Consider the following 56657-nt stretch of genomic DNA (forward strand, 5'->3'; position numbering starts at 1 on the left):
TGCCGAAACGCTCCTTGCCGTGGAACACGAGGAAATACATGCGGAACGAGTAGAACGCAGTCACGAACACGCCCGCCAGCACGCAGAACAGGGCGTAGCCTGCGCCCGGGATGTGCGAAGCATGCACAGCCTCGATGATCGAGTCCTTGGAGTAGAAACCCGCGAAGAACGGAAAGCCGATCAGCGCAAGCGAGCCGAGGAGCGAGGTGATCCACGTGATCGGCATGTATTTCCACAAGCCGCCCATGTTGCGCATGTCCTGGTCGTGGTGCATACCGATGATCACCGAACCGGCGCCGAGGAACAGAAGCGCCTTGAAGAACGCGTGCGTCATCAGGTGGAACACGGCGGCAGAATACGCCGACACGCCAAGCGCCACCGTCATGTATCCGAGCTGCGACAGCGTCGAATACGCCACCACGCGCTTGACGTCGTTCTGGACGATACCGAGGAAGCCCATGAAGAGGGCGGTTGTGGCGCCGATCACCAACACGAACGACAGCGCAACATCCGACAGCTCGAACAGCGGCGACATGCGCGCCACCATGAAGATACCCGCGGTAACCATCGTCGCGGCGTGAATCAGTGCCGAGATCGGCGTCGGGCCTTCCATCGAATCGGGCAGCCAGACATGCAGGGGAACCTGAGCCGACTTGCCCATAGCGCCGATGAAGAGGCAGATACAGATCGCGGTAATGAGCGGCCAACCAGTGACAGCCATATTCTGCGCAGCCAGTTCGCTACCCTTCGCGAAGACTTCGGCATAGTTGAGGCTACCGGTGTATGCGGCGATCAGGCCGATGCCCAGCAGGAAGCCGAAGTCGCCGACACGGTTGACCAAGAACGCCTTGAGATTCGCGTAAATGGCCGTCGGCCGTTCGTACCAGAAGCCGATCAGCAGGTAGGACACCAGGCCCACAGCTTCCCAGCCGAAGAAGAGCTGCAGGAAGTTGTTGGACATCACCAGCATCAGCATCGAGAACGTGAACAACGAGATATAGCTGAAAAAGCGCTGGTAGCCGGGATCGTCGTGCATGTAGCCGATCGTGTAGATGTGCACCATGAGCGACACGAAGGTCACCACGAGCATCATCATCACGGTGAGCGGATCAACGAGAAAACCCACCTCGAACGTCAGATCACCGCTCTTCATCCACGTGTATACAGTGCCGTTGAAGGTATTCCCGGCCTGAACGTCCTGAAAGATAACCACCGAAGCGGCGAACGCAACCGCCACGCCGAGGATCGTCGCAATATGCGAACCGGCACGTCCGATCGTCTTGCCGAACAGACCCGCCAGAATCGCCCCTGCCAGGGGCGCAAGCGGTACCAGGAGATAGAGCTTTTGCATGTCCGTCATCGAGCCGCGTCCTTAACCCTTGAGGCTATCCAGATCATCCACGTGGATCGTCCGCAGATTGCGGAACAACACGACCAGAATCGCGAGGCCGATAGCGGACTCGGCCGCAGCCACGGTGAGGATGAAGAAAACAAAAATCTGTCCGGCCAGATCGCCCAGATAGTGCGAGAAGGCGATGAAGTTCAGGTTGACCGCGAGCAGCATCAGCTCGATCGCCATGAGCAGCACGATCAAGTTCTTCCGGTTCAGGAAAATCCCGACCACGCTGATGGCGAACAGGATCGCGCCCAGAATGAGATAGTGGGAAAGCGAAAGCATCTATAACCCCTTGGGCAGTTCTTATTCTTTCTCGGCGGGCATCGAAACGAGCTCGACGCGATCACCACGCTTGACGGTCACTTGCTCCGACGGATTGACGTGGCGCACGCCCTTGCGCTTGCGAAGCGTGAGGGAAACGGCAACGACCATTGCCACCAGCAGCAGCAGCGACGCGAGCTCGAACGGATAGACGTAATCCGTATACAGGAGCCGTCCCAATTCGCGGGTATTGCTGTAACCGGCCTGCACCGCGGGCGGTGCAGGCATCGCCTCAAGTCCGAAGTAGCGGCCACCAAGAACCAGCCCCATCTCCACAACAAGCAGTACGCCGATCAGTGCCCCGACCGGGAGATAGCTCCAGAATCCCTCCCGCAGCCGGTCGAGATTGATGTCGAGCATCATCACAACAAACAGGAAGAGCACCATGACCGCCCCGACATAAACCATGACGAGCACGATCGCGAGGAACTCGGCAGCGAGCAGGAGCCAAATGCCACCCGCAGTGACGAACGAAAGCACCAGGAACAGCGCGGCGTGCACCGGGTTCCGTGCCGTGATCACCCGAAGCGCGGCGAACACCATGATCGCCGACAGGATGTAGAAAACGAGGGTCTTGAAATCCATGTCCTTTGTGGCGCCCGAGGGCGCTCTCCCTTAGCGGTACTTCGAGTCGGCTTCCCGGTCGGCGGCGATCTGGGCTTCGTAGCGGTCGCCAACGGCGAGCAGCATCTGCTTCGTGTAGTACAGATCGCCGCGTCGTTCGCCGTGGTACTCCAGAACACGAGTTTCAACGATCGCATCGACAGGGCAGGCCTCCTCGCAGAAGCCGCAGAAGATGCATTTCGTCAGATCGATGTCGTAACGGGTCGTACGGCGCGATCCGTCGTCGCGCTGATCCGACTCAATGGTGATCGCCATGGCAGGGCAGATCGCTTCGCACAGCTTGCACGCGATGCAGCGCTCCTCGCCATTCGGGTAGCGACGCAGCGCATGCAGGCCGCGAAAACGCGGGCTCTGCGGAGTTTTCTCCTCCGGAAACTGCACGGTGATCTTGCGCGCAAACAGGTGACGCCCCGTCAGCGCCAAGCCCTTGATCAGTTCCTTAAGGAACAGGCTCCCGATGTAATCCTTGGCACCCATCTTCAGCCTCTCACTTCCAGATAGACAGCGGCGACATCATCCACACCGCCACCACGATCACCCATACGAGGGTGATGGGAATAAACACCTTCCAGCCCAGCCGCATGATGTGGTCGTAGCGGAAGCGCGGGAACGTAGCACGCGCCCACAGGAAGACAAACAGGAAGAACGCCGTCTTCAGTGCGAGCCAATGGAACCCGTCGGGGATCGCCGCCACCGGGGAAAGCCAACCACCGAGGAACAGCACGGACGTCATCACCGACACCAGGAACATGTTCGCGTATTCGGCGAGGAAGAACAGCGCGAACGCCATGCCCGAGTACTCGACCATGTGTCCCGCGACCACTTCCGATTCGCCTTCGACGACGTCGAACGGCGCCCGGTTGGTCTCCGCGATCCCCGAGATCAGGAACACAATGAACATCGGCAGCAGCGGCAGCCAGTTCCACGACAGGAAGGACAAGCCCATGTCGTGGAATCGCCCCTGCCCCTGCGAGTGCACGATGTCGCTCAGGTTCAGACTGGACGAGATCAACAGCACGCAGATCAGGGCAAAGCCCATGGCGACCTCGTACGACACCATCTGCGCCGCGGCCCGCATCGACCCCAGGAACGGGTACTTGGAGTTTGAAGCCCAACCCGCAATGATGACCCCATACACTTCCATCGAAGTGATTGCGAGGAGCAGCAGCAGACCGGCGTTCACGTTCGCGAGCACAATGCCATCGGCAAACGGCACGACCGACCATGCGGCCAGGGACGGAGCGATCGCAAGGATGGGCCCGAGGATGAACAGTCCCTTGCTTGCACCCGACGGAACGATGATTTCCTTGAAAAGGAGTTTCATGCCGTCGGCGATCGGCTGCAGCAGGCCTTTCGGACCCACGCGGTTGGGGCCGATACGCACCTGCATGTAACCGATGACCTTGCGCTCGGCAAGTGTCAGGTATGCCACACCCAACATGAGCGGAGCAATGATCGCGACGATCTTCGCGAGCGTCCAGACGGCAGGCCACGCAGGCCCGAAAAACTGCGATACGGGTTCCAGCAATGCTTCCATCAGACACGCTCCACGCTGATTTCGCCGCACATCGCCCCGAGGACGGCCGTTGCCGCAATGGCCGCGGCAACACGCACGCAGTTCGCCGCCACCGTGTCGTCGACAACAATCTGGATCTCCGCGACGCCCTCGCCCTGCTTCAGGCGCACGTGAGCGCCCGATTCGACGCCGATTGCGGCAAGCGTCGCCGCGCTGGCGCGTGCGATCGGCGCCTTCGCGTCGCGCGTCTTCTGCAGCGACGGAGCGCGCCGCACGAGCGGATCGGCTGCGTAGATGGGCACGTCGCTGACGCGCTCGAACCCCTTGAAAGCCCGATCGGCAAACTTGAACTCGAGGCCGAAAAGCCGATTTCCGAAGTCGGGGCGGTTGCCGTCCGCAAGCGCTTCCTTAGCCACCGAATCCGAATCGTTCTGCTCGAATCCCTCGAACTCGAGCAGGTTTCCCAAAACCCGAAGAACCTTCCAGCCGGGCCGGGTTTCACCGAGAGGACGGGCGACCGCATTGAAATTCTGGGTCCGACCCTCGCAGTTGATGAATGTGCCCGAAGTTTCGGTGAAAGGCGCAATCGGCAACAGCACGTCGGCTGCGGCCAGAAGCGCAGGCGACTTGAACGCCGACAGCGAGATCACGAGCGGCGCTGCACCGAGCGCGGCTTGCGCCAAGGCAGGATTGGCGAAATCCAGATCCGGCTCGGCGTTCAGCAGCAGATACGCCTTGCGCGGTTGCTCCAGCATCTGGCGCGCGTTGAGGCCGCCAACCAGCGGAATGGCCTTGGCGAGATAGCCGCCTACGCTGTTGGCGGCTTCACCGATGATCCCGAAGGCACCATCGGTCAGACGACCGATTTCTTCGGCAAGCTGGTGAATTTCGGTTGCGAACTCGGTCTGGACGGCCAAATTGCCGAGCCACACTCCAACCTTGCGGCCCGACGCGAGGCTCCGGGCGATCGCACGCGCATCGTCAGATACGGCCGACGGTACGTCCGCAGCGAGGAGTTCCGCGACTGCGACCCCCTTCTCGGCCGCAAGCGCGCCAACCACCTCCAAAAGCATCGGAACAAACGCGGATGGAGCAGCCAGCGCGCGGTTCTTTACGGGCAACAGCCACTCTTCGGCGCTCGCATTGAGCGCACTGACCTGCAGGCCGCGCTTGGCCGCCTGCCGCACACGCTGAGCGAGCAGCGGCGCGTCCTTGCGCAGGAAACTGCCGATCACGAACAGCCGATCGAGGCTGGCGACCTCATTGATAGCCATACCCAGCCAGGGAGCGCCCTCGCGGAAACCGTCAGCGCGGAAATCACTTTGGCGCAACCGGAAGTCGACGCTATCCGAGCCTATAGCTCGGGTCAGCTTCTGCAGCAGATACAGTTCTTCGACAGTCGCATGCGGCGACGCCAAAGCACCGATCGAGTCCGGGCCATTTTGCTTGGCCGTCTTGCGCAGTCCGTTCGCGGCGAACTCCAGCGCGGTTTGCCAGTCAGTTTCCTTCCACGCACCGTCCTGCTTGAGCATCGGAACGGTGAGACGATCTTCGCTGTTCAGGCCTTCGTACGAGAAGCGATCCTTGTCCGACAGCCAACATTCGTTGATGTCTTCGTTCTCGAGCGGCAGCACGCGCTTGACCACGTCGTGCTTTACCTGAACGATCAGGTTGGAACCGAGCGAATCGTGCGGACTCACCGACTTGCGCCGTGCAAGCTCCCACGTCCGCGCGGCGAAACGGAAAGGCTTGGAGGTGAGCGCGCCCACCGGGCAAAGGTCGATGATGTTCCCGGAGAGTTCCGAATCGACCGTCTTCTCGACGAACGGCATGATTTCGGCGTGCTCGCCGCGGAACGCCTGTCCGAGCTCCATTTCACCGGCGATCTCGGTCGTAAACCGCACGCAGCGGGTGCAGTTGATGCAGCGCGTCATGTCGGTCGCAACGAGCGGTCCGAGGTTCTTGTTCAGAACGACGCGCTTCTCTTCCTCGTAACGCGACTGGCTGCCGCCGTAACCGACTGCGAGATCCTGCAGCTGACACTCGCCGCCCTGGTCACAGATCGGGCAATCGAGCGGGTGGTTGATCAGCAGGAACTCCATCACGCCTTTCTGGGCCTTGACGGCCTGCTCGGAGCGGGTCCACACCTTCATCCCGTTCGTCACGGGCGTGGCACAGGCGGGCAGCGGCTTCGGCGCCTTCTCGACCTGCACCAGGCACATCCGGCAGCTTGCGGCGATGGAAAGCTTTTTGTGATAGCAGAAGTGCGGAACGAAAGCACCGATCTTGGTGGCAGCATCCATGATGGTGCTGCCATCCTCGACCGTCACCTGCTTGCCGTCGATTTCAATCTCTAGCATTACGGTCTCACGTAGATTTGGCTGCCTTCGTACTGAACTTCAGGCGGCACTAGACATTTCTTGTTTTCGATGTGGTACTCGAATTCCGAGCCGAAGTGCTTGATGAAGCTCTGCACCGGCATCGATGCCGCATCACCGAGGGCACAGATCGTCCGCCCCATGATGTTGCCCGTCACCGAATTGAGGAGATCGAGATCTTCCTTGCGACCGAGTCCGTTTTCGATGCGATGGACCACGCGATAGAGCCAGCCCGTACCTTCGCGGCACGGCGTGCACTGCCCGCAGGACTCCTCAAAATAGAAGTAGGACAAGCGCTCGAGCGCCTTGACCATACAGGTCGTCTCGTCCATCACGATGACTGCGCCGGAACCGAGCATCGACCCCGCCTTCGAGATCGAGTCGTAATCCATCGTGCAGTCCATCATTACGCTGCCAGGCAGCACCGGCGCCGACGAGCCACCGGGAATCACCGCCTTCAGCTTGCGGCCGCCACGCATGCCGCCTGCCATCTCGAGCAGCTCGGCAAAGGGCGTACCCATCGCGATCTCGTAATTGCCGGGCCGATTCACATGGCCGGAGACCGAGAACAGCTTCGTTCCACCATTGTTGGGCTTACCCAGGTTGAGGAAGCCCTCTCCGCCCATGTTGATGATGAAGGGAACCGAAGCAAAGGTCTCGGTGTTGTTGATCGTCGTCGGTTTGCCATACAAACCGTAGCTGGCGGGAAACGGCGGCTTGAAGCGCGGCTGTCCCTTCTTGCCTTCGATGGATTCAAGAAGCGCAGTCTCTTCGCCGCAGATGTAGGCGCCGTAACCGTGATGAGCGAACAACTCGAAGGAGAACTCCGAACCAAGAATGTTCTGCCCAAGAAGACCCGCAGCACGAGCCTCGGCGAGTGCCGCCTCGAAGCGCTGGTAAACCTCGAAAATCTCGCCGTGTATGTAGTTGTACCCGCGCTCGCAACCCATCGCATACGCTGCAATGGTCATCCCTTCGATAACCGTGTGCGGGTTATAGCGCAGGATATCCCTGTCCTTGAACGTCCCCGGCTCACCTTCATCCGAATTGCAGGCCAGATACTTCGCGCCGGGGAACGAGCGCGGCATGAAGCTCCACTTCAGGCCCGTGGGAAAACCGGCGCCACCCCGTCCTCGAAGCGACGAGGCCTTGAGTTCGGCGATGATGGTTTCAGGCGGAATCTTTTCGGAAATGATCTTGCGCAGCGCCGAGTAGCCGCCGCGCGCCACATAGTCCTGCAGACCCCAGGTACGATCGCCGTCGACGCCGGCGAGAATCAGTCCGCTTGCGCTCATTTACTTTCCAGCTCCGCAAGAATCTGATCGATCTTTTCCTTGGTCATCCAGCTGCACATGTGATGGTTATTCACCAACATGACCGGAGCATCGCCACAGGCTCCCATGCACTCGCCTTCCTTCAACGTGAACTTGCCGTCCGGCGTCGTCTCGTTGAAATCGATGCCAAGCTTTTCCTTGAGGTAATCGGCAGCGTGGACACCCCCCGACAGCGCACAGGGGAGGTTCGTGCACACCGTAATCTTGTGACGGCCGACCGGCTCGAGGTCGTACATGTTGTAGAAGCTCGCCACCTCGTAGGCCGCAATGGCAGGCATACCGAGGTAGCTCGCGACGAACTCGATGAGTTCCTTCGGCAGCCAGCCCTTCTCGACCTGCGCGATGCGCAGCGCCGACATCACAGCCGACTGCTTCTGATCCGGTGGGTATTTCGCGATCTCGCGATCGATCTGTTGTAGCGATTCCTGACTCAGCATTTCGTACTCGTCTTCCCGGTTTGCCAGCCGACGTTTCAAGATCGGGCGTTCAGCGGTCGATTTCGCCGAACACGATATCCATGGTGCCAATGATTGCGACGACGTCGGCAATCATGTGACCACGCGCCACATCGTCCATCGCGGCAAGGTGCGCAAAACCTGGCGCACGCATCTTCAACCGATACGGCTTATTCGCACCATCGGACACCGCATACACGCCGAACTCGCCCTTGGGATGCTCGACCGCGGCATACACCTCGCCTGCCGGAACATGCATGCCCTCGGTGAAGAGCTTGAAGTGATGGATCAGCTCCTCCATGTTCGCCTTCATGCGCTCACGCGGCGGCGGCGCCACCTTGTGGTTATCCGCGATCACGGGGCCCGGGTTCTTGCGCAGCCAGTCGATGCACTGCTTGATGATGCGATTCGACTGACGCATCTCCTCCATGCGGACGAGATATCGGTCGTAGCAGTCGCCTGTCTTTCCGATGGGCACGTCGAAATCGACCTGATCGTAGACTTCGTAGGGCTGCTTCTTGCGCAGATCCCACGGAACGCCCGATCCGCGCAGCATGACACCGGTAAAACCCCAAGCCTTGGCCTGTTCGGGCGTCACCACGCCGATGCCCACCGTCCGCTGCTTCCAGATGCGGTTATCGGTAAGCAGTGTCTCGTAGTCGTCACAGTAGCCGGCGAAGCGGTTCGTGAAATCCTCGAGAAAATCCAGCAGCGAACCCTGACGATTCTCGTTCAACTGACGAACAGTGTTCGCATTCTTGAACTTGTTGACCTCGTACTGCGGCATCCGGTCAGGGAGATCGCGATAGACGCCACCCGGACGGTAATACGCCGCGTGCATTCGCGCGCCGGAAACTGCCTCGTACACATCCATGAGGTCTTCGCGCTCACGGAAGGTGTACAGCACCATCGTCATTGCGCCGATGTCGAGTGCGTGGGTGCCGATACCCAAAAGGTGATTCAGGATTCGCGTCACCTCGTCGAACATCACACGGATGTACTGGGCGCGAATCGGCACCTCGAGCCCTAGCAGACGCTCGATCGCCATGCAATACGCATGTTCGTTGCACATCATCGAGACGTAATCCAGGCGGTCCATGTAGGGCACCGACTGAATCCAGGTACGCGTCTCCGCAAGCTTTTCCGTTCCGCGATGCAACAGGCCGATATGCGGATCGGCGCGCTCGACGACCTCGCCGTCAAGTTCAAGCACCAGACGCAGCACGCCGTGCGCAGACGGGTGCTGAGGACCAAAGTTGATCGTGTAGTTGCGAATCTCAGCCATGGCCGACATCCCCGTAATTCTCTTCGCGCACGATGCGCGGCGTATTTTCGCGCGGCTCGATGGTTACCGGCTGATAAACCACTCGCCCCTGCTCTGCGTCGTAGCGCATCTCGACATACCCGGTGACGGGGAAGTCCTTGCGGAACGGATGGCCAACGAAGCCGTAGTCGGTGAGAATCCTGCGCAGATCGGGATGACCGGCGAACATGATCCCGTAGAGATCGAACGCCTCGCGCTCATACCAGTTCGCGCTCGGCCAGACGCCGACGACCGAATCCAGAACCGGGAAATCGTCGTTCTCGGCAAAAACCTTCACGCGCAGACGCCAGTTCTTCGTAACGGACAGCAAGTGCACCGCTACCGCGAAACGCTTGCCCGACCACGCACCATCGCCATAGGTCGAATAATCGAGCCCGGAAACATCGATCAGCTCATCGAAACAGAGGTCTGCGTGATCACGCAGACTCTGAGCGGCGCCGAGATAATTCTCCGGCGCAACTTCGATGGTCACCTCACCACGATCGATCACAACCGACCGCAACCTGTCACCCAGGACCTCATGAAGGGCCTGACTCAGACGCTCAAGCTTGGGACTCATAGATGAACCACCCATCAGCGCGCGATGGTATTCGTGCGCTTGATCTTGTTTTGAAGCTGAATGATGCCGTACAGCAGCGCCTCGGCCGTCGGCGGGCACCCGGGAACATAGACATCCACCGGCACGATGCGGTCACAACCGCGAACAACCGAATAGGAGTAGTGATAGTAGCCGCCACCGTTCGCACACGACCCCATCGAGATCACCCAGCGCGGCTCGGCCATTTGCTCGTACACCTTGCGCAGCGCCGGCGCCATCTTGTTGCAGAGCGTGCCGGCAACGATCATCAGGTCCGACTGACGCGGACTGGGTCGGAAGACCACCCCGAACCGGTCGAGGTCATAGCGCGCACAGCCCGCATGAATCATCTCGACCGCACAACACGCAAGACCGAACGTCATTGGCCATAGCGAACCGGTGCGCGTCCAGTTGATTACCGCATCGAGCGAAGTGGTGACAAACCCTTCACGGAAAACGCCCTCAATACTCATGCATCACTCCCAGTCGAGTGCACCGTTCTTCCACTCGACGACATAACCGATTACCAGCACGGCAATGAAGACCATAACCGAACCGAATACGAACCATGCCACCTGGCCGGCAGCAATGAATTCCTGGAAAACCGTTGCCCACGGAAAGAGGAAGGCGATCTCGAGATCGAAAAGAATAAAGAGGATCGCAATGAGGTAGTAACGCACATCAAACTTCATGCGCGCATCTTCGAATGCCTCGAAACCACACTCATATGGGGACAGCTTCTCGCTGCCAGGGCGGTACGGGGCGACAAGGCGCCCGAGGATGACTGGAACGAGGCCAAAACCAAGCCCCACGAGGATGAACATCAGGACAGGAAAGTAGTTTTCCAGCATTGCGTGACACCCCGTTTTAATTACAGACTGTTTTAGTTTTTATAATTAACCCACTGCATGAAAACGCCCGCTTTCGCGGGCGATTCAGTTTTCTGGTGCCGACGGTGAGACTCGAACTCACACGGCTTTCGCCACCACCCCCTCAAGATGGCGTGTCTACCAATTTCACCACGTCGGCACGTTTGTTACAGCTCGAAATTATACGGCTTTTCCCTTATCACGCAAAGCCCCGAGGGAACTTATTTCGGGATCGACTGTGCCTTGGAATCGCCCCCTTGCCCCGCAGGAGCGGCCCCGGCCGGTGCCGCCGGGACACTCACGGGCGCTTCCCGCATGATGCTGGAGGGCACCTGCGCCTTGCCGTTGGCGAGGTAGCTCAGACCCAGGCTGGTCAGAAAAAACACTGCGGCAAGGACGGCCGTGGTTCGACTGAGAAAATTGGCGGAGCCGGAAGCACCGAAAACACTCCCCGACGCGCCGCTACCGAAGGCCGCACCCGCATCGGCGCCCTTGCCGTGCTGCATCAGGACAAGACCGATGATGCCGAGACCGACCAGCACGTGAACGGTCAGAACGATAGAAAAAAAATAATGGCTCATAACAGACCCTGATTAATCGTCAGCTACTCCGGGCGGAGCTCGCCGCCGCCCTGCAGATTTCCAAAAAGGGCTGCGCCTCAAGCGAAGCCCCGCCGATCAAGCCGCCGTTCGCGTCAGGCAACCCGAACAACTGCCTGGCCGTATCAGGCTTGACGCTACCGCCATAAAGGATGCGAACTTGGTTCGCATCCTCGACATGTCGCGCCAGCCATCTGCGAACAAAATACAGGACTTCCTGCACCTGCTCGGCTGTTGCAGCACGCCCGGTACCAATCGCCCAGACCGGCTCATAGGCGACCACTACCCGCTGCAGCTCCGAAGGCAGAACGGCAGCCAAGGCATCGAGCTGCCGCAAAAGCACTTGCTCGGCAGCCCCCGATTCGCGTTCAGCCAACGTTTCGCCGACACATACTATGGGCGTGAGCCCGCTACCGAGCGCGGCCGCTGCTTTCCGACCAACAACGTCGTCAGACTCCAGATGCAACGCGCGACGCTCGGAGTGACCGACCACAACGAAACGAACCCTCCAGTCGGCAAGCATCGCGGCGCTGACATCGCCGGTGTAAGCACCACCGGAGAACTCGCTCACATCCTGCGCACCAAGCGCGATTGCGCGCCCCTCCAGTATCTCGCCAACCTGCGGGAGATACGGGAACGGCACACATACGGCACAATCAACGCCGGACGGCATGCCGCCCAGGATGTAATCCAGCAGCACACGATTCCGCGCCCGGTCGCCGTTCATCTTCCAGTTAGCGACGACTAGCTTTCGTTTCATGCATCGCGCCTCAGCGAAATTTTCCGATTGTATCGTCAGGCCTCCAACAGGTAAAGGAAGGCCGCCAGATCACCGGCACGTACTACGGACGCAGCGCTGTAGCCCCCCCCCCCCGCGGCTTGCCCGCGGAGTGTCATGGGACCGCCGCGAACCAATCGGCATCCCTGGGCGTACAGAGAACCGCCTCCCGACTCAGCCGAATCGGCCGGTGATGTAGTCTTCGGTTTCCTTTCGTTGCGGATTGACGAAGATCTGGTTCGTTTCCCCGAACTCCATCAGTTCGCCAAGATACATGTACGCCGTGTAATCGGAGACGCGCGCGGCCTGCTGCATGTTGTGCGTCACGATCAGGATGGTTACCTTGTCGCGCAATTCGTGAACCAGTTCCTCGATGCTGGCAGTCGCAATGGGGTCGAGCGCCGAAGTGGGCTCGTCGAAAAGCAGGACCTCAGGGTCGGTCGCAAGACAGCGCGCGATGCACAAGCGCTGCTGCTGCCCACCCGACAGCGCCGTCGCGGGGTCATGCAGACGGTGCTCGACCTCCGACCACAGCGCGGCGCCCCGCAGGGCTTCCTTCACGCGATCGTCGATGACCGAGCGGCTGTGCTCGCCGCGAATGCGAAGACCATACGCAACGTTCTCGTAGATCGACTTCGGAAACGGATTGGGTTTCTGAAAAACCATGCCGATCCGCATGCGGATTTCGATGGGATCAACGGCCGGATCGAGCAGGTTGGTGTTGTCGGGGAGCAGCCGAATCGTTCCTTCGTAACGGTTTCCCGGGTAGAGATCGTGCATGCGGTTGAAGGTCCGCAGCAGTGTGGACTTGCCGCAACCCGACGGGCCGATCAGCGCAGTGACACGCTTCTCGTGCACCGGCATGGAAATCGACTTCAGCGCCTTGAAGTCGCCATAGTAAAAGCTGAATTCCTCGACCGAGGCCTTGACGGCGACACCGCTGCCGGGGCGCGCGGCATGACGGGCGCCGTCCCCCTGATCCGCGGCGCTACCGCCCTGCGGCGACGCCTCAGCGGCGACTTGGTTGTTCATTCGCATCGTAATACCTACCTACCATTTGATGTCCTTGCGCACGTGGTAACGAATCCAGATTGATACGGCATTCATGGCCAATGTCATCAGGACGAGCATGAATCCGGCTGCAGCCGCATTCTGCGGGAAGGCCTCTTCGGGACGCGAAATCCAGTTGAACACCGGATCGGCATCACGGTGACTCCGGACTTCAGCCACCCGAAGTCCCCCCACGGAAACCCGGGACCGACGCCGTAGCGCCGTTCGGCGAAGAGCGGCGCCCACATTGCGTCCGCGAGAAACGACCGGATGGACACGTTGCTGAAAAAAACAAACGATTCGCTTACCAAGACCCCGATGATGCCAACGGTCGTCAACCGACAAGAGGCGCACGGGCGCAGAAACGCCCGCGCGCCACGCCTTTCAAATACGATCAGAGCTTCGCTTCACGTGCGAGCACGACCTCGATCGTCACACCAATTTCGGGCTCCCCCCCAAACACGGAGCCGAACTTCTTCTTGTTGACGTGCTCCAGCGCAACGTCGTACGACTTGGCCGGCAGGGGCACGTACTTCGCTTCAGTTGCCAACTTGCCTGCATTCTTCAGGTAGAAAGTGACGAAGTCACGCACCTCGGCCTTTTCGAGGGAATTTTCCGCAACGTAGATGAAAATCGGGCGCGATAGCGGATTATACGAGCCATCGAGAACGGTGGCAGCAGTTGGCTCGACGAGCTTGCCTTGCTTGTTCGCGATCGGAACAGCCTTTAGCTTGCCCTTGTTTTCGACGTAGTAAGCGTAGCCGAAGTAGCCGAGGCCATTGACGTCGCGAGAGACTCCCTGCACCAGCACGTTGTCGTCTTCCGAGGCCGTGTAGTCGCCACGCGAAGCCTTGGCCTTGCCGACAACCGCCTCGGTGAAATAATCGAAGGTGCCCGAATCCGAGCCCGGGCCGAACAACTTGAGCGGCGCATCAGGAAAGCTCGGATCGACCTGCTTCCATCTGGTCACTACCCCTTGCGCGCTAGGCTCCCACATCTTTTTCATCTGCTCCACCGAGAGCTGCTTGATGAACGTATTTTTGGGGTTGATGACGACGGTCAGCGCATCGAAGGCAACCGGCAGCTCGATGTACCTGATGCCAGCCTGCGCGCAGGTTTCCATTTCCTTCTTCATGATCGGACGCGAAGCATCGGCGACGTCGATTTCGCCACGGCAAAATTTCTTGAAGCCGCCACCGGTTCCGGAAATACCGACCGTCACCTTCACCGCGCCTTTCTTCGCCTTCTGGAAGTCCTCGGCAACCGCTTCGGTAACCGGGAACACCGTGCTCGAACCGTCGATCCTGACCACGGACTGAGCATGCGCGGCCTGCGCACCCAGAACGAGGACTGTGGCCACGAAGGCGGTCTGCTTGAAACGCGACATGGTGAATCTCCAATAAATGAACTCAGCCAACTCCCGAATGCACTTGCCGGCCGGCAAAAACCGCACACGTGCGCAGCCACGCCCCAAAGCCCAAATACTTTAGGGTCAGTGCATTTCCAGAATGTGACAGTTCATAATTCGGGATTAACAAAGCTCCGCGGTCGCGCTCTCGATACAATCTGCGATTTCCCTCGCAAGGCGTTCGACCTCCTCACCGTCCTGGCCCTCGACCATCACGCGGAGCAGCGGTTCGGTGCCAGACGGTCGCAGCAGGACACGCCCCCGGCTACCAAGGCGAGCCTCGATGTCCTTGCAGGTCGAAGCGATACCCGCATGCGACTGCCACTGGAATCCGGCGGGGAGCTTCACGTTGATCAGTCGCTGCGGGTAGAAGACAAGATCTGCACAAGCCTCCGCGAGCGTCTTGCGTGCCTCTTTCAGCGCAGCGAGTACCTGCAGGGCGGAGACGATCCCGTCGCCCGTCGTGTGCCGGTCGAGACAAATGATGTGGCCGGAGTTCTCGCCGCCGAGCGTCCAGCCTCTCTCCTGCAACAATTCGAGGACATAACGATCACCCACGTTTGCGCGGGCGAACGGGACACCCAAGCGACCGATGGCGTGCTCGAAGCCGAGATTGCTCATCAGGGTGCCCACCACACCCTCGAGACGCCCCTGCCGCCGAAGCGCGGCGGCGATCACATACAGAAGCTTGTCACCGTCGTAAATTTCACCGCGCGCGTCGACCATCGTCACGCGGTCGCCGTCGCCATCGAGTGCGATGCCAAGATCGGCATTGTTTGCCAGTACCGCCTGACGCAGCGTTTCGGGCGAGGTGGCGCCGCAGCGCTCGTTTATATTGCGTCCGTTCGGCTCGACACCGACTGAAATGACCTCTGCCCCCAACTCGTGAAAGACGTTCGGCGCAATGTGATATGCCGCGCCGTTCGCACAGTCCAGAGCGATCTTCAGGTCGCGGAGGTCGAGCTCGTTAGGAAAGGTGCTCTTGCAGAACTCGATATAGCGACCGCGCGCGTCATCGATGCGGCGCGCCTTCCCGAGTCTGTCCGAGTCGGCACAGCCCATCGGCTGGTCCATGCGCGCTTCGATCTCGCTCTCCACCACATCGGGCAGCTTGCTCCCGTCAGCGGAGAAAAATTTTATCCCGTTATCATAATAGGGGTTGTGCGAAGCGGAGATCACCACGCCGGCCTGCAATCGCAGCGCGCGCGTGAGATAGGCAACCGCCGGGGTAGGGACCGGCCCGGCAAGCAGGACATCGACCCCCGCCGCGGCGAAGCCGGCTTCGAGCGCCGCCTCGAGCATGTAGCCCGAGATCCGCGTGTCCTTGCCGATCAACACAGCGGGCCGCTCGCCGCGCGGCAGATGTTCACGGCCGACCAAGGTCACACCGGCCGAATAGCCGAGCCGCATTACAAAATCGGGCGTGATGACCGAGTCCCCCACCCTGCCCCGCACTCCGTCGGTACCGAAATACTTGCGCGCCATCGCGTGTTCCAACTGCGAAAAATGGCGATTATCGCACCTCAGGCGGGGGCAACCATAGCGTTCGCTCACGGAGCGCCGAACTGAACCGCCTCCCACACGGTCAGTGCATCCCGCGTCTGCGCCACGTCATGCACACGAACGATTCGTGCGCCACGCTCGACGGCGATCAGCGCACCGGCGATGCTCGCGGGGACACGATCCGCGACGGCACGGCCGGTAACGGCACCCAGTACCGATTTCCGCGACACGCCGATCAGCACGGGAAAGCCCGTGGCGAGGAATCGATCAAGGGCGCGCATCAGCGCGAGGTTGTGTTCCACCGTCTTCCCGAAACCGAAACCGGGGTCGAGAAGGATGCGCTCCTTTTCGACTCCGCGGGCGCTGAGTGCACCGACTTGATGATCGAGAAAATCGAGCACCTCACCCACCACGTCGTTATAGCGGGGAGCAGACTGCATGCTGCGAGGTTCGCCCTGCATGTGCATGACGCACAGGGCAGCATCCGAGTCCGCCACTGCGTCGATCGCCCCAGGCGCGCGGAACCCGTTGATGTCGTTGATCAGCGTTGCGCCGGCCGCCAGTGACGCACGCATGACCGCAGGCTTCACCGTATCGACGGAGACGGGAACCGGCCAGTCTGCGAGGCGCTCGACGAGAGGAACCACGCGATCGATTTCCTCCTGCTCCGGGACCGATTCCGAGCCGGGGCGGGTCGACTCTCCGCCGATGTCGAGAATGTGCGCACCCGCAGCGACCGCTGCCTCGCAACGCCGCATGGCAGCGTCGATGTCGTGGCCGAGTCCGTCGCCGCTGAACGAATCGGGCGTGGTGTTGATGATCGCCATGATGCGCGGACGCTCGAGATCGATGTCGAATCGGCCACACTTGAGAACCGCCATTTCTTCCTCCTGAAATAGAATTGGGCCGACTCTCGTCGGCCCAATTCGAATCACTTTACAAAACTGATTGGATCACGCCGCGGGAGCCGCCGCAGTCGGCGCAGCGCCTGGAGCATCATCGTCACGCGGACGCCGCGGGGCCTGCGAGGTGGGCTTGGGAGCACGTGGCGGCCGACTGGCCATGATGTCTTCGATCTGGTCGGCGTCGAGCGTCTCCCATTCGAGAAGTGCCCTAGTCATGGCCTCGATCTTGGCGCTGTTGTCCTCGATCAGGCGACGTGCAAGCGCATACTGCTGGTCGATGATACGGCGAATCTCGGCATCGACCTTCTGCATCGTCGCTTCCGAAACGTTGCGGTGCGTAGTCACCTGCCGGCCGAGGAAAATTTCGCCTTCCTCCTCACCGTACACCATCGGGCCGAGGTTATCCGACATGCCCCACTGCGTCACCATCCGGCGAGCAAGATCCGTTGCACGCTGGAAGTCGTTCGAAGCGCCCGTGGTCATCTGCTTCATGAAGATTTCTTCGCAGATCCGGCCACCGAACAAGACCGCAATGGTCTGCAACAGCCGCTCGCGGTCCTGGCTGTAGCGATCCGTCTCCGGCAACTGCATCGTCACACCCAAGGCCCGGCCACGCGGGATGATCGTGACCTTGTGCACAGGGTCGGTCTTGTCGAGCAGTTTGGCAACCACCGCGTGGCCCGACTCATGGTACGCGGTGTTGCGACGTTCCTCTTCCGGCATGACCATGGAGCGGCGTTCGGAGCCCATCATGATCTTGTCCTTGGCACGCTCGAAGTCGTCCATATCGACCAGACGCTTGTTGCCGCGCGCGGCGAAAAGAGCGGCCTCATTGACGAGGTTCGCGAGGTCCGCACCCGAAAAACCGGGGGTTCCGCGCGCCAGCACCACGGGCTCGACGTCCGGGGCGATCGGTACCTTGCGCATGTGGACCTTGAGGATCTGCTCGCGCCCACGAATGTCGGGCAGCGGCACGACCACCTGGCGGTCGAAACGGCCCGGACGCAGCAATGCCGGGTCGAGCACGTCCGGACGGTTGGTGGCGGCGATCACGATCACGCCCGTCTGCCCCTCGAAACCGTCCATTTCGACCAGCAACTGGTTGAGGGTCTGTTCGCGTTCGTCGTTACCGCCCCCCATCCCGGCGCCGCGCTGGCGGCCGACCGCATCGATCTCGTCGATGAAGATGATGCACGGGGCGTGCTTCTTCGCCTGCTCGAACATGTCGCGAACGCGGGCCGCGCCGACACCGACGAACATCTCGACGAAGTCCGAACCGGAGATCGAGAAGAACGGGACCTTCGCCTCTCCGGCGATGGCCTTGGCGAGCAGCGTCTTGCCGGTGCCCGGAGAGCCGACCATCAGGACCCCTTTCGGGATGTGGCCGCCGAGTTTCTGGAATTTGGACGGATCGCGCAGGAAATCGACGAGTTCGGAGACTTCCTCCTTGGCCTCGTCGCAGCCGGCGACATCGGCGAAGCTCAGCGAGTTTGCGGACTCGTCGAGCATGCGCGCCTTGGACTTGCCGAAGGAGAACGCGCCGCCGCGCCCGCCGCCCTGCATCTGGCGCATGAAAAACACCCAGACGCCGATGAGCAGGAGCATCGGGAACCAGGACACGAAGATGCTCATCAGGAAGGACTGCTCTTCCTCGGGCTTGGTCGCGTTGACTGCAACGCCGGCACGCATGAGGTCCGACACCATCCAGATATCCTGCACCCCCGGCGTATACACCGTGATCTGGCGCCCTTCCTGGGTCGTTGCCCTGACGAGGCGCCCGTCGATGGTGGCCTTGGCGATACGCCCGGCCTTCGCCTCCTCGAGGAACTGCGAGTATTCCATCGTGTTGGTCGCGACCTGACGCGAGTTGAACTGGTTGAATACCGTCATCAGCACGACGCCGATGACCATCCAGATCGCGAGATTCTTGAAGAGATTATTCAACTTCTTTCCTTATGAGCCCGTCGAGGCAGCGAAACATTGACCCATTCTAGAGGCGAACGTTCCGCTGCGTAAACCAATGGCCACAATCGAGACAATCAATCGCTGCGCGCCCTTCCGGTCACTCTGGCCTGCGCTTCAGCCCCAACAGATACACCTCGGCGCTGCGGTCCCTGGAGGCTTTCGGCTTGCGCACCTGCAGCGAAGCGAAATGCCGCTGGATCTCGCCGCGGAACTCCATGAATCCAGCGCCCTGAAACACCTTGATAAGAAAGTTTCCCCCGGGCTTGAGATGCCGCGCAGCAAAATCAAGCGCGAGTTCGCCGAGTTGGATCGAACGCGCCTGGTCCACGGTGTCGATACCGGACATATTGGGGGCCATGTCGGAAAGTACAAGGTCGACCGGCTCGCCATCAAGACGATTTTCGAGTTCGCCGAGCACCGCATCGTCCTGGAAATCGCCCTGGATGAACTCCACCCCGGGCAAGGACTCGACCGGCAGCAGATCCAGTGCGAACACCCGCCCCGTCCTGCCGACGCGCTGAACCGCCACCTGCGTCCACGAACCCGGAGCGGCCCCGAGGTCGACGATCACCATGCCGGGACGCAACAGGTGGTCCCTGTCGTCGATCTCCATCAGCTTGTACGCCGCGCGGGAACGATAGCCCTCGCCCTTGGCGCGCTGGACGTAGGGATCGTTCACATGCTCGTGCATCCACGCCTTGCTGGTCTTGGTCCTCGTCATCGGAGTAGAATCCATGCCCCTGAAAGATTTGAGAAAACGATGATCGAGCTATCACCCGCGCGTCGCCGCGAACTGCGGGCTGCCGCACACCATCTGAACCCGGTTGTCAGCGTCGCGGGTAACGGGCTGACGCAGACCGTCCTCGGCGAGATCGACCGTTCCCTGCAGGCACACGAGCTTATCAAGATCAAGGTCTATGGTGCCGAACGTGGTGACCGCGACGCCTTGATGCAGAACATTTGCGACGCGCTGGGCGCATCGGCAGTGCAACATATCGGCACGATCCTGGTCGTGTGGCGGGAACGCCGCGAGGAAGAATTGGCCACCACCGCGCCCAAGACGACCACGTCAAACTCGCCGCGTGCGGCGACGGCCAAGTCAGCCCGCGCATTCGCGGCTGCAGCCCGACGCACCGCGCTCATCAAGGCTGCCGCCGACAAGAAACGGCTGTCAGAAAAGCGCTCCAGGAGTCTTTCCCGCAAGCCGGGACCGCTTGGCGGCAAATAATAATTATCCGCTACTGTCGGGGCCGGCACGGCCCCTCGGAGACTGGCTTCCCGGCCGGGACGCAGCGCGCCCCGTCCGGTCTCAGATGTAGAGCACTTCGATGATTTCGTACTCGCGCACACCGCTCGGGGCCTGCACCTCGGCGACGTCGCCGGCGTACTTGCCGATGAGCGCACGAGCGATCGGAGAACTGATCGAAATCTTGCTCTCCTTGATGTCGGCCTCGTCGTCACCGACGATCTGATAGGCGACCGCCTGCCCCGATTCCATATCCTCGAGCTTCACCGTGGCGCCGAATACGCAGCGCCCGTCCGCGTCGAGCAGACTCGGATCGATGATCTGCGCGTTCGCGATCTTTCCTTCAAGCTCCTTGATTCGCCCCTCGATGAAACCTTGGCGTTCCTTGGCTGCGTCGTATTCAGCGTTTTCCGAAAGGTCGCCGTGCGAGCGGGCCTCGGCGATCGCCGCGATCACGTTTGGCCGTTCGACGGTCTTGAGCTTGTGCAGTTCGATACGGAGTTTCTCTGCACCCATTACGGTAAGGGGAGTCTTGTTCATGATTGCTTCTTCAGTTCCGCATGCAGGGACTGCAGGCCATACACCTCGAGCCCTTCGAGGTGGCGCATGCCCATGCATGCCGCACGCGCGCCCTCGATGGTGGTAAACACGGTGAGCTTCGCCGCCAGCGCGCTCGTACGGATGGAGCGCGAATCGACGATCGCCTGACGCTTCTCCTCCACCGTGTTGATCACCATGCTCACTTCGTTGTTCTTGATCATATCCACGATGTGCGGACGACCTTCATTCACCTTGCTGACGACGCTCACGGGAATCCCGGCGGCGTCGATCGCCGAACCGGTGCCGCGCGTCGCGACAACCCGGAAACCGAGTTCGTGCAGTTCGCGCGCCACTTCGACCGCCGCGCCGCGGTCGGTCGGTTTCACGCTGATGAAGGCCGTGCCTGACTGCGGCAGCCGGACACCGGCAGCGAGTTGCGATTTCACGAAGGCTTCCGCAAAGCTGCGGCCCACGCCCATCACCTCGCCCGTCGACTTCATTTCCGGCCCGAGTATCGTGTCGACACCCGGGAATTTCACGAACGGAAACACGGCTTCCTTCACCGCGAAATACGGCGGCACGATCTCGCGGGTGACGCCCTGGCTCGCGAGGCTCTGGCCGGCCATGCAGCGCGCGGCGATCTTGGCGAGCTGCAGGCCGCAGGCCTTGGAAACGAAGGGAACGGTGCGCGATGCACGCGGGTTCACTTCGAGCACGAAGACCGTTGCATCATCGCCTTCGCCCTGGATGGCGAACTGCACGTTCATCAGGCCGCAGACGTTGAGCGCGCGCGCCATGGCCTCGGTCTGACGACGCAACTCATCCTGCAGTTTCGCCGACAGCGTGTACGGGGGGAGCGAGCAAGCCGAATCGCCCGAGTGGACGCCTGCCTGTTCGATGTGCTCCATGATGCCGCCGATGATGATCTGATTGCCGTCGGAGAGCGCGTCGACGTCCACCTCGGTGGCGTCGTTGAGGAAACGGTCGAGCAGCACGGGCGACTCGTTCGAGACCTTCACCGCCTCGCGCATGTAGCGTTCGAGGTCCTTTTGCTCGTGCACGATTTCCATCGCACGGCCGCCGAGCACGTAGCTCGGGCGAACCACCAGCGGGTAGCCGATTTCCGCCGCGAGGCGGACGGCCGCTTCCGGCGTGCGCGCCGTGCGGTTGGGCGGCTGCTTGAGGCCGAGATCGTTGAGCAGCTTCTGGAAGCGCTCGCGGTCTTCGGCCGCGTCGATCATGTCCGGGCTCGTGCCGATGATCGGCACGCCGTTTTCTTCCAGCGCCTGCGCACGCTTGAGCGGGGTCTGGCCGCCGAACTGCACGATCACGCCGACCGGCTTCTCGATGTGCACGATCTCGAGGATGTCCTCGAGCGTGATCGGCTCGAAGTACAGGCGGTCCGACGTGTCGTAGTCGGTCGAGACGGTCTCCGGGTTGCAATTGACCATGATCATCTCGTAGCCGTCTTCGCGCAGCGCGAGCGCGGCATGGACGCAGCAGTAGTCGAACTCGATGCCCTGGCCGATACGGTTCGGCCCGCCACCGAGGACCATGATCTTCTTCTTGTCCGTCGGACGCGCTTCGCATTCGTCCTCGTACGAGGAGTACATGTAGGCGGTCGAGGTTGCAAACTCCGCCGCGCAGGTATCGACGCGCTTGAACACGGGGCGGACGCCATTGGCGTGACGGTGCAGGCGCACCGCGGTCTCATCGACACCCAGCAGCTTGGCGATGCGGCGATCGGAGAAGCCCTTGCGCTTCAGGTCGCGCAGCTCGGGGGCCTGGATCGCCTTCAGCGAACGGCCGGTGATGGCCTTTTCGGTCAGCACGATGTCCTCGATCTGCGCGAGGAACCACGGATCGATCTTGGTCAGGCCGAACACCTGTTCCTGCGTGTAACCCTCGCGGAAGGCCTGGCCGACGTACCAGATGCGCTGGGCACCGGGGTTCGCAAGCTCGTGCTCGAGATCGGTACGGTCGGTCTCGACCTCGTCGAGGCCGTAGGCACCGACTTCGAGGCCGCGCAGCGCCTTCTGGAACGACTCCTGGAAGGTGCGGCCCATCGCCATCACTTCGCCGACCGATTTCATCTGCGTGGTGAGGCGATCGTTGGCCTGCGGGAATTTCTCGAACGCGAAGCGCGGGATCTTGGTGACGACGTAGTCGATCGACGGCTCGAACGAGGCCGGCGTCGTGCCGCCGGTGATGTCGTTCTTGAGCTCGTCGAGCGTGTAGCCGACGGCGAGCTTGGCCGCGACCTTGGCGATCGGGAAGCCGGTCGCCTTCGAGGCAAGCGCCGACGAGCGCGACACGCGCGGGTTCATCTCGATGACGATCATGCGACCGTCCTGCGGGTTGATCGCGAACTGGACGTTCGAGCCGCCGGTGTCGACGCCGATCTCGCGCAGCACCGCGATCGAGGCGTTACGCAGGATCTGGTATTCCTTGTCGGTGAGCGTCTGCGACGGGGCGACGGTGATCGAGTCACCGGTGTGCACGCCCATCGGGTCGAGGTTCTCGATCGAGCAGACGATGATGCAGTTGTCCGCGCGGTCGCGGACGACTTCCATCTCGTATTCCTTCCAGCCGATCAGCGATTCCTCGATCAGGAGTTCATTGGTCGGGCTCGCCTCGAGACCGCGCTTGCAGATCTCCTCGAACTCTTCCATGTTGTAGGCGATGCCGCCACCGGTGCCGCCGAGCGTGAAGGACGGGCGGATGATGACCGGGAAGCCGATGCCGCCCTGCACCTGCAGGGCCTCTTCCATGCTGTGGGCGATGCCGGAACGGGCCGAGCCGAGGCCGATCTTGGTCATCGCGTCCTTGAACTTGAGGCGGTCCTCGGCCTTGTCGATCGCCTCGCGCGAGGCGCCGATCAGTTCGACGCCGTACTTTTCGAGCACACCGTTCCTGGCGAGGTCGAGTGCGCAGTTGAGCGCCGTCTGCCCGCCCATCGTCGGCAGCAGTGCGTCGGGACGCTCCTTCTCGATGATGCGCTCGACGACCTGCCAAGTGATCGGCTCGATGTAGGTGACATCGGCCGTGCCCGGATCCGTCATGATCGTGGCCGGGTTGGAGTTCACCAGGATGACCTTGTAGCCTTCCTCGCGCAGCGCCTTGCAGGCCTGCGCACCGGAGTAGTCGAACTCGCACGCCTGGCCGATGATGATCGGGCCGGCGCCGATGATGAGAATGCTTTTGATGTCTGTGCGCTTAGGCATTGCCTAACCTCGGTCTTGCGTTGGGGAGCGGCAGCGCAGGCTGCCGCTTGCGAATCATTTGCGCGCTTCGAGCCGCTTGATGAAGCGGTCGAACAGGTAGCTGACGTCGTGCGGCCCCGGGCTCGCCTCGGGGTGCCCCTGGAAGCAGAAGGCCGGCACGTCGGTGCGCTCCATGCCCTGCAGGCTGCCGTCGAAAAGCGACACGTGGGTCGGCCGCAGGGTCGCCGGCAGCGTGTCGACGTCGACCGCGAAGCCGTGGTTCTGGCTGGTGATCAGCACCTGCCCGGTATCGAGGTCCTTGACCGGATGGTTCGCACCGTGGTGGCCGAACTTCATCTTCACGGTCTTCGCGCCGGAGGCGAGCGCCATGAGCTGGTGCCCGAGGCAGATGCCGAAAGTCGGGATGCCGCGCGCGAGAAACTCGCGGATCGCCGCGACCGCGTAGTCGCAGGGCTCCGGATCTCCCGGACCGTTCGACAGGAAAATGCCGTCCGGATTGAGCGCGAGCGCATCGGCAGCGGAAGTCTGTGCGGGCACGACGGTGAGGCGGCAGCCGCGGCTCGCGAGCATGCGCAGGATGTTGCGCTTGACGCCGAAGTCGTAGGCAACGACGTGAAAGCGCGCCTTGGGGTCGGCGTCGTAGCCGGAGCCGAGTTGCCATTCGCCTTCGGTCCACTCGACCTTCTGCTCGGCGCTGACGACCTTGGCAAGGTCCATGCCTGCCAGCCCCGGAAAGGCGCGCGCCTGGGCGATGGCCGCCTCGGGGTTGAGCGCAGCGCCATCGGCCGCGGTGACGATGCAGCCGTTCTGGGCGCCCTTCTCGCGCAGGACGCGCGTGAGCTTGCGGGTATCGATGCCGGCGATGGCGACGATGTTCTCGGCCTTGAGGTAGGCGTCGAGCGTCTGGCCCATGCGGAAGTTGGAGGGAAGGATTGGCAGGTCGCGGATGACGAGGCCGGCGGCGTGCACACGCCCGGATTCGACGTCCTCGGGATTGACGCCGGTATTCCCGATGTGCGGGTAGGTCAGCGTTACGATCTGGCGGCAGTAGCTCGGGTCGGTGAGGATTTCCTGGTAACCGGACATCGCCGTGTTGAACACCACCTCACCAACCGTGCTGCCGGCCGCACCGATTCCCTTGCCGAAAAATACCGTCCCATCGGCGAGTGCTAGTAGGGCGGGCGGGGAAGCAGTCACGACAAACTCCTGGATTTCAGCCGAAAAGACGGGGACAGGCGCGGTACGCCTGCCCGAACGTGAAAAAAACGGGACGAGCCGCTGTTCGGCCGATCCCGCTTGTCTAAACCGCTGAATTGTATCGTTTGCCGCGGTCCGAGGCAACGTGGGCGAAGGACCGGCTCGACGGATCAACGCAGGCCGAGGACGTCCTGCATGTCGAAAAGACCGCTTTTCCGGCCGGCCAGAAAGCGCGCCGCGCGGACCGAGCCCAGCGCGTAAGGCATGCGGCTGCCGGACTTGTGCGTGATCTCGATGCGCTCGCCGATGCCGGCGAAGAGAACGGTATGGTCGCCCACGATGTCGCCGCCACGGATCGTCGAAAATCCGATTGTTTCGGACTTGCGCTCGCCGGTCACCCCTTCGCGCCCGTAAATCGCGCATTCTTCCAGATTTCGCCCGAGCTCACGCGCGACGACCTCGCCCATCCGCAGCGCCGTGCCGGACGGCGCATCGACCTTGAAGCGATGGTGCGCCTCGATGACCTCCACGTCGTACCCTTCGTCGAGGATCCGGGCCGCCACTTCAAGCAGCTTGAACACGGCGTTCACGCCAACGGCCATGTTCGGCGCAAACACGACGGGGACGTCCCGTGCCGCCGCGGCGATGACGTCCTTCTCGACCGCCGAGAAACCCGTCGTGCCGATCACCATCGCCTTGCCGAGCTCGCGGGCGATGGCGAGATGCACGAGCGTCCCTTCCGGGCGGGTGAAATCGATGACGCAGTCCGCCGACGCGATCGCCGCACGGGCGTCGTCGGTGATCACGACGCCACAGGCGCCGCCGACCAGTTCGCCGGCATCGCGGCCGACGAAGGGGGTGCCTGCCCGATCGAAGGCGGCGGCGAGCACGACCTCGCTGTCGTTCAGCACGGCCTCGATCAGCATCCGCCCCATGCGGCCGGATGCACCTGCGATTGCAATACGTAAGGGATTCATTCAGTCAGGTCCTGTGAGCGCAGCAGACACGCTTTCACTTGGCTGCGGGCGGGATCTCGATCACGCGGGCGCGCTCACTCTGCGAGGCCGCAGCGGCGGCCGGCGCGTCGCCCGACTGGACATCGCCGGAAACCCGATCGAGCTTGTCGCCGTCAAAGAAGACACTAAGGACGCGCTGCTGGGGTTCACCGCGCCCGGGACGGAAGATGTAGACGTAGTCCCAGCGATCGGAGTGGAAGGAGTCGGTCACGAGAGGCGTGCCGAGGGCAAAGCGGACTTGCTCCCGCGTCATGCCCTTTTTCAGGCGTGCCATCATTTCCTGATCCACGTAATTCCCCTGGCGCACGTCGACGCGATGGGGATTCAGCTTGTTGGTCAGGGAGGTGAAGGAACAACCGGCCATGAGGCCCACGACGGCGACGACCGCCGGAAGAGTCAATACACGCATGAAATGGAGATCTTGGTCGTTAGCGCCAGACGGCGTATGTTTTTCAGACAAACGCGAAAAAATATATCATACGTAGCCAGCAGCCAAGCGGCCGAGCGAACTGCAAGCCAACAGAGCGACCATGTCAGAAAACTCGCAGAACCTGAAAAATATCGGCCTCAAGGCCACCTACCCGCGCCTGAAGATCCTTGATCTGTTCCAGACGTCGGACTTGCGGCACCTGACTGCCGAGGATGTGTATCGACTGCTGATGGCGGAAGGCATGGACATCGGCCTCGCCACCGTCTACCGGGTCCTTACGCAGTTCGAGCAGGCGGGCCTGCTGGAGCGGCATTATTTCGAATCCGGCAAGGCAGTCTTCGAACTGAAGGAAAGCGGGCATCACGATCACCTCGTCTGCGTGCAGTGCGGCAAGGTGGAGGAATTCTTCGACGAGGAGATCGAGCGGCGACAGAACAAGATCGCTGCGGACCGCGGCTTTGCGGTCCACGAGCACGCGCTCTACCTCTACGTCGATTGCCTCAAGAAGAACTGCCCGAACCGCAAGCTCGACTGACTCGCTTCCCGACCGCCGCCCCTGCCCTAGGGCGCGGCGGTCACCCCGAGCATTTCGGCAGCGTGGCGACGGGTGGTGTCGGTGATGCTGACGCCGCCGAGCATGCGCGCGATCTCCTCGATCCGGCCGTCCATTTCCAGCGGCGTGACGGCGCTGACCACCTCGTTGCCGCGATTCGACTTGGCGATGTTCCACTGCCAGTCGGCACACGCCGCCACCTGGGGAAGGTGAGTGACGCACAGGACCTGCCGTTCCTGACCCAGCCGATGCAGCAGCTTGCCGACGATCTCGGCAACGCCGCCGCCAATGCCGACATCGACCTCGTCGAAGATCAGTGTCGGGGTCGCCGAGTCGCGGCTGGTCATGACCTGGATGGCGAGACCGATCCGCGACAGTTCTCCGCCCGAGGCGACCTTGGCCAGCGGCCGCAAGGGTTGGCTGGGGTTGGCCGCGACGCGGAATTCGGCCGCCTCGACGCCATGCGCCGAAGGTGCGCAGGGTTCGAGCACGGCGGCGAACTGCCCCCCCGCCATCGCCAGCGTCTGCATCGCCTCGCTCACCTCGCGCGAGAGGCGGTCGGCTGCCGGACGACGCGCGGCGGACAGGCGCGCCGCAGCCTCGTCATAGGCTCGCCGCGCCAGTGCCTCCTGTTCCGCGAGATGCACGGGATCCGCACGCGCCACCATCTCCTCGAGTTTCCCGCTCCAGGTGTCGAGCAGCTCGGGAAGCCCCTCGGGATCGACGCGGTACTTGCGCGCCACATCGGTCACGGCGCCGATGCGCCGCTCGATCTCGGCGAGGCGCTGCGGGTCGAGGTCGAGCCGGTCGCGATAGCGGCGAAGCGCGTGTAGCGCCTCATCCGCCTGGATGGCCGCACCGGCGAGCAGTTCGCGGACGTCGCCCAGCCCCGGATCGATGTCGGCCATCGCGTCGACCCGCACGCCGATGTGCCGCAGCAAGGACGTCACAGCGCCATCGCCCTCGCCGAGCGTCGCCAGCGCCTCGTCCGCGCCCTCCGTCAGGCTCGCCGCATGGGCGAGACGGGAGTGCTCGTGATTGATCTCGACCCATTCGTCAGGGTCGAACGCCAGGTCCCGCAATTCCCCGATCTGCCACGCGAGCAGCTCGCGTTCGCGCTCGGATGCGGCGGAATCCTGCTCCGCGGTCCGCCGCAATTCCGCCAGCTGTTGCCATGCGCGAAACCGGACAGCGACGTCGTTGGCGAGGGCGGCCGCGCCGGCATGGGCGTCGATCAGCGCGCGCTGGGCATCGCCCCTGATCAAGGCATGGTGAGCATGCTGCCCATGGATGTCCGCGAGCCAGTCACCCGCCTCGCGCAGCTGCGCCTGCGTCACCGGCACGCCGTTGATCCAGGCACGGGATCGGCCGCCCGACTCGACGACGCGGCGCAGGATCACCATGCCATCGTCGCCGGGCAGATCCTGCGAAGTGAGCCAGTCGGAGAGCCCCCCACCGACCGGCAGCTCGAACTCGGCGGCGATATCGGCCTTGTCGCGCCCGATACGCACCGCACCGGCATCGGCACGACCGCCGAGGGCCAGCCCGAGGGCATCCAGCAGGATCGACTTGCCCGCGCCGGTCTCGCCAGTCAGGGCACCGAACCCCGACTGGAATTCGAGTTCAAGTCGATCGACGATTACGAAATCCCGGATGGTCAGGCGGCGGAGCATAGGCGTCGCGGATCGGAAAAAGGGCGGCCGTCAGGGCAGCCGCGGGGTGGCGCTCCAGTGGAGCTTCTGGCGCAGCATCTCGAAGTAGCTGTACCCCTCGGGATGCAGAAAACGCACCACCTTGGGCGAACGGGTGATGCGGAGAAGATCGCCCGCGTGGGCATCGAAACGGGTCTGGCCGTCGAAATGGATGCGCCCGTCGTGTGGGGAAAGCAGCTGGATTTCGATCCGGCACGTGTCCGGCAGCGTGATCGGCCTGGCCGTCAGGGCGTGCGGGCACAGCGGCACGAGCGCGATCCCCCCGACCGTCGGGTGCAGGATCGGGCCGTTGGCGGACAAGGCATAGGCCGTCGAACCGGTCGGGGTCGTGACGATCATGCCGTCGGAGCGCTGCGTGTAGACGTATTCGCCATCGATCGACAGGTCGAACTCGATCATGCGGCCGAGATCGCCCTTGTTGAGGACGACATCGTTGAAAGCGAGCGTATGGAAGACCCGTTGCCCGGCGCGGATCACCTCGGCGTCGAGCATCGTGCGCGCCTCGTCCGTGAAGCGGCCGTCGAGGATCTCCGCAAGCTTTTCGAGCGCTTCCTTGCGCGGGATATCGGTCAGGAAGCCCAGCCTGCCTTGGTTGATGCCCACGAGCGGCACTGCGTGCTCGAACAGCCTGCGAGCCGTATTGAGCATCGTGCCGTCCCCGCCGAGCACCACCGCCAGGTCGGCCTGTGCGCCGATCTCGTCGTAAGTGACCGTCGCATACTCGCCGACGAGTCCGATGGAACTTGCCGTACCCTGCTCGATCCATACAGCGAGCCCCTTCTCGCGCAGGAAACCGGCAATCGACAGGACCGCGCCCGCAACATCGGGACTCTGGTACTTGCCGATCAGGGCAATGGTATGAAAGCTGTGGTTCATGCCGCGGATTAAACCACAAATCATGCGGGACCTTGGCAGAGACGCCGGCAGTTCCATAGAATCGGGGAAATCACCCAAGACCATCATGAAACCGCTCGACCCCCGCTCGCAGATCCTGCTGAAGACCCTGATCGAACGCTACATCGTCGAGGGGCAGCCGGTGGGTTCGCGCTCGTTGTCGCGCTACTCGGGCCTCGAGCTGTCTCCCGCGACGGTGCGCAATGTGATGAGCGACCTCGAAGAGATGGGCTTCATCACGAGTCCGCACACGTCGGCCGGGCGCATTCCGACCGCGCTCGGCTATCGTTTCTTCGTCGACTCGCTGCTGACGGTGCAGCCGCTGGAACAGGCGCAACTGCGCGAGCTCAAGGGACATCTGCAGCCCGACCAGCCGCAGCGGCTGGTCAGTTCCGCTTCGCACCTCCTGTCCGAGCTGACGCAGTTTGCCGGAGTCGTCATCTCGCCACATCGCGACCTGATCAAGATCCGCCAGATCGAGTTCATCAGCCTGTCGGAAAACCGCATCCTGCTGATCATCGTCACGGCGGCGGGCGACGTGCAGAACCGCATCATCCATACGCGGCGCTCATACTCGCCGTCGGAACTCGTCGAAGCGGCGAACTATCTCACCGAACACTGCGCGGGACTCGGCTTCGACGACATCCGCACGCGTGTCCGTGCCGAACTCAAGCAGCTGCGCAGCGACATGAGCGAGCTGATGAACGCGGCGGTGGAAACCGGCAGCGCTGCCGCCGAGGACGACAGCTCGCGCTACGTGCTGTCCGGCGAAACCAACCTGCTCGACATCGAGGATCTGTCGTCGAACATGGCGCGGCTGCGCGAACTGTTCAAGCTGTTCGAGCAGAAGACCGGCTTGATTCAGCTCCTCGACCTGTCCAATCGCGCCCAGGGCGTGCAGATCTTCATCGGCGACGAATCGGGGCTGGCCCAGCTCGACGGCTGCAGTGTCGTGACCGCCGGTTACGAGGTCAACGGACGCATCGTCGGCTCGGTCGGCGTCATCGGACCGACGCGCATGGCTTATGATCGGGTAATTCCCATCGTCGACATCACGGCACGCCTGCTCTCGAACGCGCTCTCGAACGCGAATTGACCGGCACGCTGCACTCACACAAGGATCAGCATGGCCCGCTACTGGCCCGAACCCGCCTGGACGCACGGCACGCCCGCCCGCACGGGCGTGTTGCTCGTGAATCTCGGATCGCCTGACGCACCGACTGCCGCCGCTGTCCGCCCCTATCTCAGGCAGTTCCTGTCGGATCCGCGAGTGGTCGAGATCCCGGCGCCCGTATGGTGGCCGATCCTGAACGGCATCATCCTGAACACCCGCCCCGCGAAATCGGCGGCAAAGTACGCAAAGATCTGGATGGACGAGGGTTCACCGCTGACGGTGCATACCAAGCGCCAGACCAAGCTCCTTGCCGGCTACCTCGGCCACCGTGGCCTCGCGGACCTGCGCGTCGACTGGGCGATGCGCTACGGGGCCCCGTCCGTGCCGGACGTGCTCAAGCGCATGAAGGCCGACGGCTGCACCCGCATCCTGATCGTACCGATGTATCCGCAGTATGCCGCCAGCACGACGGCGAGCGTGCTCGACGAGGTCACGGCCTGCCTTGCCCACTGGCGCAACCAGCCCGAGATCCGCTATGTGCGCAACTTCCACGACCATCCGGGCTATATCGCCGCACTGGCCCAGAGCGTGCGCGACCACTGGATGAAGAATGGCGAGGGCGGCAAGCTCATCATGAGCTTCCACGGCGTGCCGCGCCGATCGCTAAACCTCGGCGATCCGTACCACTGCGAATGCCACGCGACAGCGCGGCTCCTGGCCGCACAGCTCGACCTGCCGGAGGAGCGCTGGCAGCTCACCTTCCAGTCGCGCTTCGGCAAGGCGGAATGGCTCAAGCCTTATACGCAACCGACGCTCGAAGCGCTCGCGCAGCAAGGGACGAAGCGGGTGGACGTGCTGTGCCCCGGTTTCCCGGCTGACTGCCTCGAAACCCTCGAGGAGATCGCGATGGAGTGCCGCCATGCGTTCCTCTCCTGCGGCGGCAAGGAGTTCCATTACATCCCGTGCCTCAACGAACGCAACGACTGGATCAACGCGCTCAGCGACATCGTGCGCGACCACCTGGGCAACTGGCTCTCGCGTCCCGCCGCCGCGCCACAGGACCTCGCCGCCAGCGTCCAGCGTGCACGCAAGGCCGGAGCGACCTGCTGATGGATCCGCGACTCAAACTTGCGCTGCGCTGGCTGCTGAACGCGGCCGCGCTGATGCTCCTGCCCGAGCTCATCAGCGGCCTGCGGGTGGAGAGTTACGCATCCGCACTGGTCACGGCGCTGCTGCTTGGCCTGATCAACGCCTTGATCCGGCCGCTGCTGATCCTCATCACGCTCCCGATCACGATCCTCTCGCTCGGGCTCTTCACGCTGGTGATCAACGCATTCCTGTTCTGGGGCGTGACGGGACTGGTCAGCGGCGTGCATGTGGCCGATTTCTGGGCGGCCTTCTGGAGCGCCCTGCTCTACAGCCTGCTCACCTCGCTCGTGAACATTGCCCTCGCGGACAGGCCGGATACCCGGGTCGGGGCGCGGTTTCGCCATCATCGCGACTGACCGGCGCCGCCCGCGCGCGAGGGTACCGATCAGCGCCGGATTTTCGCGCGCGAATCGCCAAGATGGCGGTCGGCGCCGCTTCTTCAGTCCTCGACCAGTTGCAGATCGAGCCCGGTCGCGGTGAACTTGCCAGCGATCGCCGGCTCGCCGTTCGCGGCGAGCTCACGCAAGGCTTCGCCGAGGCGCCGGGCGGCAGTCGTTGCCAGCATCGTGCGGAAACGCTCGCGCAGTTCGTCCGTCGCAAGCGCCAGCGCCGACGGGTTCACTTCCAGATAAGTGGTCGGCTGTTTCGAGGTCACGGTTTTCACGTGACGATGGCGAAGGCTGTCCAGCCAGGCCAGCTCCCCAAAAACCTCGCCGACGCCCAGATCGCTCACGCGGCGCCCCCCGAGGGACACCTCCACCTCGCCCTCGATGACGATCCCGAACCGCTGATCCGCATCGCCTTCGCGAATAAGGGTGGTCCCGCCCTCGACGACCCGCCAGGTCGAAATTCGCAGCACTTCCCACAGTTCGACATCGTCGAACTCGGTAAAGAACGAGAGCTTGCGCAGGCACGAGAAGCGGCTGGTGTCCGGCGGCACGTACGTGTCGTCGACAAGCTGGTAACGCACCGCAGACAGATCCTTGGCGAATTCCGCTCCGTTCTTGTAGCGGGAGTACAGATCCTTTTCGAGCGCCTTGCGGATGACCGCGTCCATCGGCTCCGGCAACTCCGGGTTGAGTTGCGACACGCGCGGCGGGTCGGCATTGATGATCTTGTAGATCAGCTGGGCCGGGCTGCTCGCGCGGAAAGGCAGGCGCCCGGTGAGAAGATTGAACAGCACCACGCCGAGGGAGTACAGGTCCGTCTTCTGGTTGAGCGGATAGCCCTTGATCTGCTCGGGGCTCATGTAGGCCGGCGAGCCGACGCCCATGATGAAGGTCGAATCGGACTCCACCTTCTTGTCGATGTTCAGCGCCAGGCCGAAATCGGTGATCTTTACGTTGTCCTGATCATCGATGAGGATGTTCGCGGGCTTGATGTCGCGATGCACGATGCCCTGCCGGTAGGCGTAATCGAGTGCCATGCAGCACTTGAACACGATCCCGATCGCCCGATGGACCGGCAGCAGATGCTCGAACCTGCAGTAGCGCTCGAGTGACTCGCCGGGAAAATACTCCATGACGACGTAGGCCTGCTCCGGCTCGATCACGACGTCGTACACATGGATGATGTGCGGGTGATCCAGGCGCGTGGAGACGGCTTGCTCGGCCTTGAGCAGCTTCAGGAGGCGCCGGTTCCACTTCGACTCGTCCTTCGACTTGTCGTCGAAGCGGATCAGCTTGACCGCAACGGGCACAGGCCAGTCCGCAGACTCCGCCATGTAGACGACAGCCGTCGCACCACGCCCCACTTCCCGCACGATGCGATACTTCCCGATTGTCTGCGGCATCTCGCTCATGTGTGATCCGGACCTTGCATCCCGCACGGCCGCCGAGCGCCGTGTGAAGTTTCAATCGTGACACACGCGGGCGCGCATGAGCAACCCGACGATTTTTTGTAACCAGCCTCTTGAAACGGGACCAGGCCGCCCCCATCTGCCGCCCCGTCAAACGAACAGCTGGAGCGCCACCCATGCAGGAAAACAAACCCTCCGCCGAGACCCCCGACGAACTGCTGCAGGCCCCCGCCGAAGAATCCGGCCCGGCTCCCCAAGGCGAAGCCGCCGCCGAGCCCGCGGGCGACGTCATGCCAAGCCTCGAGGAATCCCTGCGCCAGGCCGAACTGAAGGCGGCCGAACACCACGACGCCTGGCTGCGCGCGCGCGCCGAGGCCGAGAACATCCGCCGCCGCGCCCAGGAAGACATCGCCAAGGCGTCCAAGTTCGCGTCGGAGAAGTTCGCGAACGCGATGCTGCCGGTCAAGGACAGCCTGGAAGCGGCGCTCACCACCGAAAATCAGACCATCGAAAGCCTGCGCGAAGGCGTCGAGCTCACCCTCAAGCAACTCGCCGCGGCCTTCCAGAGCGCCGGCGTGGCCGAGGAGAACCCGGTCGGCGCGAAGTTCGACCCCAACCGCCATCAGGCGATCGCGATGGTCGAGGCCGATAGCGAGGCCAATACCGTCACGGCCGTGCTGCAGAAGGGATACCTGCTGCACGAGCGCGTGCTGCGCCCTGCGATGGTCATGGTCTCCAAGGGCAAGGGTGCCTGAACCTCGCCGGCCACTTGAAATCCGCGACGGCGACCCTACCTATCTGACAACGCAATCCGGCAAGCCGGGGCACCGCGAGCGAAGCCCCTCGGCTGCACACTCAAACGAAAGGAACTGAAATGGGCAAGATCATCGGCATCGACCTGGGCACCACCAACAGCTGCGTTTCCGTGATGGAAGGCGGCAAGCCCAAGGTCATCGAGAACTCGGAAGGCGCGCGCACCACGCCGTCCGTCGTCGCCTACGCCGAAGACGGCGAGATCCTGACCGGCGCTCCCGCCAAGCGCCAGGCCGTCACCAACGCCAGGAACACCCTGTTCGCGGTCAAGCGCCTGATCGGCCGCCGCTTCGAAGAGAAGGAAGTGCAAAAGGACATCGACCTGATGCCCTTCACGATCGCGAAGGCCGACAACGGTGACGCCTGGGTCGAAGTGCGCGGCAAGAAGATCGCCCCGCCTCAAGTCTCGGCCGAAGTGCTGCGCAAGATGAAGAAGACCGCCGAAGACTACCTCGGCGAGGAAGTCACCGAAGCGGTCATCACCGTGCCGGCCTACTTCAACGACAGCCAGCGCCAGGCGACCAAGGACGCCGGCCGCATCGCAGGCCTCGAAGTCAAGCGCATCATCAACGAGCCGACCGCGGCCGCGCTCGCCTTCGGCATGGACAAGAAGCCGGGCGACTCCAAGATCGCCGTGTATGACCTCGGCGGCGGCACCTTCGACATCTCGATCATCGAGATCGCAGACATCGACGGCGAGCACCAGTTCGAAGTGCTCGCGACCAACGGCGACACTTTCCTCGGCGGCGAGGATTTCGACCAGCGCCTGATCGACTACATCGTCACCGAGTTCAAGAAGGAACAAGGCGTCGACCTCAAGAACGACGTGCTCGCGCTGCAGCGCCTGAAGGAAGCGGCCGAGAAGGCCAAGATCGAGCTGTCGTCGTCGTCGCAGACCGAAATCAACCTGCCCTACATCACCGCGGACGCCACCGGGCCGAAGCACCTGGCGATGAAGATCACCCGCGCCAAGTTCGAATCGCTGGTCGACGACCTCGTCGAGCGCACCATCGAGCCGTGCCGCATCGCGCTGAAGGACGCAGGCGTGAAGGTCTCCGACATCGACGACGTGATCCTCGTCGGCGGCATGACGCGCATGCCCAAGGTGCAGGAGAAGGTCAAGGAGTTCTTCGGCAAGGATCCGCGCAAGGACGTCAACCCGGACGAAGCCGTCGCGGTCGGCGCATCGATCCAGGGCGGCGTGCTGCAGGGTGAAGTGAAGGACGTGCTGCTGCTCGACGTCACGCCGCTGTCGCTCGGCATCGAGACCCTCGGTGGCGTGATGACCAAGCTGATCCAGAAGAACACCACGATCCCGACCAAGGCCTCGCAAGTGTTCTCGACCGCCGACGACAACCAGAGCGCCGTGACCATCCACGTCCTCCAGGGCGAGCGCGAAATGGCCAGCGGCAACAAGAGCCTCGGCCAGTTCAACCTGTCCGACATCCCGCCGGCGCCGCGCGGCATGCCGCAGATCGAGGTCACCTTCGACATCGACGCGAACGGCATTCTGCATGTGTCGGCCAAGGACAAGGCCACCGGCAAGGAAAACAAGATCAAGATCCAGGCCAACTCGGGCCTCTCGGACGACGAGATCCAGCGCATGGTGCAGGATGCCGCCGCACACGCCGAAGAGGACAAGAAGGCGCACGAAATGGTCGACGCACGCAACCAGTGCGACGCGCTGGTGCATTCGGTGAAGAAGTCGCTGACCGAATACGGCGACAAGATCGGCGCCGACGAGAAGGCCAAGATCGAAGCCGCGATCAAAGACGCCGAGGAGTCGCTGAAGAGCAACGACAAGGCCACGATCGAAGCCAAGACCCAGGCCCTCGCGATGGCGAGCCAGAAGCTGGGCGAGCAGATGTACGCGCAGACCCAGGGCGCCGAAGCCGGCGCAGCAGGTGCCGCAGGGGGCTCGTCGTCCGGCTCGAAGGCGGGCGATGCCGACGTGGTCGACGCCGAGTTCACCGAAGTCAAAGACAAGAAGTAATCGCTCGCCGGGCGGCGAGATGATGGCCGAGCCCACGCCGGAGGAGCATTTCCGGCCGGCTCGGCCTTTGCATGACCGGGAGGCCCGCGCGGCCTCCCCAGCCTGAGCGACACACTATGGCAACGAAACGGGATTACTACGACGTACTGGGCGTCAATCGCGACGCCTCGGACGACGAAATCAAGAAGGCCTACCGCAAGCTGGCCATGAAGCACCACCCGGACCGCAATCCGGACAACAAGGACGCCGAGGAGAAGTTCAAGGAGGCCAAGGAGGCCTACGAGATCCTCTCCGACTCGCAGAAGCGTGGCGCCTACGACCGCTACGGCCACGCCGGCGTCGATCCGTCGGCCGGGGCAGGGCCCGGCGCCCAGGGCTTCGACGGCTTTGCCGACGCCTTTTCGGACATCTTCGGCGACATCTTCGGCGGCGGCGGAGGTCGCGGCCGCTCGAACGTCTATCGCGGCGCCGACCTGCGCTACAACCTCGAAATCTCGCTGGAAGAAGCCGCTCGCGGCGCGGACAAGACGATCCGCATCCCGACCGTCGAAGAGTGCGACACCTGCCACGGCAGCGGCGCCAAGCCGGGCACCCAACCCAAGCCCTGCCCCACCTGCGGCGGCGCCGGCCAGGTCCGCATCCAGCAGGGCTTCTTCTCGATCCAGCAGACCTGTCCCAAGTGCCACGGCACCGGCCGCATCATTCCCGACCCGTGCCGTGACTGCGGCGGCGCCGGGCGCGTGAAGCGGCAGAAGACCCTGGAGGTGAAGATCCCGGCCGGCATCGACGAAGGCATGCGCCTGCGCCACGCCGGCCACGGCGAGCCGGGCGTGAATGGCGGGCCGCCGGGCGACCTGTACGTCGAGATCCACATCCGCCAGCACTCCGTGTTCCAGCGCGACCACGACGACCTGCACTGCGAAATGCCGATCAGCTTCACGACGGCCGCACTGGGCGGCGAGATCGAAATCCCGACCCTCGAGGGCATGGCACGCCTCAAGATTCCTGCCGAGACCCAGAGCGGGCGGGTCTTCCGCCTGCGCGGCAAGGGCATCCGCAACGTCCGCTCGCAGGCGCATGGCGATCTGATGTGCCACGTCGTCGTCGAGACGCCGGTGAACCTGACCGAGCGCCAGAAGGAACTGCTGCGGGAATTCGAAGAAGTGTCACGCGGCGACGCCGATCGCCACAACCCCAAGGCCAAGTCCTGGATGGACAAGGTCAAGGAGTTCTTCGGCGGCTGAACCCGCCAGGATCGGCCGCGCCCGCGGAAACGTTGGCGCGGCCGGATCGTTTGCGCCGCCCGGCACCCGCACTGCTGCGGCGCGCCGGCACGGTCAGGCGCTTACGCGCGCCGCCACAGGGTCCCCTGCGGCGTATCCTCGAGCGCGATCCCCCGCGCCAGCAGGTCGGCACGGATCCGGTCTGCCTCGGCGAAATTTTTCGCCTTCTTGGCCTGGGCGCGCAGTTCGATCTGCGCCTCGATCTCGCCCGCCTCGTCGCCCGTGGCCTCCGAAGTGCCGCCCTGGAGGAAAGCAAGCGGGTCACGGCCAAGCAGACCGAGCACCCCGCCCAGTCCCTTCAGCTGCGCCGCCATGGCAGCAGAGCCGCTGCGGTTTGCCTCGTTCGCGAGATCGAAGAGCACGGCGACCGCCTCGGCGGTGTTGAAATCGTCGTCCATCGCCTCGCGGAAGCGGCGCGCATGGATCTCGTCCCAGTCGACTACCACGTCCGCCGGCGTAACGTTGCGCAACGCCGTATACAGCCGGGTCAGCGACTGGCGTGCATCCTCGAGATGGGCGTCGGAATAGTTGAGCGGACTGCGATAGTGCGCCCGCAGGATGAAGAAACGCACCACCTCGGCGTCGTACTTCTTCAGCACGTCACGGATCGTGAAGAAGTTGCCGAGCGACTTCGACATCTTCTCGTCGTCGACTCGGACGAAGCCGTTGTGCATCCAGTAGTTCACGAAGGTATGGTCGTGCGCCCCCTCGGACTGTGCGATCTCGTTCTCGTGGTGCGGAAACTGCAGATCCTGCCCGCCCCCGTGGATGTCGAAATGCTCCCCCAGCAGGTCGGAACTCATCGCCGAGCATTCGATATGCCAGCCCGGTCGCCCGGCCCCCCACGGGGAGGCCCATTTGACCTCTTCCGGCTCCTCCGAGCGGGCGTGCTTCCACAGCACGAAATCGAGCGGATCGTGCTTTTCGCCCGCGATCCCCACGCGCTCGCCGGCGCGCAGCTCGTCGAGCGACTTGCCCGACAGCTTGCCGTAGCCATCGAACTTGCGCACCGAGTAGCACACGTCCCTGTTCTCCGCGACGTAAGCCAGGCCCTTGGTGTGCAGCCGCTCGATCAGGGACTGCATCTGCCCCACGTATTCCGTCGCGCGCGGCTCGTGATCGGGTCGCATGACACCGAGGGCGTCCGCATCCTCGTGCATCGCAGCGATGAAGCGGTCGGTCAGCACACGGATCGACTCGCCGTTTTCGCCGGCGCGGCGAATGATTTTGTCATCGATGTCGGTGATATTCCTGACATACGTAAGCTCGAATCCGCTCGCCCTCAGCCAGCGTGCCACCATGTCGAACACGACCATCACGCGAGCATGACCGAGGTGACAAAAATCGTACACCGTCATGCCACAGACATACATCCGGACTTTTCCCGGCTCGATGGGAACGAAGGATTCTTTCTTTCGCGTCAGTGTGTTGTGAATCTGAAGCATGGCATCTTCCGCATGGCGGCCCCAGAAGCCGCATTCGAGGAGACCACTTTCCCGGACGCACGAAAAGCCGGCCGCGGGAACAGTCGGAAACCGGCACCGCCGTCGCACCGAGGCCAGCGCCTCGCCGTGATACGGACCCGGTTATTTGATAGAATCAACGGTTAAGTCCGCGTGGATCAACGGAACCGAGCGATTCTAGCACAATGAAGATGCGTCCCAATTTCGCCCTGGCCGTGGTGGCCATTACCCTTGGCCTCGGTGCTGCGCCACTGCTGCATGCCGCCGACAACGTTGCCCAGATTCAATCGCTCGTGAATCAGGGGCAACATGCGCAGGCCCTCGCGATGGCCGACCGTGTCCTCGCGAGCAACGCCAGGGAACCGCAGGCGCGCTTCCTCAAGGGGATCGCCCTCACGGAGCTGAACCGTCAGGACGAGGCCATCGCCGTCTTTCAGAAGCTGACCGAAGATTTCCCCGAACTGCCCGAACCGTACAACAACCTCGCCGTGCTGTACGCGCAGCAGCGCCATTACGACAAGGCGCGCGCGGCGCTGGAAATGGCCATCCGCACGCATCCGAGCTACGCGACCGCGCACGAGAACCTTGGCGACGTCTATGCCCGTCTCGCAAGCCAGGCCTACGACAAGGCGTTGCAGCTCGATTCGGCGAACACGGGCGCGCAATCCAAGCTCGCACTGATCCGTGAAATGATGTCTTCGGGGGCACGGCCCCGCGCGGCGTCGCAACAAACCGGCCAGACCCGGCCTGCGGCACCCCCGGCGCTGGCGCCCCCCGCTCCCGCAGCAGTTCCGGCTCCGGCCGCAAGTGCCGCCATGACGGCTCCTGTACCGACGGCCCCGGCTCCCTCCGCGCCCGCCAACGGTGCCGTGGCAGCCAAGCCCGCAGCACCTGCTCCTGTGGCGGCAACGCCGGTACCTGCCGCTTCCGCCGCGCCGGCCACCACCGCGGCTGCAGCCACGGCCCGCCCGGCTGCCACCGCATCGGCAACCGAAGCGCCCCCCGCGGCCAGCGCCGCTGGCGCCGGGCGCGAAGCGGTGCAGATGGTGGAGGCGTGGGCAAAAGCCTGGTCGCGCAAGGACGTCAAGGGCTACCTCGCCTTCTACGACAAGGACTTCCGCGCTCCGGACGGCCAGTCCCGGAAAGCCTGGGAGAGCGAGCGCGAGCAGCGCGTCGGCAAACCCGGCCGTATTTCGGTCGGGATCGAGAAACCCAACGCCAGCGTCGACGGTGATGTCGCGACGGTACGTTTCCGCCAGAACTATGAATCGGCGGGCTTCACTTCCAGCACGACCAAGACGCTCGAACTGGTCAAGCGCAACGGCTCGTGGCGCATCCGCCAGGAGCGCGTCGGGGGATGAAGGGAATGACGCCGGGGCGAGCGCTGTTTGTCCGACTGCTGACCGCAATCGCGACGGCAGTGCTGCCGCTCGCCGCCGCAAGCGCTCCCTCTCGGCACGGCATCTCGGACTCCGGCCCGGAGGCCTCGCTCGAATACGTGTTCACCGAAATCGAAGCCAACCGGTTGGACGCGGCGCTTGAGCGAACCGAAGAGCTCCTGCGTGCCTACCCCAACTTCCGGCTCGCAAACCTCATCAAGGGCGACCTGCTGCTGGCGCGCGCCAAGCCGATCTCGACCTTCGGCAATGCGTCGGCACCTGCCGAGCGTGTGACCGAACTGCGGGACGAGGCCATTGCTCGCCTGCGCGCCTACCGCGAACGGCCGGCGGCTGCCACCTATATCCCGCGCTACCTCCTCCAGATGGGGCCGGACCAGCGCTACGCGGTGGTCGTCGACACCAAGCGGGCGCGCCTGTACGTCTATGCCAACGAGGGCGGAAAACCCCGCTTCGTCGCCGACTACTATGTCAGCCACGGAAAGGCCGGGACGGACAAGCGCGCCGAGGGCGACAACAAGACGCCGCTGGGCGTGTACGAAATCACTTCCTTCATCGAGCAGGCCAAACTGCCGGATCTCTATGGCATCGGTGCCTTCCCGATCAATTATCCGAACGAATGGGATCGGCGCCTCGGGCGCACCGGTCACGGAATCTGGCTGCACGGCACACCCAGCGACACGTACGCCCGCCCGCCGCTCTCTTCGGAAGGCTGCGTCACGCTCGCGAACCAGGATTTTCTCAAGCTTTCCAGCTTCGTCCAGCCCGGCCTGACTCCGGTAATCATCAGCAGCGAGATCGAGTGGCTGTCGATGGACCACTGGCAGGCCGAGCGCCGTGCCCTGCAACTGGCCATCGAAGACTGGCGCCGCGACTGGGAGAATGTCGGCGACGTCAACCGCTACCTCTCGCACTATTCCAGGGACTTCCGCAGCGACAGCCAGAACTTTGCCGAATGGTCCGATCAAAAGCGCAAGCTGGCGGCGAATCGCCAGTGGATCAAGGTGCGCCTCGACAAGATGAGCATGTTCCGCAATCCCGGGCGCGACGACATCGTGGTCGTGACCTTCGAGCAGGACTATCGCAGCGAAGGTCTGTCCGACCGTGTTCGCAAGCGCCAGTACTGGCAGAAGGAAGGCGGTCGCTGGAAGATCGTCTATGAAGGCAAGGCCTGACACAATCCCGGATTCTTTCTCCTCAACGGAAACTCGACATGAAGCGCTTTCTTGCAAGCCTGTTTCTTTTTGCCTGGTTCGCCAGCGCCCAAGCGAATCCCGTTGTCGAGATGCGGACCAATCAGGGCACGGTCGTCCTCGAACTGTTCGCCGACAAGGCCCCGAAATCTGTCGAAAACTTCCTCGCATACGTTAAAAGCGGGCACTACACCGGCACCATCTTCCATCGCGTCATCGACGGCTTCATGATCCAGGGCGGCGGCTTCGACAGTGCCATGAACGAGAAGCCGACGCGCGCACCGATCGAGAACGAAGCGAAGAACGGCCTGCACAACGAAGCCGGCACGCTCGCGATGGCACGCACGTCGGATCCCCACTCCGCCACGGCCCAGTTCTTCATCAACCTCGTCGACAACAACTTCCTCGATTACCCGTCGCGCGACGGCTGGGGCTACGCGGTGTTCGGCAAGGTCAAGGACGGGATGAACGTGGTGCAGAAGATCGGCAAGACCCGCACCGGCATCGCCCGCGGCATGCGCGACGTCCCGGCCGAGCCGGTCATCATCGAGTCGGTTCGCGTCGTAGAGGCCGCCAAGACCGGCCAAACCCAATAACGAGCCCCCAAGGAGTCGCACATGGCAGTCAAGCTGCATACCAATTTCGGCACGATCACCCTCGAACTGGACGCCGACAAGGCGCCGGAAACGGTCAAGAATTTCCTCGACTACGTCGGCGCCGGGCACTATGACAACACAATCTTCCATCGGGTCATCAAGAACTTCATGATTCAGGGCGGCGGATTCGAGCCGGGCATGGCCCAGAAGCCGACACGCGAACCGATCAAGAACGAGGCCGACAACGGCTTGAAGAACCTCACCGGCACGATCGCGATGGCCCGTACCCAGGCACCGCACTCGGCGACCGCCCAGTTCTTCATCAATGTCGTCGATAACGACTTCCTGAACTTCCGTTCGCCGGACATCCAGGGCTGGGGTTACTGCGTGTTCGGTCGCGTGACTGAAGGCATGGATGTCGTGAACAGCATCCGCGCGGTACGCACGGGTTCGAGCGGCTTCCACCAGGACGTCCCCGTCGAGGACGTCGTCATCGAGCGCGCCGAAATCGTCTGATCCGGCCGGGCCGACCCGATTTCGATCTTCACGACACCATGTCGGCCCTGTTCATCTCCGACCTGCACCTGTCAGAGCAGGCTCCGGAAAACACCCGCGCCCTCCTGAACCTGCTCACCGGCCCCGCGCGCGGAGTCGGTGCCATCTACATCCTGGGTGACCTGTTCGAGTACTGGGCCGGGGATGACGACGGCGACTCCCCCCTGAATCGGGAGATCGGTGCCGCGTTCGCCGCAGTCGCCGCGGCGGGCACGGGAATCATGTTTGTTGCCGGCAACCGGGATTTTCTCGTCGGCGACGACTTTGCGCGCCGCGCCGGAATGACCATTGCTCCCGATCCGATGTTGATTGAGCTCGACGGTCGGAGGGTATTGCTCACGCATGGCGACATGCTGTGCACGGACGACCAGGCCTACCAAGCCTTCCGCCGACAGGTGCGGGACCCGGCGTGGCAGGAGGATTTTCTTCGACGCCCCCTTGCCGAGCGCAAGCTGGTCATTGAAGGACTACGCCGCCACAGCGAAACGGCCAAGCAGGACAAGCCGCAGGAAATCATGGACGTGAACGCAAGCGCGGTGGAAGGCCTGCTACGTTCCCACGGCTACCCCACCCTCATCCACGGACATACTCACCGACCGGCGCATCACCTGCACGATGTTGACGGCCATGTTTGCGAAAGGTGGGTACTGTCGGACTGGCGTGGTACGGCGACATGGCTCCTGTGGGACGGATCGAGCTTTCGACCCTACCCCCTGAGCTGACCGCCACGGGAGCGAGCGCAGCCTGCGGACTGCCGCCCAACGTCACCGTGGCTCGGCAGGGCCGACAAAGACACCCTGGCCCGCTCGCACTGCCTGCGTGCCGGACCGTATTCGCCTACGGCGGTCAGTTGTCCTGGTTCGCCACGAGGTTCAGGTCGAGTTGGCCGCCCTCGCCGTCATCGCCGGCCTTGCTCTCGCTACGCTGATTCTCGATCCCGTTCAGGTATTCCGGCGTGATGTCGCCCGTGATGTAACTGCCGTCGAAACAGGAGGTCTCGAAGAACTTGATCGCGGGGTTCACCGCGCGAACGGCGGCCTTGAGGTCAGCGATGTCCTGATAGATCAGGCCGTCGGCTCCGATGACGCGGCGAATCTCCTCTTCGTCGCGACCGGCGGCGATGAGCTCGCCGCGAGTCGGCATGTCGATGCCATAGACGTTCGCGTAACGCACCGGCGGCGCGGCTGACGCCAGGTACACCTTCACGGCTCCCGCGTCGCGCGCCATTGTGACGATCTCGCGGCTCGTGGTACCGCGGACGATCGAGTCGTCGACCAGCAAGACCTTCTTGCCCCTGAATTCCTGCGGGATGGTGTTGAGTTTCTGGCGCACCGACTTACGCCGAATCGCTTGCCCGGGCATGATGAAAGTACGCCCGATGTAGCGATTCTTCACGAAACCTTCGCGGTACGGGAGATTGAGCCGGTGAGCCATTTCCATTGCCGACGGACGGCTGGAATCCGGAATCGGGATCACGACGTCGATGTCCGCGTGGGGCACGACGCGCTTGAGCTTGTCGGCGAGGAATTCGCCCATTTTCACGCGCGACTCATACACCGACACGCCGTCGATCACCGAATCCGGGCGCGCGAGATACACGAACTCGAACATGCACGGCGCTTCGACCGTCTTTTCCGCACATTGCCGGCTGCGGAAGTTGCCCTGGGTGTCAATGAGGATCGCCTCGCCCGGCACCACGTCCCGCAACGTCTTGAACCCGAGCACATCCATCGCGACCGACTCCGAGGCCACGAGCCACTCCTGGCCGCCAGCGACATCGTGGCGCCCGACGGCAAGCGGCCGAATGCCGAACGGATCACGGAAGGCCAGCAGGCCGAATCCGGCGATCATCACGACGACGGCGTATGCGCCACGGCAACGGCGATGCACACCCGCCACGGCGCGAAAAACGGCGTCCTCGTCGAGTTTGAAGCCCTTGGCGGCAGCCTGCAACTCGTGCGCGAGCACGTTCAGCAACACTTCCGAGTCGGAGTTGGTGTTGATGTGGCGCAGATCCGAGAGGAACATCTCGCGCTTCAATTCCTCGGAATTCGTCAGGTTACCGTTGTGAGCCAACAGCAGGCCGAAGGGCGAATTGACGTAAAAAGGCTGCGCTTCGGCCGGGTTGCACGCCGACCCCGCGGTCGGGTAGCGGACGTGGCCGATGCCCCAGTTGCCGACCAGATTGCGCATGTTGCGTGTGCGGAAAACGTCGCGCACGAGGCCGGGCCCCTTGTGCATGAAGAAGCGCCCACCCTCGGACGTCGCGATGCCCGCCGCGTCCTGTCCGCGGTGCTGCAGCACCTGCAGGCCGTCATAGAGCAACTGATTGACCGGGGAGTTCGCAACGACCCCAATGATTCCGCACATGGAATAGCACCTATCTGAATCGAATCTTGGTGGCCACCACCTCGGGCAACCACGGTTTGGCAGCGATGACCGCCGTCTCCAACGGAGGCGCGAACATTGCGCCAGCCCACCAGGGTTCCCGCGCCATGCCGATCAGGCCGCCGAACAGCACGACCGCGAGGGCAATCGCGATACCACGCGCAATGCCGAACAGCGCACCGAACACCCTGTCTGCGGCGCCAAGTCCCACCGCCTTGAGAAACTCGCGAAGCAGGAAACGCAGCAACGCTGCAAGCATCAGCACCGAGACGAAGATCAGCGCGAACCCGGCGATCTGCCGCCATGCGGGCTCCGAGATCACCCTCCCGAGCAGGGCGGCGGCCTCGGCGCCAAAGCGCCAGGCCGCGAAAAGCGCCACGGCCCAGGCGAGCAGCGCTATCACCTCGCTGACCAGTCCGCGCCACATCCCCACTGCCGCCGACAGCGCAAGAACTCCGAGAAAGACGTAATCGAATACCGTCATCGCCGCAACCTGCGTGCGTTCATCTCGGTACGACCGCACCGCTCATTCCGCTTGCCTTGACCCGCAGGACGGCTTTTTCGGCGTCGTCGCGCCCGTCATACGGCCCGATCCGGACACGCGTCACAGCGCCGACTTTCTCGGTGTAGGCAGCGAAACCGCGCTTTTTAAGATCGGCGGCGATCGATGCGGCCTTGCCGCCATCACTGAAAGCGCCCACCTGGACGACAAAACTGCTGCCGGAAGAGGTGGGCACGGGCGGCTTGTCTTCCAGAATGGCCTGGGCACGGGCGGAGTCAGCTCCGCCTTCCTTCGCAGGCGGGACTGCCGGCCTGGCCGGCGAGGCTGCGACGCTTGCAGTCGGCGGCTTCGGCGCGGCCGGCGGCTTGACTGCAGGCGCCGGTGCTGGGGCCGGGGCCGGTGCAGCCGCCGCACCTTCCGATCGCGGCACTTCGGGCGGGGGCGAAACAGGCAGCTGCTCTTCGGACGGAGGCACCAGCTGAGGCTCCGGTTCGCGCGCCGGGCGACCTGCGATCGGGCGCGACAGGGCGTTGTCCGCCTCACGATCGGGGATAGAGACCTGGATGTCCTGCGTGGACGTGCCCGGCTCCCGATCCATCACCATCGGCAGGATGATCGCGGCCAGAAGCGCCAGCGCGGCCGCCCCCACCAAGCGGCGCCGCGCACGCTTCTTGAGTTCGACGTTGTCGCTATCGGTCACGCAGAGCCTCAATGACGAGCGGCGCGGACGGCAGCTAGCACATCCGCGACCGTCAGGAATGAGCCAAAGGCTACGATTCTATCACCCTCGCCCGCAGATTTCCGGGCGGCAGCGTAGGCGTCGGCGGGATGCTCGAATCGCTGGATATCGCCCCGCACGCCGGCCGCGCGCACACGCGCCTCCAGCGCCTCCGCGCTCAACCCGCGCGGGCCGGGCAGGCCGGCCAGCATCCAGTGGTCCACCCTGTCCTGGATCAGCTTCACGACGCCTTCCACATCCTTGTCCGACAGCATCCCCAGGACGGCCCAGGTTTCGGGGAAGAACCCCATGTTCGAGAGGTTTTCCGACAGCACGCCGGCAGCCTGGGGATTATGGGCGACGTCGAGCACGACGGAGGGACGCCCGGCAAGCACCTGGAAGCGCCCGGGGAGCTCGACGAGCATCAGTCCCTGGCGAATCGCCTGCATCGGGACGGGGATCCGCTGCCGCAGCGTTTCCAGCGCCATCAGCACGGCCGATGCGTTGAGCAGCTGATTGGCTCCTCGCAACGCCGGATAGGCCAGCCCTCCCCTGCGCGAGCCCCCCTTGCTCCACCAGACCCACTGTGAGCGGTCGCCGGAGAATCCGAAGTTCTCACCGACGAGGCGAAGATCGGCGCCGATCGCACGCGCATGATCCACCAGTGTGGACGGAGCCATCGGATCGGAACAGATCGCGGGACGGCCGGCGCGGAAAATGCCCGCCTTCTCGAACCCGATTTTCTCGCGGGAGTCACCCAGCCAGTCCATGTGATCCATCGCGATGCCGGTAACGATCGCGCAGTCGGGGTCGATCACGTTCACGGCGTCGAGGCGCCCGCCCAGACCGACTTCGAGAATCACGACATCCAGCGGCTCGCGGCAAAATGCCCACCAGGCCGCGAGCGTTCCATGCTCGAAATAGGTCAGGGATGTTTCGCCCCGCGCCGCCTCGACCGCGCCAAACGCAGCGACCAGCGTCTCGTCGCCGACGTCCCGACCGTCGATGCGCACACGTTCGTTGTAGCGCAGCAAATGCGGCGAGGTGTAACAACCCACGCGGTACCCGGCAGCCAGGAGAATGGCCTCGAGCATTGCACAGGTCGAACCCTTGCCGTTGGTCCCCCCCACGGTGATCACCACGGCATCGCTACGCACGTCGAGGGTGCCACGTACGCGGGCGACGCGATCCAGGCCGAGCTGGATCTGCTTAACATGCCGGTTTTCGAGCAGCTCGAGCCACCCGTTCAGGGAATCGGGAAAAATCATGAAACGGAATCGGGATCAGACGCCAATGGGCGGCTGACGAGTAAGAAGAGTGAGAAGTTCCGCCAGTTTCGAGCGCAGTTCGCGTCGATCGACGATCATGTCGATCGCGCCCTTCTCGAGCAGGAACTCCGAGCGCTGAAAACCTTCGGGCAGGGTTTCACGAACCGTCTGTTCGATCACGCGCGGCCCCGCGAATCCGATCAGTGCCCCCGGCTCGGCAATCACGACATCCCCCATGAAGGCAAAGCTGGCCGACACGCCCCCCATTGTCGGGTCGGTCAGAATCGTCAGGAAGGGGAGCTTGCGCTCGGCAAGTTGCGTGATCGCAGCGGTGGTCTTGGCCATCTGCATCAGCGAGAACAGCCCTTCCTGCATGCGTGCGCCGCCAGTCGCGGTGATGCAGATGAACGGCAGGCGCTGCTCCAGTGCGGCCTTCGCGCCGCGCACGAAGCGCTCGCCGACGACCGACCCCATCGAGCCGCCCAGGAATTCGAACTCGAAACACGCGACGACGACAGGCACGGTCAGGATAGCGCCCTGCATCACAACCATCGCGTCCGCTTCACCGGTTTCGTCGTTCGCCGCCGAGAGACGTTCGGTATAGCGCCGTGAATCCTTGAACTTCAGCGGATCGACCGGCATGACCTCGCTGCCGATCTCGAAGCGTCCCTCCGCATCGAGCAGCATATCTAGCCGCGCGCGCGCGCGCAGGCGCTGATGGTGCCCACATTTCGGGCAGACACTCTGGTTGCTTTCGAGGTCCGAGCGGTAAAGGACCGCTTCGCAGGCCGAACACTTGCTCCACAACCCCTCGGGAATGGACTTGCGCGCCGCCGACTCTGCACGCTTGATCTTCGGCGGCAGCAGTTTTTGCAACCAACTCATCGCGGAGCTCCTTGAATCTGGTCGAGCGCACCACGTACGCCCTCGACAAAAGCCTTCACCCGGGCCACCGCCTGTTCGCGCGGGCTGTTCTCGATTTCCTCGATGATGCGGCTGCCGATCACGACCGCATCGGCGACCTCGCCGATACGACGGGCCGACTCCGCGTCGCGGATACCGAATCCGACGCCGACCGGCATTCCGACACCCTGGCGGATCTGCGGCAGGCGCGCGGCAACATCGTTGAAATTGAGCGCCCCGGAGCCGGTCACACCCTTCAGTGACACGTAGTAGATGTAACCGCTGCCGATCTGCGCCACGTCGCGGATGCGCTGCTCGGTGGAGGTCGGCGCCAGGAGGAAAATCGGGTCCAGTCCGCTCGCCTTCAGCGTCGCCGCGAATGTCTCGCACTCCTCGGGCGGATAATCGACCACCAGGACACCGTCGACCCCGGCTTCGCGGGCAGCGGACACGAAGCGCTCGGCGCCCATTGCCTCGATCGGGTTCGCGTAGCCCATCAGCACGACCGGCGTGTCGGCATTTCGCGTACGGAAATCCGCCACCTGCGCGAGCACCTTGCGCAGGCTCATGCCGTTGCGCAGCGCCCGCTCGGACGCGCGCTGGATGGTCGGTCCGTCCGCCATCGGATCGGAGAACGGCACCCCCAGTTCGATGATGTCGGCTCCGCCATCGACGAGCGCGTGCATCAGCGGCACGGTGAGTTCGGGGACGGGATCCCCGGCGGTGATGAAAGGGATCAGCGCCCGCCGACCCGAGGCCCGCAGGCTCTGAAAAACTGACTGGATTCTGGACATGATCGGTATCAGGGTGCGCGGGCCCGGCTCGGCCCGACGAGTCAGAACTGGATGCCGGACTTCTCGGCGACGGTATGCATATCCTTGTCGCCGCGCCCGGACAGATTGACGAGCAGGATCTTGTCCCGCGGCAGGGTCGGCGCGAGCTTCGCAGCGTAAGCGAGGGCATGCGAGGACTCGAGCGCGGGAATGATGCCTTCGAGATGACAGAGATCGTGGAAGGCCGCGAGCGCCTCCTGGTCCGTCACGCCGACATACTCGGCACGATCGCTGTCCTTGAGCCACGCGTGCTCGGGGCCGACGCCGGGGTAATCGAGGCCGGCCGAGATCGAATGCGTTTCGATGATCTGGCCATCTTCGCTCTGAAGCAGGTAGGTCCGGTTGCCGTGCAGCACGCCCGGCGTGCCGCCGGTGAGGCTGGCCGCGTGACGCCCCGAGTCGAGCCCCTCGCCGTAAGCCTCGACGCCGATCAGGCGCACTTCGGGCACGTCGATGTAGGGATGGAAGATGCCCATCGCGTTCGACCCGCCGCCGACGCAGGCGATCACGCAGTCGGGCTGCCGCCCGACCATCTCCGGCATCTGCACGAGACACTCCTTGCCGATGACGGCCTGGAAGTCCCGCACCATCATCGGATAGGGATGGGGACCTGCCACCGTGCCGATGATGTAGAAGGTGTTGTGGATGTTCGTGACCCAGTCGCGCATCGCCTCGTTGAGCGCGTCCTTCAGGGTTTTCGACCCTGATTCGACCGGAACGACGGTCGCCCCCAGGAGCTTCATCCGGTACACGTTGGCGGCCTGACGCCTCACGTCCTCGGCCCCCATGTACACGACGCATTCCATGCCGTAGCGCGCTGCCACCGTTGCCGTCGCCACACCGTGCTGACCCGCCCCGGTCTCGGCGATCACGCGCGGCTTGCCCATATGGCGTGCGACGAGCGCCTGGCCGATGCAGTTATTCACCTTGTGGGCGCCGGTGTGGTTCAGATCCTCCCGCTTGAGGTAGATCTGCGCGCCCCCGAGCGTATCGGACCAGCGTTTCGCATGGTAGATGGGGCTTGGCCGGCCGACGTAGTGCTTGAGCTCGTACTCGAATTCGGCCATGAAGGCCGGATTGTTCCGGCACGCCTCGTAGGCCGCATTCAGTTCGTCCAGCGCGGGAATCAGCGTCTCGGCCACGAACACGCCGCCATACGGGCCGAAATGACCGTGCGAATCAGGAAACCGGTATGGCTTGTCAGCCGTCTGCATTGCGTACTCCAGCGACGAACGCGGCAATCCGTGCCGCATCCTTGATGCCCTTGCCCGATTCCACGCCGCTGGAGACGTCTACCGCCCACGGCCTTACGCGGCGAACTGCCTCGCCGACATTCTCGGGGTCCAGTCCGCCCGAAAGAATCAGCGGACGCCCGAGGCGCTGCGGAATCAGGGACCAATCGAAAACCTTGCCGCCCCCCCCGTAGCCCTCGACGAATGCATCGAGCAACAGCCCGGCGGCGGACGGATGGGAAGCTGCGAATTCTACCAGATCGACTCCCGCGCGCACTCGCGCGGCCTTGATCCATGGCCGCCCGTGGACCGCACACTGCGCTTCGGTCTCGTCACCGTGGAACTGCAGAAGTTGCAGCGGCACTTGCGCAAGCGCCTGCTGCACGTAGGCGGGATCGGGATTGACGAACAGCCCTACGGTCGTCACGAACGGGGGGACCAGCGCGGCAAGCTCCGCCGCGCGCTCGAACGAAACGAAACGCGGACTGGGCGGATAGAACACCAGTCCGATGGCATCGGCGCCCGCCTCCACGGCAGCGCGCACGTCCTCGGGACGGGTCAGGCCGCAGATCTTGATTCGGGTTCTGGACACTCAGACGAACGGGATACGCGGGAGGGCGATGATACGCCCTTCGTCCGGCAGCGGCCAGTGTGGAAGGTACTCCACCCCCGACAGGTACAGGCCATCCGCCGGGAAGGTCAGTGCCGCACGGCTTCGGTCCCGCGATGCCAGCACCTCCGCCAGCCACCCGATCGGGTAATGTCCCTTGCCCACGTACACCAGCGCACCGACGAGATTGCGCACCATGTGATGGAGAAAAGCATTCGCCCAGAAATCGAACACGATGTACTCGCCATCGCGTCGGACCTGGGCGTCGTGCATCAGCTTCACCGGTGATTTCGCCTGGCAACCGGCGGCGCGAAAGGCTGAAAAATCATGCCACCCGAGAAGCGAACGGGCGGCCTCGGACATCGCTGCTGCGTCCAGCGGCGGATGAAACCACCCCACGCGCCCCGCCAACAGCGCAGGCCGCACGACCGAGTTGTGCAGGATGTAGCGGTAGCGGCGCGATACGGCACAGAAGCGCGCATGAAAGTCGTCGGCGACTTCAACCGCCCAGCGGACGGAGATGGGCGAAGTCAGGCGGGCGTTGGTGCCGCGAATCCATCCGTGCATCGGACGCGCCGCGGTCGTGTCGAAATGCACGACCTGCGCCGTCGCATGGACGCCCGCATCGGTGCGCCCTGCGCAATGCAGCCTGACAGGGTGGCCTGCGATGCCCGCGAGCGCCGCCTCGAGATGGTCCTGAACGGTCCGCCCGTGAGACTGACTCTGCCAGCCCTGAAACGCATCGCCGGCATATTCGACGCCTAGAGCGATTCTCATCGTGCCACTCCCCACCAGATCGCCGCCGCGACTACCACGACAAACATCGCCACGAGATCGCTCCACGCGAAAGTCTCACGGGTGAAAGCAATCACCTCCGCACTGCTGCCGCCTGCGTGGTCGTCCTCGAGCCAGTTCCGCCAGTCACCCGGCGCGGCAGATTCCACGTAGCGCAGGACCAGCACGAGGCGCACGGCAAGTCTTTCGCTCGGAAGTCCGACCCAACCGAATGGCCGCAACAACGCATGAAGACCGCCGACGAGCCGGCGGACCGGCAAGGCATCCATCAGCATTGCCACGCACAATACGACTCCCACCAGGCGCCCCACGTGCTCGGCCGCCATCATCACCCCCTCGCGACTGGGGCTGATCTCGGGAAATGCAGGCAGAAGTGCCTCGCCGGGAGTGAACCCGGCAAAGAGCACGAGAATCGCGAGGATCAGGAAGCGCACGCGCCTCAGAAGCCGCATGCTGCGCGACGGGGAAAGGCGCCATGCGGCGAAGGCGCACGCAAAAACCGCGAACATCAAGGCTTTCGGTGAAAGAAACTGCAGGACGACGACGAACGCCATCCAAAGCGCAATGAACAATCCGGAATGCATCAAATGGGAGGGCCGCCAAGCGGCGGCCCTTGAATATCCAAGCTAACCTTCGCCTGCCTCGGTCAACCGAGCCGCGCTGCCAATCGGGTCGCGGCCTCCCGTTGCTCCGGCGAGCCCTCGCGCAGCACTTCCGCGATGAGCTCGCGCGCGCCCTCGGTATCGCCCATCTCTTCATAGGCGCGCGCCAGTTCGAGCTTAGTGTTGACCTCTTCAATCACGTCTGCACTCAGGGACAGACTGCCGGTAGACGGAGCTCCCCCTGCTTCGGTCTGCAGCGTGACCGAGGTGGCGGACGTTGCCTCCAGGTTCAGATCGATGCCGCCGAGATCCAGCGACGGCGGGGTTGCTGCCGACTGCCCTCCCCCACCATCAAGATTGAAATCGAAATCGAGCAGGTTGCTGTCGAACGTGGTCTTCTCCATATCCGGAGCGACTGCAGCACCGGCTGTGGCCGGCACGACGTTCGACGCGGTTGCCGTCTCATTGAGCGCGCCCTCCAGCCCGGTATCAAGTTCCGGGACGGCAAGGTCAAACTCGAGAGACGGGTCGCTCGCCGCGAAATCCATGCCTTGGCCAATCACGGTGGCAATCATCGGATCCGGCGCGGGAGCGGAGGCCGCCGGCTTGCTCATCGCGGGCTGCTCCGTCACTGCGCCGATGTCGAGATCGAAGGACTTGGCCGCTCCGAACGGTTCGGCCGGGGCCTCTTCGTGCCCCATCTCGGGCAGGGCAGCGGGGATCGAGCTTGCAAAGGTGCTGCCAAAATCGAGGCCGGCGTCGAGGTCGAAATCCACGGCATTCGCGTCCACTTCCGGCAAAGCTTCGATACCTGCGCCCGCCGACGCCTGGGTCGGCAGCGGATCCGGAATCATGGGGCTCACCGTCGAGAACGAATTCAACGCATCGGGCGCGGCTCCGGCGACAGCTGCGCCCAAACCTGCGGCGACCACGCCGCCCGTGACAAGCGCTGCTGCCGCGCCACCCGACGAGGCGCGATAAAGGGGATTCTCCGGGTCAAGACGACGCCCCATCTCGGCGGCCTTGTCCCAATCGCTTCCGTCGCCGCCGGTGCGGGAATACAGATCCGTTGCCGTGTTCTCGAACGCCTTGAGGTTCTTGCGCTGAGCATAGATCTCAAGCAACTTGAGATAGATTGCCATGCGGGACGCGTCCGATTTCAACGCATCGAGCAGGATCTCCTCGGCCTGTGCATCACGCCCATAGGCCATATAGACGTCCGCCTCGGCGACCGGATCAACCCCTTCGTCAGTATCGATCGCGGAAAGGCCGGATTGACTGAAATCCGTGTGCAACACGCTGCTTTCGCCGGTATTGACACTCTGCCCACCGGTCGCGCCGAACACCGAGTTCGTCGGCGGCGGGAACGCGCTGGCCACTGACTCGACGCCCTGTTGTTGCGCCTCCTGCTTCCGCCGCTGCCGTGCCTTGACCCCGAGATAGGCCAGCAACAGGGCGAGAATGCCACCGCCGCCCGCCAGCACGGTCGGATCGCCGATCAGGCTCTGCACGAACCCGGGCTCTTCGACGGGCGCCGGGGCAGGGGCCGGCTTCTGGGCCGGAGCCGGCTTCGGCGCTGCCGCCGCCGGCATCGACTCCTGGGCCGGCACCGCGGGCTGTGCCGGTGCGGCGGCTGGCGTCTGTTCGGGCTGAGGCTGGGCCGGGGCTTCCGGCGTCACCTGCTGTTGCAGCTTCGCCATGTTGTCGCTGCGCAGGTTCAGAAGTTCCTGCATCTTCTTGACGTTGGCCTCAAGCGCGACGACGCGGTCGTTTGCCTCCTGGAGCGCTTTGTCGCGTGCGACGAGTTCTTCTTCCAGCGACTGCAGACGAGCAAGGCGCGGGTCTTCGCCCTTGGCCTTGGACGGTGCTCCCGATACCTTGACCTGATCGCCGGTGGCCGCCTTTGCAGGCTCGTCCACCTTGGGCACGATTGTTCCGGTATCGCTGCGCGACGGTGCTGCCTCCGGAGCGGCCGGCCGCGCGGCGACCGTGCCCGCCAATTTCCGGCGGTAGGCAGCGAAATCCGCGGATTGGGCCTGCACCTCGCGGCGGGCCTGTGCGGGTTCGATTTCTCGCACGCGCGACTCGGGCGGGACCGTCACGATCGAACCGGAGCGCAGGCGATTGATGTTGCCGCCGTCGAAGGCGTCCGGATTCTCCCGGAACAACGCAATGAGCATCTGGTCGAGGCTCGCCCCCTCGGGCCGGTTGGCCTCGGCGATACGGTGCAGGGTATCGCCCTTCCTGACCTCGACACGCTCGCCCCCGGCGGCTCCCGATGCTTGCGGCGCCGCCCCCTTACGCGGCGCAGGCGCAGCAGGCGCTGCGACCGGGGCAGCACCACGACCGGCAACAGTGGCCGGCGCCCCAGCCGGAATGGGATCGAGCAGGAAAGTGTATTCGCGCACAAGCCGACCGGAGGCCCAGTTCAGCTCGATGAGGAGATCGACGAACGGATCGCTGAAGGGCCGTTCGCTGGTGATTTTGACGACCGACCGGCTGCCCCGGCGCTCGACCACCAGGCGTACCGCAGACGTCGCGCTGGTGTACTGGAGATTGGCCTGCCGGAACGCTTCCGCAGAGGCTACGCGCGCCGAAAGCGACTGCAGTTCCTCGCTGCTCGCATTCAGCTCGACTTCCGCCCTGAGCGGCTGTCCGATGCCGCTGAAAACATGGATCGCACCGAGTCCTGCTGCGTTGCTACCCAGAGGAAACATGGCGATCGCCGTCGCGATCAGGGAAGCCTTGATCGATGTCTTCATCTTTGTCATGTCATCCGCACCCTAGTATGGGCACCTACCTGCGTGGAATATGGACGTCGCGGACGCGACCGGGCATCCATCATGCCTCGGCAATCTAACATTTTGTTTAAATCTTGGCAGCAATTCTTTAATTGCCAAGACTATTTTGATCCCGCGAACCCGGTTCCGCTTTGAGGACCGCGGCATAGGGCGCAGAGAACGGCGACGAAAACGCCGCTCTCCGCGTTATGACGATCAGCGATCGAGAAGGATGCGCAGCATGCGGCGCAGGGGCTCGGCGGCGCCCCACAGGAGTTGGTCGCCGACGGTGAAGGCACCGAGGTATTCCGGCCCCATCGCCATCTTGTGCAGGCGACCGACCGGAACAGCCAGTGTGCCCGTGACAGCAGCCGGCGTGAGCTCGCGCTCGGAGAGCTCGCGCTCGTTCGGCACGACTTTCACCCAGTCGTTGGCCTTGGCGATGATCTCGCTGACCTCGTCGAGCGGAACATCCTTGCGCAGCTTGATCGTGAGGCCCTGCGAGTGGCAGCGCATCGCGCCGATGCGCACGCACAGGCCGTCGATCGGGATGCTGCCGGCGCTGCGGAACGCGGGCCGACCGAGGATCTTGTTGCATTCGGCGCCGCCCTTCCATTCCTCCTTCGACTGGCCGTTGTCGACCGGCACGTCGATCCACGGGATCAGGCTGCCGGCGAGCGCGGCACCGCGGAAGTTTTTCACCGGGAAGTCGGACGAACGCATCGTCGCGGCGACCTTGCGGTCGATGTCGAGGATCGCGGAGGCGGGATCGGCCAGTTCGGCCTTGACTGCATCGTGCAGTGCGCCCATCTGGGCGAGCAGCTCGCGCATGTTCTGCGCGCCGGCACCGGAGGCCGC

At 63.5% G+C, this 56657-nt stretch carries 55 protein-coding genes and 1 tRNA gene (2 of these 56 running past the window's edge); 13 read left to right on the forward strand and 43 right to left on the reverse strand.

What is annotated here, in order from left to right; genetic code table 11:
* The 22 genes from nuoL to CDA09_RS16295 form a co-directional block, all read right to left on the reverse strand.
* Nucleotides 1-1360, reverse strand: the 5' portion of a protein-coding gene (gene nuoL, locus CDA09_RS16190) for an NADH-quinone oxidoreductase subunit L (RefSeq protein ID WP_121429596.1). The gene continues 662 nt to the left of window position 1, outside the view; 1360 of the gene's 2022 nt are visible here — the first part of the coding sequence; the start codon lies at nucleotides 1358-1360; its stop codon lies beyond the left edge, outside the window.
* A gap of 12 nt (nucleotides 1361-1372) precedes the next feature.
* A complete protein-coding gene (gene nuoK, locus CDA09_RS16195) occupies nucleotides 1373-1678 on the reverse strand; it encodes an NADH-quinone oxidoreductase subunit NuoK (RefSeq protein WP_121429597.1) in 306 nt (101 codons plus the stop codon).
* A 21-nt stretch (nucleotides 1679-1699) separates the two neighbouring features.
* Entirely contained in the window at nucleotides 1700-2302 is a 603-nt protein-coding gene (locus tag CDA09_RS16200) for an NADH-quinone oxidoreductase subunit J (RefSeq protein WP_121429598.1), read from the reverse strand.
* A gap of 30 nt (nucleotides 2303-2332) precedes the next feature.
* The gene (gene nuoI, locus CDA09_RS16205; protein ID WP_121429599.1) at nucleotides 2333-2818 is read right to left on the reverse strand and encodes an NADH-quinone oxidoreductase subunit NuoI; all 486 of its coding nucleotides are present in this window, start codon (nucleotides 2816-2818) and stop codon (nucleotides 2333-2335) included.
* 10 nt (nucleotides 2819-2828) lie between these two features.
* On the reverse strand, nucleotides 2829-3878 hold the full coding sequence (gene nuoH / locus CDA09_RS16210) for an NADH-quinone oxidoreductase subunit NuoH (protein ID WP_121429600.1): 1050 nt from the start codon (nucleotides 3876-3878) through the stop codon (nucleotides 2829-2831).
* Entirely contained in the window at nucleotides 3878-6217 is a 2340-nt protein-coding gene (gene nuoG / locus CDA09_RS16215; protein WP_121429601.1) for an NADH-quinone oxidoreductase subunit NuoG, read from the reverse strand. The genes nuoH and nuoG overlap by 1 nt, the downstream gene beginning before the upstream one ends.
* Complete coding sequence (nuoF, locus tag CDA09_RS16220) at nucleotides 6217-7530, reverse strand: NADH-quinone oxidoreductase subunit NuoF (protein WP_174718447.1); 1314 nt, start codon at nucleotides 7528-7530, stop codon at nucleotides 6217-6219. Before nuoF ends, nuoG begins: the two co-directional genes overlap by 1 nt.
* Nucleotides 7527-8006, reverse strand: a complete 480-nt coding sequence (gene nuoE / locus CDA09_RS16225; RefSeq protein ID WP_121429602.1) for an NADH-quinone oxidoreductase subunit NuoE — start codon at nucleotides 8004-8006, stop codon at nucleotides 7527-7529. The genes nuoF and nuoE overlap by 4 nt, the downstream gene beginning before the upstream one ends.
* Before the next feature lie 49 nt (nucleotides 8007-8055).
* A complete protein-coding gene (locus tag CDA09_RS16230) occupies nucleotides 8056-9309 on the reverse strand; it encodes an NADH-quinone oxidoreductase subunit D (RefSeq protein ID WP_121430896.1) in 1254 nt (417 codons plus the stop codon).
* Nucleotides 9302-9907, reverse strand: coding sequence for an NADH-quinone oxidoreductase subunit C (locus CDA09_RS16235; RefSeq protein ID WP_121429603.1), 606 nt, complete (start codon nucleotides 9905-9907; stop codon nucleotides 9302-9304). The genes CDA09_RS16230 and CDA09_RS16235 overlap by 8 nt, the downstream gene beginning before the upstream one ends.
* Before the next feature lie 14 nt (nucleotides 9908-9921).
* Entirely contained in the window at nucleotides 9922-10398 is a 477-nt protein-coding gene (locus tag CDA09_RS16240; protein ID WP_121429604.1) for a NuoB/complex I 20 kDa subunit family protein, read from the reverse strand.
* Between the two features lie 3 nt (nucleotides 10399-10401).
* Complete coding sequence (ndhC, locus tag CDA09_RS16245; protein WP_050416614.1) at nucleotides 10402-10776, reverse strand: NADH-quinone oxidoreductase subunit A; 375 nt, start codon at nucleotides 10774-10776, stop codon at nucleotides 10402-10404.
* A 93-nt stretch (nucleotides 10777-10869) separates the two neighbouring features.
* A tRNA-Leu gene (locus CDA09_RS16250) sits at nucleotides 10870-10954 on the reverse strand.
* A 61-nt stretch (nucleotides 10955-11015) separates the two neighbouring features.
* Nucleotides 11016-11375 carry a preprotein translocase subunit SecG gene (secG, locus tag CDA09_RS16255; protein ID WP_121429605.1) on the reverse strand — a complete coding sequence of 120 codons (360 nt, stop codon included), beginning with the start codon at nucleotides 11373-11375 and terminating at the stop codon, nucleotides 11016-11018.
* 19 nt (nucleotides 11376-11394) lie between these two features.
* Nucleotides 11395-12153 carry a triose-phosphate isomerase gene (gene tpiA, locus CDA09_RS16260; protein ID WP_121429606.1) on the reverse strand — a complete coding sequence of 253 codons (759 nt, stop codon included), beginning with the start codon at nucleotides 12151-12153 and terminating at the stop codon, nucleotides 11395-11397.
* A 192-nt stretch (nucleotides 12154-12345) separates the two neighbouring features.
* Nucleotides 12346-13203 (reverse strand): phosphate ABC transporter ATP-binding protein PstB, encoded by an 858-nt coding sequence (gene pstB, locus CDA09_RS16265; protein ID WP_502697073.1) that lies wholly within the window; start codon nucleotides 13201-13203, stop codon nucleotides 12346-12348.
* Nucleotides 13204-13221: 18 nt separating this feature from the next.
* Nucleotides 13222-13401, reverse strand: coding sequence for a hypothetical protein (locus CDA09_RS16270; RefSeq protein ID WP_286164176.1), 180 nt, complete (start codon nucleotides 13399-13401; stop codon nucleotides 13222-13224).
* A gap of 214 nt (nucleotides 13402-13615) precedes the next feature.
* Complete coding sequence (locus tag CDA09_RS16275; protein ID WP_121429608.1) at nucleotides 13616-14608, reverse strand: PstS family phosphate ABC transporter substrate-binding protein; 993 nt, start codon at nucleotides 14606-14608, stop codon at nucleotides 13616-13618.
* Nucleotides 14609-14752: 144 nt separating this feature from the next.
* Nucleotides 14753-16114, reverse strand: a complete 1362-nt coding sequence (gene glmM / locus CDA09_RS16280) for a phosphoglucosamine mutase (RefSeq protein ID WP_121429609.1) — start codon at nucleotides 16112-16114, stop codon at nucleotides 14753-14755.
* Between the two features lie 65 nt (nucleotides 16115-16179).
* Complete coding sequence (gene folP / locus CDA09_RS16285) at nucleotides 16180-17013, reverse strand: dihydropteroate synthase (protein ID WP_121429610.1); 834 nt, start codon at nucleotides 17011-17013, stop codon at nucleotides 16180-16182.
* Between the two features lie 72 nt (nucleotides 17014-17085).
* Nucleotides 17086-18981, reverse strand: coding sequence for an ATP-dependent zinc metalloprotease FtsH (ftsH, locus tag CDA09_RS16290; RefSeq protein WP_121429611.1), 1896 nt, complete (start codon nucleotides 18979-18981; stop codon nucleotides 17086-17088).
* A 118-nt stretch (nucleotides 18982-19099) separates the two neighbouring features.
* Nucleotides 19100-19723, reverse strand: coding sequence for an RlmE family RNA methyltransferase (locus CDA09_RS16295; protein ID WP_121429612.1), 624 nt, complete (start codon nucleotides 19721-19723; stop codon nucleotides 19100-19102).
* Nucleotides 19724-19762: 39 nt separating this feature from the next.
* Between CDA09_RS16295 and CDA09_RS16300 the strand changes: the two genes are divergently transcribed.
* On the forward strand, nucleotides 19763-20230 hold the full coding sequence (locus CDA09_RS16300) for a YhbY family RNA-binding protein (RefSeq protein WP_121429613.1): 468 nt from the start codon (nucleotides 19763-19765) through the stop codon (nucleotides 20228-20230).
* An 81-nt stretch (nucleotides 20231-20311) separates the two neighbouring features.
* On the opposite strand, the gene greA is transcribed toward CDA09_RS16300, so the two are convergent.
* The 5 genes from greA to CDA09_RS16325 form a co-directional block, all read right to left on the reverse strand.
* Nucleotides 20312-20788: a transcription elongation factor GreA gene (gene greA / locus CDA09_RS16305; RefSeq protein WP_121429614.1), complete on the reverse strand. Its 477-nt coding sequence runs from the start codon at nucleotides 20786-20788 to the stop codon at nucleotides 20312-20314.
* Nucleotides 20785-24012: a carbamoyl-phosphate synthase large subunit gene (carB, locus tag CDA09_RS16310; RefSeq protein ID WP_121429615.1), complete on the reverse strand. Its 3228-nt coding sequence runs from the start codon at nucleotides 24010-24012 to the stop codon at nucleotides 20785-20787. The genes greA and carB overlap by 4 nt, the downstream gene beginning before the upstream one ends.
* Before the next feature lie 54 nt (nucleotides 24013-24066).
* On the reverse strand, nucleotides 24067-25209 hold the full coding sequence (gene carA / locus CDA09_RS16315) for a glutamine-hydrolyzing carbamoyl-phosphate synthase small subunit (RefSeq protein WP_121429616.1): 1143 nt from the start codon (nucleotides 25207-25209) through the stop codon (nucleotides 24067-24069).
* A 170-nt stretch (nucleotides 25210-25379) separates the two neighbouring features.
* Nucleotides 25380-26186: a 4-hydroxy-tetrahydrodipicolinate reductase gene (gene dapB, locus CDA09_RS16320; RefSeq protein ID WP_121429617.1), complete on the reverse strand. Its 807-nt coding sequence runs from the start codon at nucleotides 26184-26186 to the stop codon at nucleotides 25380-25382.
* 34 nt (nucleotides 26187-26220) lie between these two features.
* Nucleotides 26221-26634, reverse strand: a complete 414-nt coding sequence (locus CDA09_RS16325; RefSeq protein ID WP_121429618.1) for an outer membrane protein assembly factor BamE — start codon at nucleotides 26632-26634, stop codon at nucleotides 26221-26223.
* 121 nt (nucleotides 26635-26755) lie between these two features.
* On the opposite strand from CDA09_RS16325, the gene fur reads away from it, so the two are divergent.
* On the forward strand, nucleotides 26756-27190 hold the full coding sequence (gene fur / locus CDA09_RS16330) for a ferric iron uptake transcriptional regulator (RefSeq protein WP_121429619.1): 435 nt from the start codon (nucleotides 26756-26758) through the stop codon (nucleotides 27188-27190).
* Nucleotides 27191-27216: 26 nt separating this feature from the next.
* On the opposite strand, the gene recN is transcribed toward fur, so the two are convergent.
* Together recN and CDA09_RS16340 are read right to left on the reverse strand one after the other, a co-directional pair.
* The gene (recN, locus tag CDA09_RS16335; RefSeq protein ID WP_121429620.1) at nucleotides 27217-28881 is read right to left on the reverse strand and encodes a DNA repair protein RecN; all 1665 of its coding nucleotides are present in this window, start codon (nucleotides 28879-28881) and stop codon (nucleotides 27217-27219) included.
* A gap of 30 nt (nucleotides 28882-28911) precedes the next feature.
* Entirely contained in the window at nucleotides 28912-29796 is an 885-nt protein-coding gene (locus CDA09_RS16340; protein ID WP_121429621.1) for an NAD kinase, read from the reverse strand.
* An 85-nt stretch (nucleotides 29797-29881) separates the two neighbouring features.
* Between CDA09_RS16340 and hrcA the strand changes: the two genes are divergently transcribed.
* The 3 genes from hrcA to CDA09_RS16355 are packed head-to-tail and all read left to right on the forward strand — an operon-like array spanning nucleotide 29882 to nucleotide 32433.
* The gene (hrcA, locus tag CDA09_RS16345; protein WP_121429622.1) at nucleotides 29882-30910 is read left to right on the forward strand and encodes a heat-inducible transcriptional repressor HrcA; all 1029 of its coding nucleotides are present in this window, start codon (nucleotides 29882-29884) and stop codon (nucleotides 30908-30910) included.
* A gap of 30 nt (nucleotides 30911-30940) precedes the next feature.
* The gene (gene hemH / locus CDA09_RS16350; RefSeq protein WP_121429623.1) at nucleotides 30941-32038 is read left to right on the forward strand and encodes a ferrochelatase; all 1098 of its coding nucleotides are present in this window, start codon (nucleotides 30941-30943) and stop codon (nucleotides 32036-32038) included.
* The gene (locus tag CDA09_RS16355; protein WP_121429624.1) at nucleotides 32038-32433 is read left to right on the forward strand and encodes a phage holin family protein; all 396 of its coding nucleotides are present in this window, start codon (nucleotides 32038-32040) and stop codon (nucleotides 32431-32433) included. Before hemH ends, CDA09_RS16355 begins: the two co-directional genes overlap by 1 nt.
* A gap of 83 nt (nucleotides 32434-32516) precedes the next feature.
* Here the strand turns inward: CDA09_RS16355 and CDA09_RS16360 are convergent, their stop codons facing one another.
* Nucleotides 32517-33878, reverse strand: a complete 1362-nt coding sequence (locus CDA09_RS16360; RefSeq protein ID WP_121429625.1) for a serine/threonine-protein kinase — start codon at nucleotides 33876-33878, stop codon at nucleotides 32517-32519.
* 173 nt (nucleotides 33879-34051) lie between these two features.
* On the opposite strand from CDA09_RS16360, the gene grpE reads away from it, so the two are divergent.
* The 3 genes from grpE to dnaJ all read left to right on the forward strand — a co-directional run bounded on the left by grpE (nucleotide 34052) and on the right by dnaJ (nucleotide 37925).
* Nucleotides 34052-34630, forward strand: a complete 579-nt coding sequence (gene grpE, locus CDA09_RS16365; RefSeq protein ID WP_121429626.1) for a nucleotide exchange factor GrpE — start codon at nucleotides 34052-34054, stop codon at nucleotides 34628-34630.
* Nucleotides 34631-34749: 119 nt separating this feature from the next.
* Entirely contained in the window at nucleotides 34750-36681 is a 1932-nt protein-coding gene (gene dnaK, locus CDA09_RS16370; RefSeq protein ID WP_121429627.1) for a molecular chaperone DnaK, read from the forward strand.
* Between the two features lie 116 nt (nucleotides 36682-36797).
* Nucleotides 36798-37925 (forward strand): molecular chaperone DnaJ, encoded by a 1128-nt coding sequence (gene dnaJ / locus CDA09_RS16375; RefSeq protein ID WP_121429628.1) that lies wholly within the window; start codon nucleotides 36798-36800, stop codon nucleotides 37923-37925.
* Nucleotides 37926-38026: 101 nt separating this feature from the next.
* Here the strand turns inward: dnaJ and cysS are convergent, their stop codons facing one another.
* On the reverse strand, nucleotides 38027-39409 hold the full coding sequence (gene cysS / locus CDA09_RS16380) for a cysteine--tRNA ligase (RefSeq protein WP_121429629.1): 1383 nt from the start codon (nucleotides 39407-39409) through the stop codon (nucleotides 38027-38029).
* 209 nt (nucleotides 39410-39618) lie between these two features.
* On the opposite strand from cysS, the gene CDA09_RS16385 reads away from it, so the two are divergent.
* From CDA09_RS16385 to CDA09_RS16405, 5 genes are read left to right on the forward strand one after another with little or no spacing between them, the layout of a single operon-like run.
* A complete protein-coding gene (locus CDA09_RS16385) occupies nucleotides 39619-40788 on the forward strand; it encodes a nuclear transport factor 2 family protein (protein WP_286164179.1) in 1170 nt (389 codons plus the stop codon).
* On the forward strand, nucleotides 40785-41999 hold the full coding sequence (locus CDA09_RS16390) for a L,D-transpeptidase family protein (RefSeq protein WP_121429631.1): 1215 nt from the start codon (nucleotides 40785-40787) through the stop codon (nucleotides 41997-41999). Before CDA09_RS16385 ends, CDA09_RS16390 begins: the two co-directional genes overlap by 4 nt.
* 38 nt (nucleotides 42000-42037) lie before the next feature.
* Entirely contained in the window at nucleotides 42038-42613 is a 576-nt protein-coding gene (locus CDA09_RS16395; protein WP_121429632.1) for a peptidylprolyl isomerase, read from the forward strand.
* A gap of 21 nt (nucleotides 42614-42634) precedes the next feature.
* Nucleotides 42635-43129 carry a peptidylprolyl isomerase gene (locus CDA09_RS16400; RefSeq protein WP_121429633.1) on the forward strand — a complete coding sequence of 165 codons (495 nt, stop codon included), beginning with the start codon at nucleotides 42635-42637 and terminating at the stop codon, nucleotides 43127-43129.
* A gap of 38 nt (nucleotides 43130-43167) precedes the next feature.
* A complete protein-coding gene (locus CDA09_RS16405) occupies nucleotides 43168-43890 on the forward strand; it encodes a UDP-2,3-diacylglucosamine diphosphatase (protein WP_121429634.1) in 723 nt (240 codons plus the stop codon).
* A gap of 124 nt (nucleotides 43891-44014) precedes the next feature.
* Here the strand turns inward: CDA09_RS16405 and purF are convergent, their stop codons facing one another.
* From purF to asd, 12 genes are all read right to left on the reverse strand, one after another.
* Nucleotides 44015-45538 (reverse strand): amidophosphoribosyltransferase, encoded by a 1524-nt coding sequence (gene purF, locus CDA09_RS16410; RefSeq protein WP_121429635.1) that lies wholly within the window; start codon nucleotides 45536-45538, stop codon nucleotides 44015-44017.
* A gap of 10 nt (nucleotides 45539-45548) precedes the next feature.
* Complete coding sequence (locus CDA09_RS16415; protein WP_121429636.1) at nucleotides 45549-46040, reverse strand: CvpA family protein; 492 nt, start codon at nucleotides 46038-46040, stop codon at nucleotides 45549-45551.
* A gap of 19 nt (nucleotides 46041-46059) precedes the next feature.
* Nucleotides 46060-46758 carry an SPOR domain-containing protein gene (locus CDA09_RS16420; protein ID WP_121429637.1) on the reverse strand — a complete coding sequence of 233 codons (699 nt, stop codon included), beginning with the start codon at nucleotides 46756-46758 and terminating at the stop codon, nucleotides 46060-46062.
* Between the two features lie 8 nt (nucleotides 46759-46766).
* Nucleotides 46767-48044 (reverse strand): bifunctional tetrahydrofolate synthase/dihydrofolate synthase, encoded by a 1278-nt coding sequence (gene folC, locus CDA09_RS16425; protein ID WP_121429638.1) that lies wholly within the window; start codon nucleotides 48042-48044, stop codon nucleotides 46767-46769.
* Between the two features lie 15 nt (nucleotides 48045-48059).
* Nucleotides 48060-48929, reverse strand: a complete 870-nt coding sequence (gene accD, locus CDA09_RS16430) for an acetyl-CoA carboxylase, carboxyltransferase subunit beta (protein ID WP_121429639.1) — start codon at nucleotides 48927-48929, stop codon at nucleotides 48060-48062.
* The gene (gene trpA, locus CDA09_RS16435) at nucleotides 48926-49741 is read right to left on the reverse strand and encodes a tryptophan synthase subunit alpha (protein WP_121429640.1); all 816 of its coding nucleotides are present in this window, start codon (nucleotides 49739-49741) and stop codon (nucleotides 48926-48928) included. Before trpA ends, accD begins: the two co-directional genes overlap by 4 nt.
* A gap of 41 nt (nucleotides 49742-49782) precedes the next feature.
* Nucleotides 49783-50994, reverse strand: coding sequence for a tryptophan synthase subunit beta (trpB, locus tag CDA09_RS16440; protein ID WP_121429641.1), 1212 nt, complete (start codon nucleotides 50992-50994; stop codon nucleotides 49783-49785).
* The gene (locus CDA09_RS16445) at nucleotides 50981-51604 is read right to left on the reverse strand and encodes a phosphoribosylanthranilate isomerase (protein WP_121429642.1); all 624 of its coding nucleotides are present in this window, start codon (nucleotides 51602-51604) and stop codon (nucleotides 50981-50983) included. Before CDA09_RS16445 ends, trpB begins: the two co-directional genes overlap by 14 nt.
* Entirely contained in the window at nucleotides 51605-52399 is a 795-nt protein-coding gene (truA, locus tag CDA09_RS16450; protein WP_121429643.1) for a tRNA pseudouridine(38-40) synthase TruA, read from the reverse strand.
* Nucleotides 52396-52989 (reverse strand): CbiQ family ECF transporter T component, encoded by a 594-nt coding sequence (locus CDA09_RS16455; protein ID WP_286164180.1) that lies wholly within the window; start codon nucleotides 52987-52989, stop codon nucleotides 52396-52398. Before CDA09_RS16455 ends, truA begins: the two co-directional genes overlap by 4 nt.
* A 74-nt stretch (nucleotides 52990-53063) precedes the next feature.
* The gene (locus CDA09_RS16460) at nucleotides 53064-55790 is read right to left on the reverse strand and encodes a motility hub landmark protein FimV (protein ID WP_353616616.1); all 2727 of its coding nucleotides are present in this window, start codon (nucleotides 55788-55790) and stop codon (nucleotides 53064-53066) included.
* A gap of 225 nt (nucleotides 55791-56015) precedes the next feature.
* Nucleotides 56016-56657 carry the 3' portion of an aspartate-semialdehyde dehydrogenase gene (gene asd, locus CDA09_RS16465; RefSeq protein ID WP_121429646.1) on the reverse strand. Its footprint extends 492 nt past the window's final position, so 642 of the gene's 1134 nt are visible here — the last part of the coding sequence; its start codon lies off the right edge, out of view; the stop codon is at nucleotides 56016-56018.

The sequence above is a fragment of the Azoarcus sp. DN11 genome, from assembly GCF_003628555.1.
Classification (GTDB): Bacteria; Pseudomonadota; Gammaproteobacteria; order Burkholderiales; family Rhodocyclaceae; genus Aromatoleum.

Excerpts from the sequence above, each read along its gene's own strand:
- carB (WP_121429615.1), bottom strand. The coding sequence starts at position 24,012 with ATGCCTAAGCGCACAGACATCAAAAGCATTCTCATCATCGGCGCCGGC.
- nuoH (WP_121429600.1), bottom strand. The coding sequence starts at position 3,878 with ATGGAAGCATTGCTGGAACCCGTATCGCAGTTTTTCGGGCCTGCGTGG.
- nuoK (WP_121429597.1), bottom strand. The coding sequence starts at position 1,678 with ATGCTTTCGCTTTCCCACTATCTCATTCTGGGCGCGATCCTGTTCGCC.
- CDA09_RS16460 (WP_353616616.1), bottom strand. The coding sequence starts at position 55,790 with ATGACAAAGATGAAGACATCGATCAAGGCTTCCCTGATCGCGACGGCG.
- grpE (WP_121429626.1), top strand. The coding sequence starts at position 34,052 with ATGCAGGAAAACAAACCCTCCGCCGAGACCCCCGACGAACTGCTGCAG.
- nuoG (WP_121429601.1), bottom strand. The coding sequence starts at position 6,217 with ATGCTAGAGATTGAAATCGACGGCAAGCAGGTGACGGTCGAGGATGGC.
- CDA09_RS16395 (WP_121429632.1), top strand. The coding sequence starts at position 42,038 with ATGAAGCGCTTTCTTGCAAGCCTGTTTCTTTTTGCCTGGTTCGCCAGC.
- CDA09_RS16325 (WP_121429618.1), bottom strand. The coding sequence starts at position 26,634 with ATGCGTGTATTGACTCTTCCGGCGGTCGTCGCCGTCGTGGGCCTCATG.
- folP (WP_121429610.1), bottom strand. The coding sequence starts at position 17,013 with ATGGCGGTTCTCAAGTGTGGCCGATTCGACATCGATCTCGAGCGTCCG.
- CDA09_RS16240 (WP_121429604.1), bottom strand. The coding sequence starts at position 10,398 with ATGAGTATTGAGGGCGTTTTCCGTGAAGGGTTTGTCACCACTTCGCTC.
- hemH (WP_121429623.1), top strand. The coding sequence starts at position 30,941 with ATGGCCCGCTACTGGCCCGAACCCGCCTGGACGCACGGCACGCCCGCC.
- trpB (WP_121429641.1), bottom strand. The coding sequence starts at position 50,994 with ATGCAGACGGCTGACAAGCCATACCGGTTTCCTGATTCGCACGGTCAT.
- CDA09_RS16415 (WP_121429636.1), bottom strand. The coding sequence starts at position 46,040 with ATGACGGTATTCGATTACGTCTTTCTCGGAGTTCTTGCGCTGTCGGCG.
- CDA09_RS16300 (WP_121429613.1), top strand. The coding sequence starts at position 19,763 with ATGATCGAGCTATCACCCGCGCGTCGCCGCGAACTGCGGGCTGCCGCA.
- greA (WP_121429614.1), bottom strand. The coding sequence starts at position 20,788 with ATGAACAAGACTCCCCTTACCGTAATGGGTGCAGAGAAACTCCGTATC.
- glmM (WP_121429609.1), bottom strand. The coding sequence starts at position 16,114 with ATGGCGCGCAAGTATTTCGGTACCGACGGAGTGCGGGGCAGGGTGGGG.
- CDA09_RS16340 (WP_121429621.1), bottom strand. The coding sequence starts at position 29,796 with ATGAACCACAGCTTTCATACCATTGCCCTGATCGGCAAGTACCAGAGT.
- folC (WP_121429638.1), bottom strand. The coding sequence starts at position 48,044 with ATGATTTTTCCCGATTCCCTGAACGGGTGGCTCGAGCTGCTCGAAAAC.
- CDA09_RS16200 (WP_121429598.1), bottom strand. The coding sequence starts at position 2,302 with ATGGATTTCAAGACCCTCGTTTTCTACATCCTGTCGGCGATCATGGTG.
- trpA (WP_121429640.1), bottom strand. The coding sequence starts at position 49,741 with ATGTCCAGAATCCAGTCAGTTTTTCAGAGCCTGCGGGCCTCGGGTCGG.
- CDA09_RS16230 (WP_121430896.1), bottom strand. The coding sequence starts at position 9,309 with ATGGCTGAGATTCGCAACTACACGATCAACTTTGGTCCTCAGCACCCG.
- dnaK (WP_121429627.1), top strand. The coding sequence starts at position 34,750 with ATGGGCAAGATCATCGGCATCGACCTGGGCACCACCAACAGCTGCGTT.
- nuoE (WP_121429602.1), bottom strand. The coding sequence starts at position 8,006 with ATGCTGAGTCAGGAATCGCTACAACAGATCGATCGCGAGATCGCGAAA.
- CDA09_RS16355 (WP_121429624.1), top strand. The coding sequence starts at position 32,038 with ATGGATCCGCGACTCAAACTTGCGCTGCGCTGGCTGCTGAACGCGGCC.
- fur (WP_121429619.1), top strand. The coding sequence starts at position 26,756 with ATGTCAGAAAACTCGCAGAACCTGAAAAATATCGGCCTCAAGGCCACC.
- CDA09_RS16360 (WP_121429625.1), bottom strand. The coding sequence starts at position 33,878 with ATGAGCGAGATGCCGCAGACAATCGGGAAGTATCGCATCGTGCGGGAA.
- purF (WP_121429635.1), bottom strand. The coding sequence starts at position 45,538 with ATGTGCGGAATCATTGGGGTCGTTGCGAACTCCCCGGTCAATCAGTTG.
- CDA09_RS16390 (WP_121429631.1), top strand. The coding sequence starts at position 40,785 with ATGAAGGGAATGACGCCGGGGCGAGCGCTGTTTGTCCGACTGCTGACC.
- secG (WP_121429605.1), bottom strand. The coding sequence starts at position 11,375 with ATGAGCCATTATTTTTTTTCTATCGTTCTGACCGTTCACGTGCTGGTC.
- truA (WP_121429643.1), bottom strand. The coding sequence starts at position 52,399 with ATGAGAATCGCTCTAGGCGTCGAATATGCCGGCGATGCGTTTCAGGGC.
- pstB (WP_502697073.1), bottom strand. The coding sequence starts at position 13,203 with ATGAACAACCAAGTCGCCGCTGAGGCGTCGCCGCAGGGCGGTAGCGCC.
- nuoI (WP_121429599.1), bottom strand. The coding sequence starts at position 2,818 with ATGGGTGCCAAGGATTACATCGGGAGCCTGTTCCTTAAGGAACTGATC.
- nuoF (WP_174718447.1), bottom strand. The coding sequence starts at position 7,530 with ATGAGCGCAAGCGGACTGATTCTCGCCGGCGTCGACGGCGATCGTACC.
- CDA09_RS16295 (WP_121429612.1), bottom strand. The coding sequence starts at position 19,723 with ATGACGAGGACCAAGACCAGCAAGGCGTGGATGCACGAGCATGTGAAC.
- recN (WP_121429620.1), bottom strand. The coding sequence starts at position 28,881 with ATGCTCCGCCGCCTGACCATCCGGGATTTCGTAATCGTCGATCGACTT.
- cysS (WP_121429629.1), bottom strand. The coding sequence starts at position 39,409 with ATGCTTCAGATTCACAACACACTGACGCGAAAGAAAGAATCCTTCGTT.
- CDA09_RS16400 (WP_121429633.1), top strand. The coding sequence starts at position 42,635 with ATGGCAGTCAAGCTGCATACCAATTTCGGCACGATCACCCTCGAACTG.
- dapB (WP_121429617.1), bottom strand. The coding sequence starts at position 26,186 with ATGAATCCCTTACGTATTGCAATCGCAGGTGCATCCGGCCGCATGGGG.
- tpiA (WP_121429606.1), bottom strand. The coding sequence starts at position 12,153 with ATGAAACGAAAGCTAGTCGTCGCTAACTGGAAGATGAACGGCGACCGG.
- ndhC (WP_050416614.1), bottom strand. The coding sequence starts at position 10,776 with ATGCTGGAAAACTACTTTCCTGTCCTGATGTTCATCCTCGTGGGGCTT.
- CDA09_RS16235 (WP_121429603.1), bottom strand. The coding sequence starts at position 9,907 with ATGAGTCCCAAGCTTGAGCGTCTGAGTCAGGCCCTTCATGAGGTCCTG.
- accD (WP_121429639.1), bottom strand. The coding sequence starts at position 48,929 with ATGAGTTGGTTGCAAAAACTGCTGCCGCCGAAGATCAAGCGTGCAGAG.
- CDA09_RS16275 (WP_121429608.1), bottom strand. The coding sequence starts at position 14,608 with ATGTCGCGTTTCAAGCAGACCGCCTTCGTGGCCACAGTCCTCGTTCTG.
- hrcA (WP_121429622.1), top strand. The coding sequence starts at position 29,882 with ATGAAACCGCTCGACCCCCGCTCGCAGATCCTGCTGAAGACCCTGATC.
- dnaJ (WP_121429628.1), top strand. The coding sequence starts at position 36,798 with ATGGCAACGAAACGGGATTACTACGACGTACTGGGCGTCAATCGCGAC.
- CDA09_RS16385 (WP_286164179.1), top strand. The coding sequence starts at position 39,619 with ATGCGTCCCAATTTCGCCCTGGCCGTGGTGGCCATTACCCTTGGCCTC.
- CDA09_RS16405 (WP_121429634.1), top strand. The coding sequence starts at position 43,168 with ATGTCGGCCCTGTTCATCTCCGACCTGCACCTGTCAGAGCAGGCTCCG.